General features: G+C 58.5%; 50 protein-coding genes, 1 tRNA gene and 1 pseudogene (2 of these 52 running past the window's edge). 27 read left to right on the forward strand and 25 right to left on the reverse strand.

Annotation, left to right across the window (positions count from 1 at the left end):
- On the reverse strand, positions 1-278 hold the start of the coding sequence (locus tag AGA_RS07095; RefSeq protein ID WP_059023636.1) for an orotate phosphoribosyltransferase. Its footprint begins 475 nt before the window's first position; only the first 278 of its 753 coding nucleotides appear in the window; its start codon is at positions 276-278; the stop codon falls past the left edge of the window.
- Between the two features lie 270 nt (positions 279-548).
- Here AGA_RS07095 and AGA_RS07100 point away from each other — a divergent pair, with 270 nt between their 5' ends.
- Positions 549-788 (forward strand): hypothetical protein, encoded by a 240-nt coding sequence (locus tag AGA_RS07100; RefSeq protein ID WP_059024727.1) that lies wholly within the window; start codon positions 549-551, stop codon positions 786-788.
- A gap of 175 nt (positions 789-963) precedes the next feature.
- Here AGA_RS07100 and gltA read toward each other — a convergent pair whose 3' ends face one another.
- The 4 genes from gltA to AGA_RS07120 all read right to left on the reverse strand — a co-directional run bounded on the left by gltA (position 964) and on the right by AGA_RS07120 (position 4118).
- Entirely contained in the window at positions 964-2274 is a 1311-nt protein-coding gene (gene gltA / locus AGA_RS07105) for a citrate synthase (RefSeq protein WP_059023637.1), read from the reverse strand.
- A 150-nt stretch (positions 2275-2424) separates the two neighbouring features.
- Positions 2425-2970 carry a SixA phosphatase family protein gene (locus tag AGA_RS07110; protein WP_059023638.1) on the reverse strand — a complete coding sequence of 182 codons (546 nt, stop codon included), beginning with the start codon at positions 2968-2970 and terminating at the stop codon, positions 2425-2427.
- A gap of 14 nt (positions 2971-2984) precedes the next feature.
- Positions 2985-3305: a chorismate mutase gene (locus AGA_RS07115; RefSeq protein ID WP_059023639.1), complete on the reverse strand. Its 321-nt coding sequence runs from the start codon at positions 3303-3305 to the stop codon at positions 2985-2987.
- A gap of 69 nt (positions 3306-3374) precedes the next feature.
- Entirely contained in the window at positions 3375-4118 is a 744-nt protein-coding gene (locus tag AGA_RS07120; protein WP_059024728.1) for a metallophosphoesterase, read from the reverse strand.
- 307 nt (positions 4119-4425) lie between these two features.
- On the opposite strand from AGA_RS07120, the gene AGA_RS07130 reads away from it, so the two are divergent.
- Positions 4426-5943, forward strand: coding sequence for a succinate CoA transferase (locus AGA_RS07130; RefSeq protein ID WP_059023641.1), 1518 nt, complete (start codon positions 4426-4428; stop codon positions 5941-5943).
- A gap of 117 nt (positions 5944-6060) precedes the next feature.
- Here the strand turns inward: AGA_RS07130 and AGA_RS07135 are convergent, their stop codons facing one another.
- The 8 genes and pseudogenes from AGA_RS07135 to AGA_RS07170 form a co-directional block, all read right to left on the reverse strand.
- Positions 6061-6687 carry a hypothetical protein gene (locus tag AGA_RS07135; protein WP_231945734.1) on the reverse strand — a complete coding sequence of 209 codons (627 nt, stop codon included), beginning with the start codon at positions 6685-6687 and terminating at the stop codon, positions 6061-6063.
- Positions 6688-6824: 137 nt separating this feature from the next.
- The gene (locus AGA_RS07140) at positions 6825-11372 is read right to left on the reverse strand and encodes a chromosome segregation protein SMC (RefSeq protein WP_059023643.1); all 4548 of its coding nucleotides are present in this window, start codon (positions 11370-11372) and stop codon (positions 6825-6827) included.
- A gap of 48 nt (positions 11373-11420) precedes the next feature.
- A complete protein-coding gene (locus tag AGA_RS07145) occupies positions 11421-12041 on the reverse strand; it encodes a thioredoxin domain-containing protein (protein WP_059023644.1) in 621 nt (206 codons plus the stop codon).
- Positions 12042-12111: 70 nt separating this feature from the next.
- Positions 12112-13058: pseudogene (locus AGA_RS07150) on the reverse strand (hemolysin family protein).
- On the reverse strand, positions 13055-13597 hold the full coding sequence (gene ybeY, locus AGA_RS07155; RefSeq protein ID WP_059023645.1) for an rRNA maturation RNase YbeY: 543 nt from the start codon (positions 13595-13597) through the stop codon (positions 13055-13057). The pseudogene AGA_RS07150 and the gene ybeY overlap by 4 nt, the downstream one beginning before the upstream one ends.
- Positions 13581-14675, reverse strand: a complete 1095-nt coding sequence (locus tag AGA_RS07160) for a PhoH family protein (protein WP_083503577.1) — start codon at positions 14673-14675, stop codon at positions 13581-13583. Before AGA_RS07160 ends, ybeY begins: the two co-directional genes overlap by 17 nt.
- The gene (gene miaB / locus AGA_RS07165; RefSeq protein ID WP_059024732.1) at positions 14672-16057 is read right to left on the reverse strand and encodes a tRNA (N6-isopentenyl adenosine(37)-C2)-methylthiotransferase MiaB; all 1386 of its coding nucleotides are present in this window, start codon (positions 16055-16057) and stop codon (positions 14672-14674) included. Before miaB ends, AGA_RS07160 begins: the two co-directional genes overlap by 4 nt.
- Positions 16058-16261: 204 nt before the next feature.
- Entirely contained in the window at positions 16262-17350 is a 1089-nt protein-coding gene (locus tag AGA_RS07170) for a lysophospholipid acyltransferase family protein (protein ID WP_059023646.1), read from the reverse strand.
- A gap of 266 nt (positions 17351-17616) precedes the next feature.
- On the opposite strand from AGA_RS07170, the gene AGA_RS07180 reads away from it, so the two are divergent.
- Both AGA_RS07180 and AGA_RS07185 read left to right on the forward strand, forming a co-directional pair.
- A complete protein-coding gene (locus AGA_RS07180; RefSeq protein WP_059024733.1) occupies positions 17617-19533 on the forward strand; it encodes an autotransporter assembly complex protein TamA in 1917 nt (638 codons plus the stop codon).
- Positions 19533-23738 (forward strand): translocation/assembly module TamB domain-containing protein, encoded by a 4206-nt coding sequence (locus AGA_RS07185; RefSeq protein ID WP_059023648.1) that lies wholly within the window; start codon positions 19533-19535, stop codon positions 23736-23738. The genes AGA_RS07180 and AGA_RS07185 overlap by 1 nt, the downstream gene beginning before the upstream one ends.
- Positions 23739-23753: 15 nt before the next feature.
- Here AGA_RS07185 and AGA_RS07190 read toward each other — a convergent pair whose 3' ends face one another.
- A complete protein-coding gene (locus tag AGA_RS07190; RefSeq protein ID WP_059024735.1) occupies positions 23754-24548 on the reverse strand; it encodes an exodeoxyribonuclease III in 795 nt (264 codons plus the stop codon).
- A gap of 116 nt (positions 24549-24664) precedes the next feature.
- On the opposite strand from AGA_RS07190, the gene AGA_RS07195 reads away from it, so the two are divergent.
- The 6 genes from AGA_RS07195 (at position 24665) to AGA_RS07220 (ending at position 30078) form a co-directional block, all read left to right on the forward strand.
- Entirely contained in the window at positions 24665-25747 is a 1083-nt protein-coding gene (locus tag AGA_RS07195) for a dipeptidase (protein ID WP_059023649.1), read from the forward strand.
- Between the two features lie 247 nt (positions 25748-25994).
- Complete coding sequence (gene uvrC / locus AGA_RS07200; protein WP_059023650.1) at positions 25995-27908, forward strand: excinuclease ABC subunit UvrC; 1914 nt, start codon at positions 25995-25997, stop codon at positions 27906-27908.
- Positions 27909-28008: 100 nt separating this feature from the next.
- Positions 28009-28578 (forward strand): CDP-diacylglycerol--glycerol-3-phosphate 3-phosphatidyltransferase, encoded by a 570-nt coding sequence (gene pgsA / locus AGA_RS07205; RefSeq protein ID WP_059023651.1) that lies wholly within the window; start codon positions 28009-28011, stop codon positions 28576-28578.
- Between the two features lie 225 nt (positions 28579-28803).
- A complete protein-coding gene (locus tag AGA_RS07210; protein WP_231945735.1) occupies positions 28804-29274 on the forward strand; it encodes a hypothetical protein in 471 nt (156 codons plus the stop codon).
- A 79-nt stretch (positions 29275-29353) separates the two neighbouring features.
- Complete coding sequence (moaD, locus tag AGA_RS07215; RefSeq protein ID WP_059023652.1) at positions 29354-29617, forward strand: molybdopterin converting factor subunit 1; 264 nt, start codon at positions 29354-29356, stop codon at positions 29615-29617.
- An 8-nt stretch (positions 29618-29625) separates the two neighbouring features.
- Positions 29626-30078 carry a molybdenum cofactor biosynthesis protein MoaE gene (locus tag AGA_RS07220; RefSeq protein ID WP_059023653.1) on the forward strand — a complete coding sequence of 151 codons (453 nt, stop codon included), beginning with the start codon at positions 29626-29628 and terminating at the stop codon, positions 30076-30078.
- 13 nt (positions 30079-30091) lie between these two features.
- Here AGA_RS07220 and AGA_RS07225 read toward each other — a convergent pair whose 3' ends face one another.
- Positions 30092-31363 carry an adenosylmethionine--8-amino-7-oxononanoate transaminase gene (locus tag AGA_RS07225; RefSeq protein ID WP_231945736.1) on the reverse strand — a complete coding sequence of 424 codons (1272 nt, stop codon included), beginning with the start codon at positions 31361-31363 and terminating at the stop codon, positions 30092-30094.
- A 57-nt stretch (positions 31364-31420) separates the two neighbouring features.
- On the opposite strand from AGA_RS07225, the gene AGA_RS07230 reads away from it, so the two are divergent.
- From AGA_RS07230 to bioD, 3 genes are read left to right on the forward strand one after another with little or no spacing between them, the layout of a single operon-like run.
- The gene (locus AGA_RS07230) at positions 31421-32620 is read left to right on the forward strand and encodes an aminotransferase class I/II-fold pyridoxal phosphate-dependent enzyme (protein ID WP_059023654.1); all 1200 of its coding nucleotides are present in this window, start codon (positions 31421-31423) and stop codon (positions 32618-32620) included.
- On the forward strand, positions 32617-33306 hold the full coding sequence (locus AGA_RS07235) for an alpha/beta fold hydrolase (protein WP_059023655.1): 690 nt from the start codon (positions 32617-32619) through the stop codon (positions 33304-33306). Before AGA_RS07230 ends, AGA_RS07235 begins: the two co-directional genes overlap by 4 nt.
- 5 nt (positions 33307-33311) lie before the next feature.
- Positions 33312-34703, forward strand: coding sequence for a dethiobiotin synthase (gene bioD / locus AGA_RS07240; RefSeq protein ID WP_231945737.1), 1392 nt, complete (start codon positions 33312-33314; stop codon positions 34701-34703).
- Positions 34704-34720: 17 nt separating this feature from the next.
- Here bioD and lexA read toward each other — a convergent pair whose 3' ends face one another.
- Positions 34721-35374 carry a transcriptional repressor LexA gene (gene lexA / locus AGA_RS07245; RefSeq protein ID WP_059023657.1) on the reverse strand — a complete coding sequence of 218 codons (654 nt, stop codon included), beginning with the start codon at positions 35372-35374 and terminating at the stop codon, positions 34721-34723.
- Positions 35375-35459: 85 nt separating this feature from the next.
- Positions 35460-36731: a molybdopterin molybdotransferase MoeA gene (locus AGA_RS07250; RefSeq protein WP_083503578.1), complete on the reverse strand. Its 1272-nt coding sequence runs from the start codon at positions 36729-36731 to the stop codon at positions 35460-35462.
- Positions 36732-36800: 69 nt separating this feature from the next.
- On the opposite strand from AGA_RS07250, the gene rpmG reads away from it, so the two are divergent.
- On the forward strand, positions 36801-36968 hold the full coding sequence (gene rpmG, locus AGA_RS07255; RefSeq protein WP_003623017.1) for a 50S ribosomal protein L33: 168 nt from the start codon (positions 36801-36803) through the stop codon (positions 36966-36968).
- Positions 36969-37075: 107 nt separating this feature from the next.
- On the opposite strand, the gene AGA_RS07260 is transcribed toward rpmG, so the two are convergent.
- Both AGA_RS07260 and eno read right to left on the reverse strand, forming a co-directional pair.
- Positions 37076-37405 (reverse strand): FtsB family cell division protein, encoded by a 330-nt coding sequence (locus tag AGA_RS07260; RefSeq protein ID WP_059023659.1) that lies wholly within the window; start codon positions 37403-37405, stop codon positions 37076-37078.
- A 176-nt stretch (positions 37406-37581) separates the two neighbouring features.
- The gene (gene eno / locus AGA_RS07265; RefSeq protein ID WP_059023660.1) at positions 37582-38862 is read right to left on the reverse strand and encodes a phosphopyruvate hydratase; all 1281 of its coding nucleotides are present in this window, start codon (positions 38860-38862) and stop codon (positions 37582-37584) included.
- A 183-nt stretch (positions 38863-39045) separates the two neighbouring features.
- On the opposite strand from eno, the gene AGA_RS07270 reads away from it, so the two are divergent.
- From AGA_RS07270 to AGA_RS07290, 5 genes are all read left to right on the forward strand, one after another.
- Positions 39046-39522, forward strand: coding sequence for a DUF3429 domain-containing protein (locus AGA_RS07270; RefSeq protein ID WP_059023661.1), 477 nt, complete (start codon positions 39046-39048; stop codon positions 39520-39522).
- Between the two features lie 108 nt (positions 39523-39630).
- Positions 39631-40599 (forward strand): glycine oxidase ThiO, encoded by a 969-nt coding sequence (gene thiO, locus AGA_RS07275; protein ID WP_059023662.1) that lies wholly within the window; start codon positions 39631-39633, stop codon positions 40597-40599.
- A 20-nt stretch (positions 40600-40619) separates the two neighbouring features.
- Complete coding sequence (gene thiS, locus AGA_RS07280) at positions 40620-40817, forward strand: sulfur carrier protein ThiS (protein ID WP_059023663.1); 198 nt, start codon at positions 40620-40622, stop codon at positions 40815-40817.
- 4 nt (positions 40818-40821) lie between these two features.
- Positions 40822-41598, forward strand: a complete 777-nt coding sequence (locus AGA_RS07285; protein WP_059023664.1) for a thiazole synthase — start codon at positions 40822-40824, stop codon at positions 41596-41598.
- The gene (locus AGA_RS07290) at positions 41595-42200 is read left to right on the forward strand and encodes a thiamine phosphate synthase (RefSeq protein ID WP_059023665.1); all 606 of its coding nucleotides are present in this window, start codon (positions 41595-41597) and stop codon (positions 42198-42200) included. Before AGA_RS07285 ends, AGA_RS07290 begins: the two co-directional genes overlap by 4 nt.
- Before the next feature lie 7 nt (positions 42201-42207).
- On the opposite strand, the gene recG is transcribed toward AGA_RS07290, so the two are convergent.
- Positions 42208-44355 (reverse strand): ATP-dependent DNA helicase RecG, encoded by a 2148-nt coding sequence (gene recG / locus AGA_RS07295; protein ID WP_059024739.1) that lies wholly within the window; start codon positions 44353-44355, stop codon positions 42208-42210.
- A gap of 68 nt (positions 44356-44423) precedes the next feature.
- On the opposite strand from recG, the gene AGA_RS07300 reads away from it, so the two are divergent.
- A complete protein-coding gene (locus tag AGA_RS07300; protein ID WP_059023666.1) occupies positions 44424-44753 on the forward strand; it encodes an FAD assembly factor SdhE in 330 nt (109 codons plus the stop codon).
- A gap of 49 nt (positions 44754-44802) precedes the next feature.
- The gene (mfd, locus tag AGA_RS07305; protein WP_059023667.1) at positions 44803-48279 is read left to right on the forward strand and encodes a transcription-repair coupling factor; all 3477 of its coding nucleotides are present in this window, start codon (positions 44803-44805) and stop codon (positions 48277-48279) included.
- Between the two features lie 54 nt (positions 48280-48333).
- On the opposite strand, the gene AGA_RS07310 is transcribed toward mfd, so the two are convergent.
- Positions 48334-49260 carry a hypothetical protein gene (locus tag AGA_RS07310; RefSeq protein WP_172793726.1) on the reverse strand — a complete coding sequence of 309 codons (927 nt, stop codon included), beginning with the start codon at positions 49258-49260 and terminating at the stop codon, positions 48334-48336.
- Between the two features lie 67 nt (positions 49261-49327).
- Here AGA_RS07310 and AGA_RS07315 point away from each other — a divergent pair, with 67 nt between their 5' ends.
- Together AGA_RS07315 and AGA_RS07320 are read left to right on the forward strand one after the other, a co-directional pair.
- Positions 49328-50308 (forward strand): bile acid:sodium symporter family protein, encoded by a 981-nt coding sequence (locus AGA_RS07315; protein ID WP_059023669.1) that lies wholly within the window; start codon positions 49328-49330, stop codon positions 50306-50308.
- 52 nt (positions 50309-50360) lie between these two features.
- The gene (locus AGA_RS07320) at positions 50361-51836 is read left to right on the forward strand and encodes a pyridoxal phosphate-dependent decarboxylase family protein (RefSeq protein WP_059023670.1); all 1476 of its coding nucleotides are present in this window, start codon (positions 50361-50363) and stop codon (positions 51834-51836) included.
- Here the strand turns inward: AGA_RS07320 and cobT are convergent.
- The 3 genes from cobT to AGA_RS07335 all read right to left on the reverse strand — a co-directional run bounded on the left by cobT (position 51833) and on the right by AGA_RS07335 (position 55467).
- A complete protein-coding gene (cobT, locus tag AGA_RS07325) occupies positions 51833-53752 on the reverse strand; it encodes a cobaltochelatase subunit CobT (RefSeq protein ID WP_059023671.1) in 1920 nt (639 codons plus the stop codon). The genes AGA_RS07320 and cobT overlap by 4 nt on opposite strands.
- 28 nt (positions 53753-53780) lie before the next feature.
- On the reverse strand, positions 53781-54788 hold the full coding sequence (locus AGA_RS07330) for an AAA family ATPase (protein ID WP_059023672.1): 1008 nt from the start codon (positions 54786-54788) through the stop codon (positions 53781-53783).
- A 67-nt stretch (positions 54789-54855) separates the two neighbouring features.
- On the reverse strand, positions 54856-55467 hold the full coding sequence (locus AGA_RS07335; protein ID WP_083503579.1) for a J domain-containing protein: 612 nt from the start codon (positions 55465-55467) through the stop codon (positions 54856-54858).
- Positions 55468-55518: 51 nt separating this feature from the next.
- Between AGA_RS07335 and AGA_RS07340 the strand changes: the two genes are divergently transcribed.
- Positions 55519-55857: a BolA family protein gene (locus AGA_RS07340; RefSeq protein ID WP_059023674.1), complete on the forward strand. Its 339-nt coding sequence runs from the start codon at positions 55519-55521 to the stop codon at positions 55855-55857.
- Positions 55854-56420, forward strand: a complete 567-nt coding sequence (locus AGA_RS07345) for a LolA family protein (RefSeq protein WP_059023675.1) — start codon at positions 55854-55856, stop codon at positions 56418-56420. The genes AGA_RS07340 and AGA_RS07345 overlap by 4 nt, the downstream gene beginning before the upstream one ends.
- On the opposite strand, the gene lipB is transcribed toward AGA_RS07345, so the two are convergent.
- The gene (gene lipB / locus AGA_RS07350) at positions 56392-57102 is read right to left on the reverse strand and encodes a lipoyl(octanoyl) transferase LipB (protein WP_059023676.1); all 711 of its coding nucleotides are present in this window, start codon (positions 57100-57102) and stop codon (positions 56392-56394) included. The two genes, AGA_RS07345 and lipB, sit on opposite strands and share 29 nt — an antisense overlap.
- 74 nt (positions 57103-57176) lie before the next feature.
- Here lipB and AGA_RS07355 point away from each other — a divergent pair.
- Positions 57177-57262: transfer RNA gene (locus tag AGA_RS07355), tRNA-Leu, on the forward strand.
- 334 nt (positions 57263-57596) lie between these two features.
- Positions 57597-57671: the beginning of a UTP--glucose-1-phosphate uridylyltransferase GalU gene (gene galU, locus AGA_RS07360; protein WP_059023677.1), read on the forward strand. It continues 810 nt past the right edge of the window; 75 of the gene's 885 nt are visible here — the first part of the coding sequence; its start codon is at positions 57597-57599; its stop codon lies off the right edge, out of view.

Raw genomic sequence — 57671 nt, forward strand, 5'->3', positions numbered from 1 at the left:
CCACCCACAATGGCTTCAAGGCTTTCGTAGCCGACATGGCGACCAATTTTTTCCACGCCCAGTTCCACAATTTTTGCGCGGGCGCGGGGGAAGAAGATGATCCGGCGGCAGTCAATATAAACAGGGGACTTCCAGCCGGATGTTAGCGTATAGGGTTCTTCTGGGCGAAAGTTGACTGCCTTGATTTCAAGCAGCAGGCGTGCGGTAGTGAGGGCGGCATCACGATCCCATTCGCTGGTCTCTCCGGTGGGAGAGGCAATGCCTGCGGGCGACATCATGGCAGATTCCTTGAAGTTATGGTGGTTAAAGTCGGTTTGGCATACCGCTAGCCGGGCCGAAAATCCATGCCCCATCTGGTTGTAAATGCTATTTGTACGCTACTTTGGGCGCGAAAAAGGCGGATTTGCATAAGCTGTTGATAAACAGAGATCATAAGCAAGTTGTGATTTTATGTGTAAAGTAAAATGCATTTTACACCTTGCGCTGGCGCAGGATGTGGCGTTTAATTGCGTCAGTTGAGATTGGTTATCATTTATAAGGTGAATGTCGTGGCTATGGAACCAAGTCGGATCGCACGGAAATGCGAGCGGGCCGTCATCACGGCTTACACGGAACTACGCGAAGTGGGGACGGAGGACGTTACGGCCTTCAATGCCTGCACAACGCTGTACCGTATTCACCACCCCGAATCTTCTTTGAGTGAAGCGCGCATGTTGGTCTCCGAATGGATTGACCACCACATGGTACGTAAGTCCGATGGCCCAACGCCGGGGTGCAACTGCGCCTAAGCAGCAGGCCGCCTTCTGGTTATCTTGAAATAAAAGTAGCGGACGCTCATGAGTATGAGCATCCGCTTTTTTTATAACCAAGAACGGCTCGGCACAGATTTGGTTTTACGGAATTAAAAAAGCTGGTCCGTGGTGCCACGAACCAGCTTTTTATGAACCTGAGTGGTTCGTCGCTTTAGCGTTTGCTTAGGGGAACAAAGTCGCGTTCCGTGGCACCCTGATAAAGCTGGCGCGGGCGGCTGATGCGCTGCCCCGGTTCCTCAATCATTTCTTTCCACTGGCTGACCCAGCCGGTCGTGCGGGCAACGGCAAACAGCACGGTGAACATGCTGGTGGGAATACCCATGGCCTTGAGGATAATGCCGGAATAGAAGTCCACATTCGGGTAGAGCTTGCGCTGCACAAAGTAGTCATCGCTCAGTGCAATGTTTTCCAGCTCAACAGCCAGATCAAGCAGAGGGTCGTCCTTGATGCCCAGTTCGGTCAGAACTTCGTGGCAGGTCTGCTGCATAATTTTGGCGCGCGGGTCGAAGTTTTTGTAAACGCGGTGGCCAAAGCCCATGAGCTTGACGCCGCTGTTTTTGTCTTTGACCTGCGCAATAAAGGCAGGAATGTTTTCTTTTTTGCCGATATGCGCCAGCATTTTCAGCACGGCTTCATTGGCGCCGCCATGGGCGGGGCCCCATAGGGCGGCAATACCTGCGGCAATACAGGCAAAGGGGTTGGCGCCAGTAGAGCCAGCCAGACGCACGGTGGAGGTTGAGGCGTTCTGTTCATGGTCGGCATGAAGGATCAGGATCCGGTTCATGGCGCGGGCCAGAACTGGGTTGACCTTGTAGGGTTCGGACATACGCGCGAACATCATGGACAGGAAGTTTTCCGCGTAGTTCAGGTCGTTACGCGGATAAATAAAGGCGTCACCCTGCGTGTATTTGTAGGCCCATGCCGCAATAGTCGGGATTTTGGCAATCAGGCGCATAGCTGCCAGTTCGCGGTTTGCCGGAATGGCAATGTCGCTGGCGTCTGGGTAAAAAGCAGAGAGCGCGCCAACCGTACCGCATAGAATGGCCATTGGGTGTGCGTCACGCCGGAAGCCATTGAAAAAATTGCGGATCTGCTCATGGAGCAGAGTGTGGTTGGTCAACGTGGACGAAAATTTGTCGTACTGCGCTTTGTTCGGCAGTTCGCCATTGAGCAGGAGGTAGATCACCTCTTCGTAAGAAGCATTTTCCGCCAGCTGCGCAATGGGGTACCCACGGTGGAGCAGAACACCTTTATCGCCATCAATGAAGGTGATCTTGCTGCTGCAGGAGGCCGTCTCGCCGTAACCGGGGTCATATGTAAACACGCCCAACTCTGCCGGCAGCTTGCGGATATCAATGACATCCGGCCCAAGTTTGCCGGAAAGTAGGGGCATTTCGGCGGTTTTGCCACCGATCGAAATGGTAGCGGTGGACTGCTTACCCTCGTTCTGCGACACGCTCATGGTGTTTCCTTTTGCATAATGGGGTCACGGTCGCGGCTGCGGCCTGCTGTTTGAGTGTTGTCTCCCATTCGAGAGCAAACAAAAAGGTTCATCCCGATAAACCGCGCGTTATCGCGTGCCTAAAACGGCGGAAAACCGGGTTTTTTTCTCTCAGGGTCGCGTGAATGTGTGCAAAATCAGGCTTGTACTGCTACAGTTTGCCCAAGAGGTCTGGTCTGGAACAAGGTCGCTCCCGCTCATCTTGAAGACGGCCAGTGAACCGGGTGCGAATCCCTGATCAAGCTGGGCGTTTCTGCTATCCAGCCAGCGTGCAAACTCGGAAATTCCGGGGTTATGTCCAATAAGCAGCACGGTGCGGGCCTGGTCTGAAATCTGCCAGAGCATCATGGCCAGTGCACCGGGTTCGGCCTCGTATATTTCGGGGCACAAAAACACGTTTTCCAGAGGCGGCGGGCATAGAACACCCTGAATGCCCGCAAGCGTCTGTTGTGTTCTGACTGCCGGGCTGCACAGAACTGTATCTGGGATCAGATGGTTTTCTCTTAGCCATATTCCGCATCGCATGGCGGCCCGTTCTCCATCTTGCGTCAAGGGGCGTGCCATATCTGAATCGGGAGAAAAGCTTCCCAGATCAGAGGAGGTGGCTTCAGCATGACGGAGGAGAATCAGGCGGCGGGGCGTAGGGACAATAGGCATGGGATCACATGATGTTATGGTGTGGGGGGTAAGGGGGTAGCCTTACTGGCAATGGCTTCATGGTGCCGAATGACTTCATGGATAATGAAATTAAGAAATTTTTCGGCAAAATCTGGGTCCAGATGCGCGTCTTCGGCCAAGCTGCGCAGGCGTGCAATTTGCTGTGCCTCACGCGTTGGGTCCGCAGGCGGAAGGTGATGGCGGGCTTTAAGCGCGCCAACAGCTTTGGTGCAGCGGAAGCGTTCCGCCAGCATGGCAACAAGCGCTGCGTCAATATTGTCTATGCTGCGGCGGAGGTCCTGCAGGGCTTCCGGGGGGCACGGCTGGTTTGTCACGGTGTTTTAAGTCTCTGATTACAGGGAAAGAACATTGTGGGATCGTTATAAACCCCTAACGCTCAGACGTTAACAGACAAAAAATTTTTCTTCCACAGGTGGAAAAGGCAGGTCTACCCACGCCAGATGGCCACCCTTGCCTGCACCTGTGTCTACAAAGATGGCGCGCCCACCCGCGCGGCCGGGTATGGCCAAAGGGCAGCCATTGGTCGAACGCTGGTCATGCCCGCAGTAAACGGTATAGCCGTTGGGAATGTGATTGACCCAGTTGAGTGTGCGTTCGGGAAAACCATCAGGCTGTACCCTGCTGGTTGTTTCGCCAAACAATGCGCGGGACAACAGATAAGTCACCCTGCCCAGTGGAGGTGGGGGCGGCTCGTTGAGCATATGCGGGTCAAACGCACCGTGCACAAAAACCGTACGGCCCATGACCAGCCACGCCGGAGCCTGTTCCAGCGCAGGCAGCACATCTTGTAGAACATCCGCATTGTCCGGAGCCAGAATCTGGGCCAGCGTATCGTCCAGATGGGGGGAGGAGCGGAGCTTCTTGCCCATAAGGGCCCGGCCCAGTTTGCGGTCGTGGTTGCCAATCAGGAACAGGCCGCGTCCCTCACGCTGGACCTGCAACATCAGGCGCAGAACGCCCGCGCTATCTGGCCCATAATCCACCAGATCTCCAAGCTGAATGATAAAACGGTCAGTGGCGACCGCATGGCGGAATGCTTCCAGATCCCCATGCACATCGCCCACAATGCGGAGTCCTTTCTGCATTGCGTTCTTCACGTTTTCGTCATGCCGGGTATCCGTGCACATTCCATCCATACCTGTTCTTTTCTAACCTTCATGTAGGCTTTTCGAGCGAAAACAGGAACGGTGCTGGCAAGTTTTTTTTGAAGGGGGCATACGGATGCACAAGTATGTGACGCGCCAGAATGTTCTGTTTGCGCATAGGGTGCAGGAGCTTTCAGGGGCGGAAACAAGCCTGAAAAATGCAGAAGAGGACAGAACTATGGATGGTAGCGCACTGACCCATACAGGTATCTGGCGCGGGAACTCCGTGGTGCTTGGCCCCTTTTGTAAGTTCGGAACAGTTTGAGAAGAAAAAACAGGAAGGCCTCTCATGACAGAGCGCATTCGGAACGTCGCGCTGCGCAGCAAGGTTTGTCCGGCTGAGGCCGCGGCAAAGCTGATCCGAAATGGTGACGTGGTCGGCACCAGTGGTTTTACAGGTGCGGGCTACCCCAAGGCTGTGCCAATCGCACTGGCCCAGCAGATGGAAGACGCCCACAACCGTGGGGAAAAACACCAGATCAGCCTTATTACGGGAGCCTCCACCGGCCCGCAGCTTGATGGTGAGCTGGGCAGGGTCGATGGCGTTTTTTTCCGTTCTCCGTTCAATACCGATGCGGCCATGCGCAACCGCATTAACTCCGGCAAGACGGATTATTTTGATAACCACCTTGGGCAGGTCGCGTTGCGGGCCCATCAGGGCAACTACGGCAAGTTCGACTTTGCTGTGGTAGAAGCAACGGCCATTACGGAAGAAGGGGGGATTGTCCCAACTTCCTCGGTTGGTAACTCGCAGGCATTTCTGGATCTGGCCGAAAAGGTCATTATCGAGGTGAACGAGTGGCAGCATCCGGGGCTGGAGGGTACTCACGACGTGTGGGACGGCAACAGCTACGGCAATGCCCCGCGTGATGTTATTCCCCTTTCCCGTGCAGACCAGCGTATTGGCCGTAACTTTCTGAAGGTGGACCCGGCCAAGATTCAGGCCATTGTCCGGACGAATGATAGCGACCGGAACGCACCGTTTGCCACGCCGGATGGTACAGCCAAAGCGATTGCTGGTTATCTGCTTGATTTCTTTGAGCATGAAGTCAAACAGAACCGCCTGCCGCCCTCCCTGCTGCCATTACAGTCCGGGGTTGGTAACGTTGCCAACGCAGTTCTGGATGGGTTGAACGAAGGGCCGTTTGAAAATCTGGTTGGTTTTAGCGAGGTTATTCAGGATGGCATGTTGGCCATGCTGGATTCCGGCCGTATGCGCATAGCCTCCGCAACATCGTTTTCTCTCAGCCCGGAGGCGGCGGAAGAGATTAACAACCGGATGGACTTCTTCCGCTCCAAGATCATTCTGCGCCAGCAGGATATCAGCAACAGTACTGGCGTTATCCGCCAGTTGGGCTGCATTGCCATGAATGGCATGATCGAGGCGGATATTTACGGCAACGTGAATTCAACCCGCGTTATGGGTTCAAAAATGATGAACGGAATTGGTGGTTCGGGTGACTTTGCCCGGAATGCCTACCTGTCCATCTTCCTGTCACCGTCTACTGCTAAAGGCGGAAAAATTTCGGCCATTGTGCCTATGGCGGCGCATGTGGACCATATTATGCAGGATACCCAGATTTTTGTGACCGAGCAGGGCCTGGCTGACCTGCGTGGGCTTTCGCCCGTCAAGCGGGCTCAGGTCATTATCGAAAAATGTGCCCATCCTGATTATCGTCCAATGTTGCAGGACTACTTTGACCGTGCACGCAAGGACTCGTTCGGCAAACATACTCCCCATCTGCTGACCGAAGCTTTGTCATGGCATCAACGGTTTATTGAAACAGGGTCCATGCTGCCCGCATAAGCGGTAGTCTGGCGTGGTGTTATGGGCCTCTGCTCTGTAATTTAAGGGCAGGGGCCTTTTTTATGGGCGAAAGAAAACCAGCACGCTTAGGTTGCGCGCACTCAGTCGGAAGTCAGCTTATTCGGAGTGCGTCACGTCAGACGTGGGAAGCGCTAATGACGTGGTAAGCTGGTAAGGCTGATGCGTAATCATAATATCAATCGGTCGGTTTGCGAGAAAATCCGCCGTGGATATTTTGGAGGAAGGTGTTTCGGTAATAATGGCCTCTGCATCACGGTGTACCAGAGAGAACAGGCTGGGCGATGCGGTGGGCGAAAGATAGGCTGCGTAAGGATGGCGCCCCGCCATGCGGTGGGCATTATAGGCATCCCGTTCAGAATTAACGGGAATGGCGACCATAACCTTGGAGTCGGCTTGTAACGCCGCAGTCGTGCTTTTGTAGTCTGCTGGCACAAAAATAACCCGGTCCCGCATATGGGCCTTGCTGACCTGAAAAGCCACTTCCTTGGGGTCAGCCTCATGCAGGTCAAGCATAAGGAAGGTGTTGGAGTGGCGGGCCGTATCCAGCACCGTGGCCAATGTGCTGCTGCCCGGTTCCACGGCAACCTGACCATCGGCACTGTTTGTCAGGCCAAGGCGCACCATGCTGGGGCGGCCGATGGAGGAAATGGTAGCGGCCTGCGCAACATTCTGCGTGCCGCTATTGCTGGCGCACACAATAAGCCCGTGGTGAATGCGCGCCATAATGCCACTGGTCTTGGTGTGATGAATGGCCAGTATGGCAACGGACGCTACGCAGAGTGCTGCCGCAACGGCAATTTTTTTTCAAACACCTGTGCGACGTCGTGGCAGTGCAGCAGACAGACATGTCAGCTCCCTGTTCAGGATGTGACATCAGTGGGTTCCTTGTCCTTCTGGCCGACCATGGAGGCCGCTTTAGCCAGATCAACAGAAAGAACGCGGCTTACTCCGCGCTCCTGCATGGTTACACCAAAAAGCTGGTCCATATGGGCCATGGTGAGCTGGTGGTGTGTCACAACCAGAAAACGCGTACCGGCTTCCGCAACCATATCGCCAAGTAGTGCGCTAAACCGCCCAACATTGGCATCATCCAGTGGTGCGTCTACTTCATCCAATACGCATATCGGAGCAGGATTACAGCGGAATACTGCAAAGATCAAGGAAAGTGCGGTTAAAGCTTGTTCACCTCCCGACAGGAGCGAGAGTGTCGCCAGCTTTTTACCCGGTGGTTGAGCATAAATTTCCAACCCGGCTTCCAGCGGGTCATCGCTCCCCACAAGGCCCAGATGGGCGCGGCCACCGCCGAACATACGGGTGAAAAGGGATTGAAAATGCTGGTCAACCTGCGTGAACACGGCCATCAGCCGTTCCCGGCCTTCCTTGTTGAGCGAACCGATGGAGCCACGCAGCCGATTAATGGCTTCCTCCAGATCGGCAATTTCCGTGCCAAGTGTTTCCGCTTGAGTGGAGGCTTCTTGGGCTTCCAGTTCCGCGCGCAGGTTGACTGGCCCCATATCGTCGCGCTCGCGTGTCAGACGGCCGATCTTGCGGCGCAGAGACGTCTCGGCACCTTCCGTCAGGTCGGAAACAGGCGGTCGTGGCGGGACGGGGGTTTCGACCAAAAGCTGATCCAGAATAGCTTGCGCCTGCTCGCTTTTCCCTTCCGCCTTCAGCAGGTTTTCTCTGGCCGTGGCCAGTTCCCCTTCGGTTTTGCGGCGCAGGTCGTTGGCGCGGGTTAGTGCGGCTTCTGCTTCTGCCCGCAGGCGGTCGGTCTGGGTAAAATGGTCTTCTGCGTCTTCCAGCGCGGCCAGTGTGCTGGCCTTCTGTTGTTGTACCGCAGTAGGAAGTTCGGCCACACGGCCATGGTTGGCGCGCGCACTTTCCAGCCGCTGGAGGGCGCTGGTGTTGTCTGCTTGGGCCTGTGCTTCACGCGTTGCCCATTCGGTATGGGCGTTATTCAGGGCGCTAAGGCGGTCCGTTAGCGTGCCGCCTTCGGCCTGAAGGGTGGCGCGTAGTTCACGCGCCGTATCCAGTTCGGTCAGCAGGTCTGCCCGCTGGGTGCTCAACTGCTTCAGCCTGACCTGTGCATCTGCCGGCAAAGCGGCAAGGGCGGTCTCTAGGGCTGTTTGCGCGACTTGCAGTTGCTGTTCGGCATCAGCACATTCCGTGCTCAGTTCAGCCTGCCGTGGTGTCAGACCTGCCAGACGGCTGCGGAGGGTAAGCGCCTGTTCCCGCAGGGAGCGGTAAGCTTGTGTTGTGGCCGCCGTTTGCTCATCCGCGCTGCGTGTCGCCAGTGTTGCGGCCTGCAAGGCGCTTTTTGCCGCGTTCAGTCTGGTCTGGGCTTCCTGTAGCTTGGTCTGTGCCTGTTGCACCGCGTCCGCCGAGGTGAGCTGGGCTTCCAGTTCTGTCACGGTGGTATTTTCTGTTGCCAGATTGTGGCGCAGGCGCTCCAGTTCAGGCGTTAGTGTTTCCAACCGCGTGGTGGCGGATGCGTGTTGTTGCTCGGCTTGTGCCAGTTTGTCCCGCGCAACTTGCAAGGCTGCTTGTGCCTGTTTGAACGCGGTATGGGCCTGTTGCTCAGCCGCCTGCGCTGCGGTGTTCCGCTCCCTCGTGGCAGCCAGTGCGGATTGAATATCCTGTAGCGCTGGCAGATTATCGTAAGTACTCTGGGCGCTTGCAAGCGTAACGTCAGCTTCTGCCAGAGCCGCCTGAGCGCGCTCGTGCTGGGGGAGTATGGCGTCCAGCCGGGCACGGTAGGAGGCGTGGCGACGTTCGGTTTCCGTCTCATGCGCACGGGCTTTTTGCAGTGCCTGTTCCTGCGTGTGCCGCTTGCTCCGAAGCTCCTTGAGCAGATTTTCATTGTTCTGCACGGCTGTAGCGCAGGTGGCTACGTTGGACTGTGCGGCAGGGCACTCGGCCTGTAGTGCTGCAATCCGAATTTGTGTTTCACGCAGAATACGACGTTGGGCCAGCCGGCGGGCCGCTGTGCTGGCACCGCCCGCCCGGGTGTAAAATCCATCCCATCGCCAGATGTCCCCTGCGAGGGAGACAAGGCATTGCCCCGGTGCCAGATTTTGCTGGAGCGCGTGTCCATCTGCTTTTGCAGGCAACAGCCCGGTGGACATGAGAATACGGTCTAGCTCTGGTGGAGCCGTAATATAATTTTTTAGCGGAGGGACCTCATCCGGGAGGGCAGGAAGGGATTCGGGGGGAAGGTTCCGCCAGCCCTGTGGAGCATCGCCGGCAACTGGCGCATCCAGCCCTTCCGCCAAGGCCGCAGCCAGTGCGTTTTCGTATTCTTCAGGAACGCTGATCTGGGCCGAAACAGGGTTTTCGGCTACGGCGCTGTCCTGCCCCAGAGCCTGATCCAGCCCCTCGGCTTGTGCTTGCAGGCGGGTCAGTTCGGTCTGAAGCGTTGTCTGCTGGTCACGGGCTTCCGCGTAGCGGGCCTTGTGTTCCGTTAGTGTCTGTTCGGCCTGCTCCAGTTCCTTGCCGGTCTGGGCTAATGTGTTTTCATGTTGGGTGCGGGCCTGCCGTGCGTCATCCAGCACAGTGTCGGCAATGGCCTCACCCCGGACCTTGTCCAACTCACGCGTGAGTGTTTGCGCTTCCTGCTGCGCCCGCTGCTGTGTGGAGCGGGCCGTGCGTAGGGCCTCGGCAGTGCTGCGCTGGTGCGCCTCGGCCTCCTGCGCAGTGCGGCTGGCTTCTGTAAAAGCCGTGCTGGCCGTGCGGCGTTCAGCCTCGGCTTTTTCCTGCGTTTGCGTAGCCTGTTCAAACGCCGTAGTTGCCTGATCTCTGCTGGTTTGCAGGCTGGTGAGAACATCCGGGCTGACCAGTGCGGCCAGTGCTTCGCTATGGCGTTTTTCCGCTGCTAGTAGCTCGGTCTGTAAAACTGTCTGGCGCTGGCGTGCCTGTTCCAGTGCCTTTTTCTGCTCATTTTGTGCGCTTTCGGCTGCCTGAGCATTATTTTTGGCAATGGAGAGGTCGAGGTTGCACTGCGCGCAAAGGCGTTCGGCTTCTTCCTGCGCGGCTTTGGCGGCCTGCTGGGCAAGGGCCGCCTGCTCAGCCGCGTTCTGCGCATCGGCCAAGGCTTGTTCTGATGGTATCTGGGCTTCCAGTTCAGCCAGTTCGGCCTGAATGGTGGCGAGAGCCTGCGCAACCCGCTCATGCCGCGCACGTGCGGTGGCAACCCCGTCTTCCGCCCGTGTTTTGCCTGCTTCGGCAGCGTTCAGTTCTGCCGTCAGGCTGGCGAGGTTTTGCTCTGTATCGGCCAGCTGGGCGGAGAGGTGCTGTAACCGCTGTTCTACCTCGGCGGTGCGGGTGGGGAGCGAGGTCTGTGCCGCCAGAACTTCGGCCTTGTCGGCTTCCAGACGAGTTAGGGCTGCTTGCGCATCTTGCAGACGGGTCGCGGCGGCCTGGGCATCAGCTTCATGCTGTTGCAGTAGTTCGGCGGCGGCCTGAGCCTGAGCAGCCGCCCGCTCTTCTTCTTTGGCAACGCCTTCGGCCAGAACACGGCACCGTTCCAGCGTTGTGCGTGCCGCATCCGCTTTTTCACGCAGGGCGGGGAGGGCTTTGGTGGCTTCAAATTCAGCCAGAACGGCGGTCTCGGCTGCGTCTTCATGCTCGGTCAGGTTTCGCCGCGCCTGTACTGCGGCATCTGCTGCACGTTCCACCGCCAGTCTGGCCCGCGCGTGCAAAACAGCCAGCAATTCGGTTTCCGCCTCGCGCAGTGCGGCCGAAATTTCACGGTAGCGGCTCGCTTCGCGGGATTGTTCCGTCAGACCGTCTAGACGTTCGGTCAGTTGCAGGCGACGGTCTTCTGCTCTGGTCAGGTTTCCTTCGGTTGCGCGGAGCTTGATCTCGGCTTCGTGCCGGCGGGCGTGCAGGCCGGTAATGCCAGCCGCTTCTTCCAGAATACTGCGACGTTCTTCCGGTCTGGCCCCGACCAGCATGGCCACGCGGCCCTGACTGACCATGGCGGAGGAGCGTGCCCCGGATGCCAGATCGGCAAACAGGGTCTGCACATCGCGCGCGCGCACAGGGCGGCCGTTAATGCGGTAATCGCTCCCGGAGCCACGCTCGGCTCTGCGGGTAATCTGGAGTTCATCCAGATCGGCAAAAGCAGCGGGGCCAAAGCCCTTTGTGCCCTCAAGCGTTACGGTGACTTCCGCCAGCGAGCGGGCAGGACGCCCCGTTGTGCCAGCAAAAATCAGATCGTCCATTTCCCCCCCACGCAGGGAGCGTGCGGAGGATTCGCCCATTACCCAGCGCAGTGCTTCCACCACGTTGGATTTGCCACAGCCGTTAGGGCCAACAACGCCGGTCAGGCCGGGCAGGAGCTCCACGGTTATGGGGTCGGCAAAGCTTTTGAACCCCACAATGCGGAGGCGGACAAAACGAACCGTCATACAGATCTGTGTTTTTCTGGTCGGGAGGGCTGACTGTTAAAAAAACAGTCAGCTGGCCTTTGTCAGATATTTGACAAAGTCATCGTAGGACAGGGCGCTGGACACCTGCTCCTTGTTGTTGAAGCGGAATGTCGGCGTGGATTCAATGTTGTATTTGTCCTGCGCCTGACTCTGTTCGGACATAATGAACTGGAGCAGATTCTGGTCCGTGACCGCTTTTTCAAATGTTTCGGCGGGCATCCCGGCAAAGGCGGCCATTTTTTGCAGCTCGGCCTTGTGGTCGGCTTCGTTATTGTAAGCCCACCTGTCCAGGCTGGACAGCACAGCCGAGCAGAAGGGCTCGTACCGTTCTTCGGGCAGGGTCCGGGCAACCATGGCAGCCAGCGTTGCGAGCTGGTCTGTTGGGAAGTCATGGAAAACATAACGGATCTTGCCCGTATCAATCAGGTTCTTTCTAACCTGCGGGAAGGTCTGCTCAGCAAAATGCGCGCAGTGGATGCAGGTCAGGGAGAACCATTCTTCCACAACCACCTTGGCGTCCGGGTTGCCCAGAACGCGAGGGGTAAAGCGGGTGTCCGGCGCACCTGCGGCAAAAGCCGCGCCGTGGAAGGAACCGGCCGTGAGCGCTGCGCCTGTGGCGACAAGGAAAGAACGACGTGTAAAGGACATGAGAACCAAGCCTTCCCGATCAATGGGTCATAATTCTGGGAAACAGGGATGGCGGCAGAAAGAGCAGCCGTCAACCTGTTGTTGACGGCTGCCCTGCCTGAACTGCTGGGTTGGAGGTGTTTTCCCCCTCGCTCACCAGCCGACGGACCCGTACCCGGCGGATGTGGCGTGCATCGGCATCCAGCACACGGAACAGATAACCATTTTCATGCGTGAGCACTTCCCCGCGTGTGGGTACGTGCCCGGCCATGCGGAAGACGAGGCCGCCAATGGTTTCTATTTCGGCTTCTTTTTCGCTTTCGGTCAGAATCGGGCCTATTTTGTCCTCAAATTCTTCCACCGGGCAGCGGGCATCCACATCAAACGAGCCATCAGGGCGCGGCGTAATCAGGACCGCTTCGGGCTCGTCATGCTCATCTGAAATATCGCCCACAATGGTTTCAATCAGGTCTTCAATGGTGACCAGACCGTCAATCCCGCCATATTCGTCAATGACCAGAGCAAGGTGCATGTGGCGCTGGCGCATCTGCAACAACAGGTCCAGAACAGGAATTTGCGGGGCAATAAATAGAGGCTGGCGGAGGAGAGGCTCCAGATTGAACGCCTCACTGGTGCCAACATAGGCGATCAGATCCTTGACGTGGATCATGCCCACAATATCGTCAAGCTGATCGCGGTACACGGGCATACGGGAGTGGTTTTCTCTCCGCATCATGGCCAAGGCTTCATCCAGACTGATGGAGACCGGCATGGCGACAATATCGGCCCGAGGTACCATCACATCATCAGCGGAGATGTTACGCAGCCGCAGGATGTTGGCGATGAGTGCCCGTTCCTGTCGGTCAAGTTCGGGTTTTTCGCCATCTGGGGCGGTTTCATCTCCAGCTTCGGCAGCTTGCTGCACCAAAGCCGCAATGGAGTTGCGCAGCCCCCCGGCAGGTTTTTTGCGCTGAAAAAAGGAAACAGGCCACGCCCGGAGGTTTCTGCCCGCTCGGAGGACGTATCGTGTTCGCTCATGACCGGGTTTTCCACGGGTTGGGCACCTTCATGCGTGACAGCAGGCGCGATTCCAGCATTTCCATCTCCCGTGCCTCGCCGGGGTGGTGGTGGTCATACCCAGCCAGATGCAGGCTGCCATGTACAACCAGATGCGCCAGATGATGGCTAACCGGGCGGCCAGCCTTGCGGGCTTCACGCACAACGGTTTCCAGCGCCAGAATAATATCTCCGCCACCAAAACCGGGTGGGGGTTCAAAGGTCAGGACATTGGTCGGTTTATGCTTGCCCCGGTGCCTGCCATTAAGCCGTCGCACGTCCCGGTCGGTTGCCAGCACAACACTGCCGGGCTCCACGCCGTACTGGGCGCAGGCGGCAAGGGCACGTCGCACGGTTTTTTCAGGTGCGGGTGCGTAGGAGCGCCAGCGGGCATCACGGACCAGCACTTCGGGGCCGTCCTGCTCGGGCTCATCGTATAAACCTTCTGGATACGGGTCCGTATCCAGAGGGCCGGCCACCTCTTGCGTCAAGACGGGGCCAAGACTACTTCGCGGTTCCATTGTTCTCCTGACGACCCTTGTGGCGGGAATGCCCTTTTCTATCAGCCGTCGTTTTTGCATCATAAGCTTCAATAATGCGCGCGACCAGCTTGTGTCGCACAACATCTGCTGCCTCAAAACGGGAAATGGTAATTCCCTTCACGTTTTCAAGCGTATTGACCGCGTCCTGCAACCCGGAGGGGGTGTCGGGCGGCAGGTCGATCTGGGTCAGATCGCCCGTTACAACCATGCGGGAACCCGGCCCAAGCCGGGTCAGGAACATTTTCATCTGCGCAATGGTCGTGTTCTGGGCTTCGTCCAGAATCACAAATGCGTGGGAGAGGGTGCGCCCGCGCATAAAGGCCAGTGGCGCAACTTCAATTTCACCCGTGCTCATACGGCGCATGACTTGGTCGCCGGGCAGCATGTCATGCAGGGCGTCATACAGTGGCCGCAGGTAGGGGTCGATCTTGTCCTTCATGTCTCCGGGCAGGAAGCCAAGGCGCTCCCCCGCTTCCACCGCAGGACGGGAGAGAATGATCCGGTCAATGGCCCCGGCAAGCAGGAGAGAGACGGCCTGCGCCACCGCAAGGTATGTTTTGCCAGTTCCCGCCGGGCCAATGCCAAAGACCAGCTCCTTACTGGCCAGTGCCTGCATGTAGGCAGCCTGACCGGGGGAGCGTGGCTCTATGTTGCCCTGACGCAGCCGGATGATGGGGAATGCAGGGTCCTGATTTGCAACAGGGGGCGCCTGAGCAACAGACAGGGGGAGGGAGGGTCTGCTTTCATGTACTCTGGACATGCGTATGGCCGCCTCTACTGCGCTGATGTCAATGGTCTCACCTGCAGCCAGCTTCTGGTACAGCAGGCTGAGGGTCGTGCGGGCAAGGGACATGGTTTCGGGCAGACCACGGATGGAAATGCGGTTGCCGCGTCGCGCAACGTCCACTTCCAGCCCTTCTTCCAGGCAGCGCAGGTGCCGGTCATGGTCTCCGACCAGACGGGCAAGGAGCGCATTGTTTTCAAATTGCAGTGTTACGGGGCGGGGCAGACCCGTAACCGCGACGGAAGGAGGGGGGGACGTGCGCGTGGTATTCAAGCGTAAACTCTCTCCTCTTCCAGAATGCCGCCCAGCGAATTTGTCAGGCGTTCTGTTATGCGGACTGGCAGTTCCTGACCGATCAGATGGTCAGGCCCGATCACATGGACCGGCTGAAGCCAGGGTGAACGTCCTGCAATCTGCCCGGGCTTGCGCCCTTTGGAAGTAAACAGGACGGGCACGGTCTTGCCCACCATGGAGGCATTGAATGCATCCTGCTGCTCACGCAGGAGCTTTTGCAGGGCTTGCAGGCGGGCATCCTTTACGTCCTCGGGGACCTGCAGGGGGGCACCTGCGGCAGGCGTGCCGGGGCGTTGGGAGTATTTGAAGGAGTAGGCCAGTGCAAACCCAACATCGCGCACAAGCTGCATGGTGGCTTCAAAATCTTCATCCGTCTCACCGGGGTGACCGACAATAAAGTCGGATGAAAGGGCCAGATCAGGCCTTGCCGCACGGAGGCGCTGCACAAGCTCGCGGTATTCATCTGCCGTATGGCCACGGTTCATGGCGCGCAGAATACGGTCGGAGCCGGATTGTACGGGCAGGTGGAGGAACGGCATAAGCTGTGGCAGGTCCCGGTGGGCGGCAATGAGCGCATCGTTCATGTCCCGCGGGTGGGATGTGGTGTAGCGAATGCGTGACAGGCCGGGAATTTCGGCCAACGCATAGGCTAGGCGCGTCAGATCCCAGACTTCTCCATCCGGTCCTTCCCCGTGGTAGGCGTTAACGTTCTGCCCCAGCAGGCTGATTTCCTGCACGCCGCTTTTGGCCATGCGCTGGGCTTCAGCCATAACGGACTGCACGGACCGGCTGCTTTCCGCCCCGCGTGTGTAAGGCACAACGCAGAAGGAGCAGAACTTGTCGCACCCTTCCTGAATGGTCAGGAACGCCGTGTAGTTGCCCGGAGTTTGCGGGGCTTCGGCCTCGGGTAGGAAGTCAAACTTCTGCTCGGCGGGAAAATCGGTTTCGATAATGGAGTTGCCCGCACGGGCTGCGCGGGCCACCATTTCTGGCAGGCGGTGGTAGGTCTGTGGCCCCAGTACAATATCCACATACGGTGCGCGGGTCAGAATTTCCTGCCCTTCTGCTTGGGCAACACAACCTGCCACGGCAATAATGGTCTGCTGCCCCTCAGCCTTGCGGGCTTCCTTAATCAGCCGCAGCCGTCCCAGCTCGGAAAAAACCTTTTCCGCCGCCCGGTCACGAATGTGGCAGGTGTTCAGGATAATCATGTCCGCCGTGTCTGGTGTGTCTACCGGCTGGTAGCCAAGTGGGCGCAGCACATCCCCCATGCGTGCACTGTCATACACATTCATCTGGCAGCCCCATGTAATCACATGCAGGGCGCGGGACGGTGCAGTCGGGTTGGGGGGTCGGGTCATAATGGCAGCCACTCCGCTCTACCGCAGGCCCATTCCATGCGGCGGAAAGAGGACATCAGGCGTGTGGAGGCGCAGGTCAAGCCTCTTTTCTCACGGCTGGCGGGTGAGCGGGGGCAAACGGTGCAGAATAAGGGCCGTGCCGTGCCTGACAGTGTGGTCTCCTGTCCCGAACAAGGCGGAAATCGCAAAATGCGTCTCCGCTGGTTATGTCCTCTTTCTGAATGAAGCAAAAAATGAGGTCGCTCTGTCAAGCAGCAGTTTTGTTTTCTTGATATGCGCAGGCAAAAAATTGGCAGGGAGGGACGCGGGGTTAAACCGGCCGGGTTGGATGTGGGGTTCGCGGTTCTGCCTTAAATCCGCGCATCCTGCTGCTACGGCTTTCCATGCCGCCTGTGCCAAGGCCTTGCGGCTGGGGAACAGGTCCGGGTCCAGCGGTTCGTGCAGGACAACCGTTACGTGCGAACGCTTCCATTGCAGGAGCGCCCACACATGGGGGCCAAGATCCATATCGCCGTACCATGAAAAAACAGGACGCCGGAAGCGGCTGATAGGCAACCCTTCCAACTGGTCATAAACAAGAGATACGGGCTGGATAAGCGGTGCCATGCCCGGCTCATAGGTTACGGGCAGCAGGCTTTTGTCCATGCCTTCCTTGAGTTTGGGAAGTTTGGCAATGGCAAAAAAGGCCGACATGAACGGCAGAACACGGGACCCATCGGAGGACGTGCCTTCGGGGAACAGAACCAGATTGTCCCCGTCCACCATGCGCTGGATCATCTGGTCACGCTCGCGCCCGGTGGTGCTGCGTTGCCGACTGACAAAAATGGTGCGGCCAATATGGGAGACCAGCCCCATGACCGGCCATTTTTCAATATCTCCCTTGGCCACAAAAACCGATGGGAGCAACGTGCCCAGTACCGGCACATCCAGCCAAGACATGTGGTTGGAGATATAGATAACCGGTCGCTCACCGCGTTTGCGTGCTTTTATGCCGCCAACCGTGCCTGCCCGGTCGCCTTTGACCGTAATGCGCAGGCCAATAATACGGCACAAAACGCCCCAGATAACCCGCGTCCAGCGGATTTTGGCCGTGCCGGGAACCGGCAGCAGGCAGGCCTCAAACCCGACGGAAAGCGGAACCCACACAAGCAGGCCAGCCAGACGCAGGGCAGCACGAGCCTCCCCCGAGCGACGGGACAATGCATCTACCCATGAGGGAAGGGGAGAGATCGGGGCGGTGGCAGGCGTGCCCAAGGGCAGGGGCTGCGTAGTTTGGTCAGGCTTGGTGCGCATGGTCCTGCTTCTGCCCGGCTCTGGCCGGACAGGCCAAGGAGTGGGCAGTAATGTGGAAGAAACACAAAAACATGTGTTCTCATACCGCGAACATGGGGGAGGGGACAATCCATCGCGTGTGAAGGTTTTTTTTGGCGGACCATCTAATTTTTGTCATGGTATGGTTATAGGCAGGGTAGGAATGCAAAAAAAGGCCGGGCAAAGGGCAGTGTAGCCTTTATTCAGCAACGGACAGACAGGGAATAGTGGCCGTTTACAACAGCAACATACTGGGCAGGCTTGCCGGTGCAACGAATCGCTTTTTGGCCGGAGCCGTGCTCTGGGGGGCTTTTGTATGCGACGCACGTGCTGCGGACCCGCAGCCATATGTAACAAGCCTTGCACCCACCGGGCAGAGCGACCTGGATGCGGCGCTTAAAACATCGTCCGACCTGCTGAGCCTTCAGGCCACGCGTGCGGTGGGGCCGTTTGCGCTGGCTGGCCGCGTGCGGAATGAATATGACCGCCTGCGCGGAGCGTTGGAAAGCTGCGGCTATTACGATGGCACGGTGCACATCATGCTGCGGAGTGGCAAGCAGGGTATTGCCATGGATGGTATGTCCTCCGCTCTTGCCTCATGGATCGAGACCGTCCCCGCAAAAGAAAAAGTGGATATTACGGTCAAGGTGGATACGGGGCCGCTCTTCCATATCGGTTCGGTCAAGTTGGTGGAGAGTGCAACGGGTTTGGCGCCGCATCTGACTGCCGCGCAGCAAAAAGCCTTTGACCTGCATACTGGGCAGCCTGCCGTGGCGGCAGATGTGCTGGCTGCTGGCGGGCGGTTACTGGATGCGCTGCGCGAGGGTGGTCATGCGTTGGCGCAGGTGGATAAACCCATGGCCTATTTGCGCCCCGCAACCAAAACACTGGATATTGTGTACCCCGTTGTGCCGGGGCCGGTGCTCAATATTGGCACCATCAGCATGGACGGGCTGAAACGGATGCACGAATCCTTCATCCGCAGGCGGCTGACGGTGAAGGAAGGGGAACTGTACCAGCCATCACGCATTGAGGCGGCCCGGCAGGACCTGACCACGTTGGGGGTTTTTTCCAATGTGACGGTAAAGGATGCGTCCAACAAAGCCGTTAATGGCACCATGCCGCTGGATTTTTCCTTTCAGGAAGGCAAACGCCACTCTGTGGGGGCGGAGTTGGGGTACTCCACGGACCTTGGTGCGCGTGTGGGGGCTACATGGACCCATAACAACCTGCTGGGGAATGCCGAACGCCTGCGCCTGACGGCCCTGATTACAGGTCTGGGCGGGTCAGCCCAGCAAGGGCTGGGTTACGATGTGTATGCTGATTTTTTCAAACCTGATTTTTTGGAATCGAAGCAGAACCTCAACGCCCGGGTTGAAGGCCTGCGCCAGCTCTTCTGGTCCTACCGGCAGACCGCTCTGCTGGTGCGGGGTGGGATAACTCGCCCATTGGCCAAAAACTGGAATGGGAATTTTGGTCTGGCGGCCGAGCAGGAAAGAATCGAACAGTTCAACGTGACCCGCAGCTACACCATTATTTCCGCCCCCCTATCTGGCATGTATGACAATACCGGCGTGGGCAACCCAATTGAACCGGCCACACATGGTATGCGTGCCAGCATAAACGTAACGCCTTCCGTCTCTTTGGGGAGCAAAGGCGTTGGCACATCGTTTTTTACCATTATGAACGCAACAGCCTCCACCTATGTGGACCTGCACAAGCTGGGCATCAGCCGCCCCGGTCGCAGTATTCTGGCTTTTCGTGGGACTATTGGCAGTATTCAGGGGGCCGGTACGTGGGACATTCCGCCTGACCAGCGCATGTACGCAGGGGGGAGTGCCACGGTGCGTGGCTATCGCTGGCAAGGCGTGGGCCCGCAATATGGTCGGACCAAATACGCCATTGGTGGCACCTCGCTGGATGCGGGGTCTGTTGAGTACAGGCAGCGCCTGTTTAAAAGTTTTGGCATGGCGGCCTTTGTGGATGCAGGGCAGGTGGGCAGCAGTAGTATGCCCTTTACCGGCACTTTACGCGTGGGTGCTGGCGGTGGGGTGCGGTACTACACCCCCATTGGGCCTGTCCGGTTGGATGTGGCGGTGCCCCTTAACCGCGCACCACGAGGGGATTCGTGGGATCTGTATATCGGGCTGGGGGAAACATTCTGATGGCAGACTCCACACCGAATCCTCCGCGCAAAAGGTGGCGGCGCGTTGGCCGCGTTGCGCTGGTAACTGTTGGTTCGCTCGTGGGTATTGGCGCACTGGCGACAACCGTGTTGCTGGTTGGGGCCAATACCGGGCCGGGGCGGCGGATGCTGGTCCGCCAGACCACCTCTCTGACCGGGGGGATGGTCACGCTTGCGGGCCTGTCTGGCCGTTTCCCCGATAACCTGCATGTCGCAACGCTTGCTATCCATGACCGGCAGGGCGCGTGGCTGACGTTGCATGATGTCCGACTGGACTGGTCCCCGCTGGCTATACTGGGGCGTCAGGCACGGATTTACGCTTTTACGGCGGCTCAGCTGGATATTCCGCGCCTTCCCGTATCAGACCCAGCGGCCAAACCCGCGCAGCCTGCCTCTTCTCCGTCATCGCTGCGGCTGGGGGTGGATATTCGCAGGCTGGAGGTCGGGCGTATTAATGTAGGCGCGCCTCTGGCTGGGCAAGCCGCAAGCTTTAGTGTGAGTGGCCATGGGAAGTTAGGGAATATTGACCCGATTATTAACGGGTTGAGCCTTCCCAAACTGCCGCGCTCGGATATTGGCTTACAGGTCAAACGGCTGGATAAGATAGGGCAGATTACCCTCGCCACGGCAACGGGCGGGGGCAAGCTCTCGTTGCATCTGGACGCCAGCGAGGGGGCAGACGGGTTTACGGCAACCCGGTTGGATATGCCGCAACTGGCCCCCATTGCCTTGCGGCTGGATATGCAGGGGCCGGTTGCGGCCTCAACCCTGACGTTTGCCGCATCGGCTGGTGCCGTCAGTGCCCACGCAAGTGGCAAGTTGGACCTGCTTGCCCAACAGTTGACTACGCTGGATGCCTCCGCACAGGCTCCCCAACTGAGCCTCACGCCGGATATTGGATGGCAGGCCATACGGTTTGCCGCACATCTGAATGGTAAAATGGCGGCCCCCCATGGCACCGCGCAACTGGATATAGACCAGTTGGCCGCATCAGGCGTGCAGGTAGGCGCGCTGAATGTCCGGTTTGCCGGGGAGGGAGGGACAGCCGCCGCTGCGGAACAACTCCACCTGAACCTGAGCGCGGATGGTTTACGCCTACCGGGCAAGGCCCCCACACTGCTTGCCGCTGCCCCCCTGAAGTTGGATGCGCTTGTTAAACCCGGTGACCCCGGTGTGCCGCTGACCTTCACGCTGGATCATCCAGTTCTGGGGCTTACGGGGGACATAAAGGCCGCCGCTCCTCAAAAAGGAACACTGAGCCTGAACGTGCCGGATCTGCTGCCTCTGGGGGAAGCAGCCGGTGTGCCCTTGCGTGGCCATGCTGCGTTAACTGCTCAGTTTGACCGTCCGCTTGACCCTAACGGGGATACGCACCTTGCTGCCAATGGGGCACTGGCCGTGACCGGGGGACAGGCGCAGGCCGCCGGACTGCTGGGGGCGGATGGGCATATTGCCCTTACTGCCGCCATGCATCCGCTTGCAGCACAAGGTAACCTGCCTGCCGGGCAGCAGATTGACCTGTCATCCCTGACCGTGACCGGGCAGGCGCTGGATGCCCGTGTACAGGGGCATGTGCAGACAGGGCGCAATGTGGACATGACGGCCAACATTGCCTTGCCCGTGTTGGAAAAACTGGCCCCCACCTTGCGGGGGGATACTAATATTGCGCTGGCCCTGAAGGGACCCTTGCAGGATTTTGTCGCTACTGTGGGGGCAAAGGCCAATATAGGTACGGCAACCATGCCCAAAGGCGCTTTGGCGCTGGATGTGTCCGTGGCCCACCTGCCTAAGGTGCCGCAGGGCACACTGGCTTTGCAAGGCACATTGGACCGTGCGCCGTTGCAGTTGGAGGTGGCGTTTGACCAAGCCGCCGATGGTATGCGCCACCTCGACCTGCAAAAACTGGCGTGGAACACCACCAAAGGGCAAGGGGAGCTTACGCTGGCCCCCAAGGAAGTGGTGCCACAGGGGACTTTGGACCTGACCATAGCGCGGCTGGCTGATTACGCACCTCTTATCGGGCAGGCTATGTCCGGCACCTTGGCAGCATCCGTCAAAACCACCACGGTGGCGGACAAACCCGTGGTTGCGCTCAAGCTCAAGGGCAATGTGACCACGCCTCAGGCGCGGGTTGGCTCCATTGCTTTGGCTGGCTCGGTGACCGACCCGGCCGCACACCCCTCGCCAGACCTGACCCTGCGCCTTGGTGGTCTTTCTGCGGCCGGAGTGACCGGGCAGGCGCTGTTGAGCGCAAAAGGGCCAGATACAGCCATGTTGCTGTCGGCGCAGGTGGGGCCAGCAAGCTGGTCGGGCAGTCCTCTTGCCCTGAACACGCAGGCGTTGCTGAACCTGCCCGGCAAACAGGTAAAACTGCAAAAACTGACAGCCACAGCCAAGCAGGAAAACCTGCGCCTGCAAGCGCCGGTAATGGTGTCCTTTGGGGATACGCTGGGTCTGGACCGACTGCGCGCGGAGTTGAGCACGCCGGGCAGCCAGCCTGCCACATTGGATGTGGCGGGGCGTCTTAAACCCAGCCTGTCGGTGACCGCAGATATTCGCAATGTTACACCGGCTCTAGCCCACCCGTTTATGCCTAACCTCAAGGCAACAGGGGTTGTGTCGCTCTCTGCCAAGCTGGCGGGGTCATTGGACAGGCCAGAGGGGCGGGTGCAAGTCAAAGGCAGTAATCTGCGTATGGCGGATAGTTCTGCCGCCGCCTCCGTTCCGCCTTTGCAAGTGGATGCTCAGGCCAATCTGGCCCGCACACAAGCACAGGTGCAGGTTGATGCGTCCGCAGGGGGCAAACTTGGGATGCAGATACGCGGGAGTGCCCCCCTATCCAAAACAGGCGCGTTGGACCTGCGTACAAATGGGCATCTTGATCTGAGTATTGCCAACGGCATACTGGGTGCGCAGGCCCGGCAGGCACAGGGGCAGATGCAACTGGCCATGCAGGTCAAGGGGAGTGTGGCCTCTCCCGCCGTATCTGGCGCGATTGACCTGATTAACGCGGATTTTCAGGACTTTGCGCAGGGGTTCCATCTGAGTGCCGTAAACGGTCGTGTTGTGGGTGCGCGGGACCGCATTGTTATTCAGACTCTCAGCGCAAAGGCTGGGGACGGCACGCTTGGCGTCACCGGTTTTCTCGGGGTTGCTATGCCGGGTATGCCCATAGACCTGCATCTGGTTGCCAAGGATGCGCGCCCGGTCTCAAGCGACCTGCTGACAGCGGTACTGAATGCCGATGTTACGGTGCGCGGGCAGGTGCAGACCCGTATGGACGTGGCGGGCGGCGTGGATTTGCAGCGTGTGGAAATTAATATTCCCAATTCGTTGCCATCTTCTGTGGCCCGGTTGGATGTTGTGCGTCCGGGTGAAGAAAAACAGAGGGCGGAAGAAGCTAAAGCCGCCAGTACGCACCAGTCTGTAATAGGGCTGGACCTTAAATTAACATCACCGGGTAAGTTCTTTGTCCGCGGGCACGGTCTGGACGCGGAAATGGCGGGCCGCCTGAAGGTAACAGGCACTACGCAGGCACCAGTTGTAACCGGCGGGTTTGATCTTAAACGCGGTAATTTTGATCTGGCGGGTATTTCGCTCAACTTCACCAAGGGGCGGGTTGGCTTTAATGGCTCTGGCGTCGGGCACAAGCTTGACCCAACACTGGATTTTGAGGCCGACCGCGCGGTTGAGGGGCAGACGGCCATGCTTAAGGTTGGCGGGTACGCAAGCGCACCCAAGATCAGTTTTGATTCCATTCCCAGCCTACCGCAGGATCAGGTTCTGGCCATGCTGCTGTTTGGAACAGATGCGCACTCCCTGTCCTCCACCCAGATGGTCGAAGTGGGCACGGCTTTGGCCACACTGACCGGGCTGACAACCTTTGACCCCATGGGCACCCTGCGCAAAACCTTGCACCTGGATAGGCTGGCCGTTGGCGGTGGCTCGGGCGTGGGGAACGGTGGCACCAGCGTGGAAGCCGGTAAATACGTGATGAAGGGTGTTTACGTGGGGGCCAAGCAGGCCACGTCGGGCTCTGGCACACAGGCACAGGTGCAGGTGGATCTGACCAACCACCTCAAACTTAATACAACAGTTGGCACCGGTGGCTCCGTAACCGGCTTTACCACACCGGAAAACGATCCGGGCAGCAGTGTGGGGCTGCTGTGGCAGTACCGGTATTAGGCTGCTCTTATAGGGTTATGGCTGAATATCCATAACCACGGGAACATGGTCCGAGGGGGAGGGCCAGTCTCTGGCATCCTGCACAACGGTCATACTGGCCAGTTGGGGTACAAGGTCTGGTGTAACCCATATGTGGTCCAGCCTTCTCCCGCGGTTGGACTTTTTCCAGTCCCGGTTGCGGTAGGACCACCAAGTGTAAAGCTTGTCCTGTGGGGGGACAAAGTGGCGCATGGCGTCCACAAAGCCCGTTTGTTGCCAGTTGGTCAGGCGTTCTGTTTCCGGCGGAGTGTGGCTGACAATTTTAAGCAACTGTTTGTGACTCCAGACATCATGCTCCAGCGGCGCAATGTTGAAGTCCCCCACCAGTACCGTACGTGCGAGTTTCTGCCGGGCAAACCAGTCTGTTACTTCTTCCACAAAGGTAAGTTTGTGCGCGAATTTGGGGTTGGTCTCTGGGTCTGGCTCATCCCCTCCCGCAGGAACATAAAAGTCGTGCAGGGCAATATCGCCTCCCGGTGCGTGGAGGGTCGCCGCAACGTGGCGGCAGTCTTCCTTACCGTACCATGAGGGCGTGTCTGTTGCGGGGCTAAGCGGCAGGCGGGAGAGGATGGCCACGCCGTTATAGCCCTTCATGCCCTTGTAGTGCAGGTGCTCAAAACCAAGGGCACGCACCGCGTCCAGCGGGAAAAGGGCATCGGGGACCTTGGTTTCCTGCAGGCAGACAACGTCGGGCTGCAAGGTGGTGGTCAGCTTTTCCAGCAGCGGCATACGCAGCCGGAGGGAGTTGATGTTCCATGTCACAAGTCGCATGGGCAGGGCATGGCGTATTGCATGGCGTTGGGCAAGTAAAAAGAGGAAGGGCAAGCCGGGTGGATGGAAGGGGATGACTCTTGCAATTTTTTGTATCCACCCCATGATATTGAAAGATGGATACCGTATTCGCCCAGCCCGCCGCCCCGCAGAGCGCCATAGCCCTGCACCGTGACCTTCTGACGCTGGATAGCCATATCGACATTCCTTGGCCGGACCGGGCCGATGCGTTTGACGATACGCCGTCCCGCAAGGTCGATTTACCCAAAATGCAACGTGGCGGCATGTCCGCTGGCTGCTTTGTTGCCTATACGGCGCAGGGGCCGGTAACGGCCGAGGCCCATAAGCAGGTGCAGCAGGAATGCCTAGCCATGCTGGATGCCATTAACACCATGCAGGGAACCCATAATGGCGTGAGTGCAGCCATTTGCTCCCGCGTGGCTGATATTCGGGCCGCTCATGCAAAAGGCGTTATCGCGGTTATTCCAGCGGTTGAGAACGGTTATGGCATGGGGGATGACCCGGCGCTGCTCAAGGCGTTTCAAAAACGGGGTGCACGCTATGTGACCCTGACCCATAACGGCCACAATGCTCTGGCGGATGCGGCCATCCACCGCCCTAGCCTTGGGGATACGCCGCAAAAACATGGAGGCCTTTCCGCTCTGGGGCGTGAGGCCGTGCGGGAGATGAACAGGCTTGGCCTGTTGGTGGATGTCTCCCACGCATCCAAACAGACCATGTTGCAGGCCGTGGATGCCTCGGCCACGCCGGTTGTGGCCAGCCATTCCTGCGTACGGACACTGTGCGACCATCCGCGTAATCTGGATGATGAGCAACTGGATGCACTGAAGGCCAGTGGGGGACTGATCCAGATAACCGCCATGCCCGCGTTCCTTAAACCCAAACCGGAAGAAGGTAAGCGATCAGCCGGGGTGGCGGACCTTGTGGACCATATTGACTACGTTGTGCGCCGTCTGGGGCCTGCCTATGTTGGTATTTCCTCCGATTTTGACGGCGGTGGCGCTTTGTCGGACTGGCAGGATGCTATGCAGGGCGTCAACATTACGGCGGAGTTGATGCGCCGGGGGTATGACAGAAGCGAGATAGCCGCCTTTTGGGGAGAAAACTTTTTGCGGCTTCTGGAAAAGGCGGAACAGGTGGCAGAACAAAGCGAGACTGCACCCCACGTTGCAGGTTGAAAATTTTGTCCACTATTCCTCTTGACATGCCCTATTTTCAACAAAGAGTTTGAAAAAGCAAAGTCAGACAACGCCAGCAAAAGAGCAAAATCCTTTTAAATCAATGTCATGACCTGTTTGACTAAAAAATATGCAATCCGTTGGAAGGGCTGAAAATCTGCGGTTTGCACCCCATCCGCACCCTATCTTCCACAGACTTATCCACAAAAACGGTGGATGAAATTGACGACCCCCCAAAGAGCGCCAGATGACTGCACAAAATTCAACACCGGAGGGCACCGCCGCGCAGGCTGATGCCGAGGCCAGCCTGCCGCTCAAAGGGGTAGAGGCCATACGGTATGCGTTACGTACCATGCCTTTTGCGCCCGGTGTTTACCGTATGCTCGGCAGCAAGGGGGAGGTGCTGTACGTAGGTAAGGCGCTTTCGCTCAAAAAGCGTGTCACGTCCTATACGCATGTGGCTCGTCTGCCCGAGCGCCTGCGGCGCATGGTGTCGGAAACGGCCTCCATGGAAATTGTGACGACCCACACAGAGGCAGAAGCCCTGCTGCTGGAGGCCAATTACATCAAGCGGATGAAGCCCCGCTTCAACATCCTGCTGCGTGATGACAAAAGTTACCCGTGGCTGATGCTGACGGATGGCCATCCATTCCCCCAGATTGCCAAGCATCGTGGCAAGGCGGTCAAAGGGGCCAGCCTGTGGGGGCCATTTGCTTCCGCATGGGCGGTTAACCAGACGCTTAATCTGATCCAGCGCGTGTTTCTGCTGCGCTCCTGTACCGATTCCGTTTTTAACAGCCGGAGCCGCCCATGCCTGCTGTTCCAAATCAAACGCTGCTCCGCCCCCTGTGTGGACCGCATAGACCAGCAGGCTTACGGGGAGCTGGTTGAGCAGGCTCGGGATTTTTTATCCGGCAAGGATTCCGCCCTGCGTGAAACGTTGGGTGCTGATATGAACCGGGCAGCCGAAGAACTGGATTTTGAGCGTGCGGCCATGTTGCGCGACCGTATCCGCGCCTTGGCGCAAATGCAGGACTCTAACGTCATCAATCCCGCTTCCTTGCAGGATGCGGATGTCTTTGGCCTCTGGCAGGAGGCAGGGCAAACTTGCATTCAGGTCTTTTTTGTACGGGGCGGACGCAACAATGGCAGTCGCTCGTTTTTCCCCGCTCATGCGCAGGAGGAGACCGCGGCAGATATTCTGTCCGCCTTTATTGCCCAGTTTTATGACGATAAACCATGCCCCGCCCAAATACTGGTCAACCACGCCTTGGCGGAAAGCCCTTTGCTGGCGGAGGCGCTCTCCCTACGGCGTGGCAGGAAGGTTGAAATTCTCAACCCGCAGCGTGGTGAGAAAAAACAGGTGGTGGACCATGCGGTAACCAATGCGCGGGACGCGTTGAACCGCAAACTGGCCGAAACGGCCGGGCAGGCCAAACTGCTCCGGGGTGTGGCCGAGGTGTTCGGGCTGGATGCCCCGCCCGAACGCATAGAGGTGTACGATAACAGTCACATTCAGGGCGCACATGCCTATGGGGTCATGATTGTGGGCGGCCCGGAAGGGTTCAACCGCAAGGCATACCGCAAATTCCGCATCAAAGGCCCCATTACACCGGGGGATGACTTTGCCATGATGCGCGAGGTGCTGGAGCGCCGCTTTGGCAGGGCGCTGAAGGAGGCGGACGAAGGCGACACGTCCAACTGGCCCGATGTTCTGCTGATTGATGGCGGGGCAGGGCAGTATTCCGCTGTTCGGGCCGTGCTGGATGATCTGGGTGTTACTGGCGTCAAACTGGTGGGTATTGCCAAGGGGCCAGACCGGGATGCCGGGCGGGAGTGGTTTTATACCGACCACAGGGAGCCTTTTCAGCTCGATCTGCGGGACCCGGTTCTCTACTACCTACAAAGACTCCGGGACGAGGCGCACCGTTTTGCAATCACCACCCACCGTTCGGGGCGGTCCAAGGCGCTGGTCACATCCGAGCTGGACGATATTCCCGGCATAGGCCCCGCGCGTAAAAAAATGCTGCTCAATACGTTTGGGTCAGCCCGTGCGGTCAAGCAGGCCGGGCTGGCGGAACTGGAAGCTGCGCCGGGAGTCAGCCGCGAGATTGCGCGGGTCATCTACGGCCATTTCCACCCCGACTGGTCGCCGGACTAAAAAGGCGAATGGCAGGATTGCAGGGAATGAGGGTGAGTGACGACATTGCGATAAGTCAAAGCATTTCAGTCTGGCAGGAAATGCGCTAGCATACGCCATAATGTTAACAGACCTGCCCAACGTCCTGACCCTTTCGCGTATTGTGGCCATTCCCATCGTGGTTGGATTTGCCGCGTGGGGTACGCCACAAACGGACGCGCTTGCGTGTCTGCTGTTCATTCTGGCGGGAATTACCGATTATTTTGATGGAAAGTTGGCGCGCTCTCGCCACCAGCTTTCCGACTTCGGGCGGATGTTTGACTCCATAGCCGACAAACTGCTGGTGGGAGCCTGCCTTATGGTGCTGGCAGGCTTTTTGCGTTTGCCCTACCAGAGTCTGTGGCCTGCCATCATCATTCTGTGCCGGGAAATTCTGGTGTCTGGGATGCGGGAGTATCTGGCAGAGCGGCGTGCCAGCCTGCCAGTAACCCGTTTGGCCAAGTGGAAAACCGGTTTTCAGATGACAGCCATAGGCTTTTTGTTGGCGGGGGACGGCACAAGTGCCCTGCTAGGTATTCCGTGGTTGCCCGTTGCTCTTATTGGCGCCGTGCTGCTCTGGGTTGCCGGGGTGCTGACAATGATTACCGGATGGGATTATCTGACCAAGGGTTTGCAGCACGTCGATCTGTAAAAAGTCCTTGCCTTTGAGAGGCCAATATTTGGGCGACTGGCCTGCGGCTATAGGCTACAGGGCTGTTCACTTCAGCCAAAATTATCAGGGCACCGTGCATCAGCCACGGATAGTCCGGAACAGGCTGGGGAAAGTGCTGGCGTAATGCGGAGTCTGGGTATGAGAAAAGCCGCTCTTCTCGGAGTGTGCGTGATGATGAGTGGATGTGCAGGCTTTGAAAAAGTCATGTCCGACACAATGTCTCTCCCCGGCGAAAATCCCAATGCTCCAAGTGGTTCTGACCTCAACATGCGGCGTGTGCAGGGGCAGGCGACAAGCGAGGTGCCGATTCTGCCGCAGGGCGGTAATGTCTGGCCCGGTCCGCCCGACCCGCTCCCCACGCTGGAAGATGTTGCCAAAGGCCGGACCGGTAAATTGCCGGGGGAAGAGGTGACGGCGGCCACAGGCCCGCAACTGCCCGATGGTCAGGAGATGAGCATCGGGGAAAAGGAAAACATCCATAAGGGTGTTGTCGGGAATAGCCTGTATGCCTCCCCTGTGGCGGGCGCGACGACTGCGCAACCGGCCGGGGCGGCAAAGGCCAAAGCAGCCCCCATCGAAATTCCGAATGGTGACGGCACAACCACCCTTATTCATTCGGATGGGTCTATCAGCACCATAGGAACACCCCGTCGTGGTGCCATGCCTGCACATTAATGTGCGACAGAAAGCGCGCTGGCTTCTATAAGGCCCGCAAGAGCTGGGGCGTGTTTGGATAAGAGGGTGAAGGCGGATCATGACAGATCAGGTGACAGTCTTGTTTTTTGCCGCATTGCGCGAGCAGATCGGTCAGGAAAGCCTGAGTGTGGCCATCCCATCGGGTGGCGTGCCGGTTACCGCCCTGCGGCATCAGATCGAAGGGGCATCGCCCGCTATTGCACAGGCTCTTGCAGACCAACCCAAGCTGCGGGTTGCCATTAACAAAACGCTGGCAACGTTTGACCAGATGGTCCGTCCGGGGGACGAGGTCGCTTTTTTCCCGCCCATGACGGGTGGTTGATAAACGCCATGTCTGTTCATGTTGCCGTCCAGACGGCTCCGTTTGATGTGGGGGCAGAGACTGCCCGTTTAAGTGCCCTTTCTCCCCATATAGGGGGTATTGGCCTGTTTGTGGGGCAGGTGCGGGGTGGGCAGGGGCTTAAGGCCATGACCTTGGAGCATTACCCCGGCATGACCGAAGCCATTATGAACGATCTGGCGCAGGAAGCGCGGGCACGGTTTGCGCTGACGGGCTGCACGCTGATTCATCGTGTCGGTCGGCTGGAGGTGGGGGCAGGCATTGTGTTTGTTGGTGCCGCTGCTGCACACCGGGGCGCGGCCTTACAGGCCACATCTTTTCTGATCGACCGGTTGAAGACCGGAGCACCGTTCTGGAAGCGGGAAGACTACGAAGATGGTCGGGCAGTCTGGGTGGATGCGCGAGAGGCGGATGAAGATGCCGCCCGCGCATGGTTGCCGTAAGGCACTCTCGTTCTTAACCCGCCAGTACGGTGTGGATAGTGCGGCACAAAAACCGCAGCTCAGGCTCGGTTATGGTGAAGGCTGGCGTTAGATAAACAATATTGCGGAAAGGCCGTATCCACGCGCCGTGGCTAATCAGCTTCTGGCGGAGTGCATCCGGGTTGGCAATGTTGTCCAGTTCCACTACGCCAATGGCCCCAAGCGTACGCACATCCCGCACGCCGGGTAATGCCCGGCATGGTTCCAGGGCTTCGGCCATCAGTGCGTTAAGAGTGGCAACCTGCTCCAGCCGTGGTTCTGTCTCAAACAGGTCGAGCGATGCGTTTGCACAGGCACAGGCCAGTGGATTGGCCATAAAGGTGGGGCCGTGCATCAGGGCATGTTCGGGGTTGTCAGACAGAAAAGCCTCAAAAACGTGCCGCCGCGCTACGGTGGCGGCAAGAGCCATGGTGCCGCCCGTCAGGGCTTTGGAAAGGGTGATGATGTCAGGCGTGATGCCTGCCTGTTCACAGGCAAACATGGTGCCTGTGCGCCCAAACCCTGTAAAAATTTCGTCCAGAATCAGCAGGACATCGTAGCGGTCTGCCGCAGCGCGTAATGTGCGTAGGACCGATGGTGCATGAAAGAGCATACCGCCTGCTCCTTGCACCAGAGGCTCTACAAGAATGCCGGCCAGCTCGTGTGCGTGGCGTTCCAGCAACGCCATAAACGCCTGTGTGCTGGTCTCATCCACGGGCAGGGGGGCAATAACGTGTTCTGCCAGAGCTGAACCATACAGATGGTGCATACCTTCTTCCGGGTCGCATACAGCCATGGTGGCGAGTGTGTCTCCGTGGTAACCGCCACGAAAAGCCAGCATTTTGGTGCGTTGCTGTTCCCCTTTGTTAAGGCGGTACTGGATAGCCATCTTCATGGCGACTTCCACTGCGACGGAACCGGAGTCTGTAAAAAATACCCGCTCTAAGTCTCCGGGCAACATGGCACATAAACGGGACGCAAGGCGCAAGGCGGGTTCATGCACCATGCCGCCAAACATCACATGCGGCATCACATCCAACTGGTGCGCTACGGCTTGGCGGATATGGGGGTGGTTGTAGCCGTGGCAGGCAGTCCACCATGCAGCAACACCGTCCACCAGTGTGCGTCCATCAGTCAGGGTAATGTGGCTACCCTGTGTGCTCCGGGCTGCAAGCGGGGGGGATGCGGTCTTCATCTGGCTATAGGGAAGCCAGATATGGGGAAGCCCCTGCTGGTACCAGTCGGGCATGGAAGCGGGTGCAGACATGCGAGGTGTTCCTGTAGATGATTGACCGGGAGAGCAGGCTCCGGCACCAAAGGTGTCATGACGCGGTTTGACAATCTTTTCCAGCAGGGGCTGGCCAGTTTTGCCGCACAGGGGCGTATGCGTTCCTGCAAACAGTGGCATGCAGCCGGACCCGGACTTTTGCAACAGCCCGACAGCGGCGCTGTTCTGGTCGATTTTTCCTCCAATGACTATCTGGGCCTGCGTACCCACCCGTTACTGCTTGAACGGGCCAGCATATGGGCACGGGCTGAGGGGAGCGGGAGTGGCGCTTCCCGCCTTGTAACCGGCACACCACCGCAGACTGTGGCGTTGGAGCAGCGGCTGGCCGCCCTTAAAGGCATGGAGGCAGCAAGAATTTTTTCTTCCGGCTGGCAGGCCAATGCGTCTGTTGTTCCTGCGCTGGCCCGGCTTTCCGCGCAGGTTACGGGGGCCCCTGCTGTTATTGTGGCAGACCGTTTTATACACGCCAGCCTTTACCATGGCTGTGCGGCGGCCGGTGTGCGCCCAAAGAGGTTCCGGCATAATGACATGGCGCATCTGGATGCCCTTTTGGGGCAGGATACAGGTGATGGCCTAAAAATTGTGCTGACGGAAAGCGTGTTCAGCATGGATGGTGACCGGGCGGATATGGAGGCGTTGCGGACCATTACCCAACGCCACAACGCCTTCCTCTGTGTGGATGAGGCCCATGCAACCGGCATTTTAGGCGAACATGGCAAAGGGCTGGCCCACGCACAGGCCGATCTTGTTATTGGCACCTTCAGCAAGGCTCTGGGGGGGATGGGGGCATTTATAGCGGCCTCCCATGCTGTGTGCCGCTGGTTGGATAATACGGCTTCGGGCTTTATTTATTCCACGGCACCTTCTTCCATGGTGCTGGGCGCTGTGGATGCGGCGTTGGACCTGCTGCCCGGCATGGATGAACAGCGTGCTCATGTGGCGGACCTTGCCGCCCGGTTTAGGGAACTGATGGCAGGGGCCGGATTGGATGTGGGGCCATCCACAACTCAGATCGTACCGGTGGTTGTGGGGGCGGAGCAAACGGCTCTTGCGCTAACGCAGGCAGTAGAGCGGGCAGGCTTTCTGGCTGTTGCTATCCGCCCGCCAACGGTGCCACCCGGTGGGTGCCGCCTGCGGGTGGTTTTTCACGCTCATCATACACAGGAGCAGATGGAGGCATTGGCCAACGCCATTATTGCCGCGACCCGAGACATTGCCGGGGAGGTCGGGGGATGAAGGGTATTCAGCCTGTATTTGTGCATGGCTGGGGGTTTGGGCCAGATTTTTGGGCCCCTGTTATCTCCGCTCTGGGCTGGACGGATGCCTGTGTGCTGGATCTGGGCTTTTTAGGGGGGGGCAATGCTTCGCCCCTGCAAGCAGCACAACAGTTGCAGGCTTTGCAGGCGGAGGGACGCCCCGTATTGGGGGTTGGGCATTCCCTTGGCTTTTTGTGGCTGGCGCAGCACATGGCTTTTGCCAGCCGAGACAAGCTGGTGGGAATTAATGCGTTTGCAGTATTTGCCGCGCGGGCAGGCTTTGCTTCTGGCGTGCCAGTCCGCGTTATGCAGCGCATGTGTAAGGGACTTTCCACTGCGCCAGAAAAGGTTCTGACTGATTTTCGTACTCTGTGCGGCGCGCAGGTTGCAGCAGAGCCTCCACAGACCCAAAATTTATGTACGGGGCTGGAGATGTTGATGTCAGCGGATGCCCGGCCTGTGCTGGCTGGCAGAGCAAGGCAATGCGTGGTGCTGGCCGCGCGGCAGGACCCTGTTGTTTCCCCCGCCATGACGGAGGAAAGTTTTGTAGGTGGTCCGCCAGTGCAATGGATGGATGGTGGGCACCTGCTCCCCCATACCCATGTAAAGGCCTGTGTGGCGCTGCTTGAAGGGGTGCGAAAAATGATGGAACAGAACGCGGGATGAAAGGCATGGAGCACAAGGAGCGCGTACGTCTCAGCTTTGACCGGGCAGAGGGGTATGATGGAGCCGCTACGGTGCAACGCCTTGCCGCGCAACGTCTGGCAGCAAAGCTGGCAGAGACCCTCAAAGGCAGAAAACCACAGCGTATTCTGGAAATAGGGTGTGGTACCGGCCTACTGACGGAACAGTTGGTCCGTCTGTGGCCAGACGCGCAGATTGTGGCGACCGATTTTGCTCCCCATATGCTGGAACGGGCCAGACGCAACGGTGTGGCCACAACGGTTTATGAACTGATGGATGCCGCCAACCCAACGGTTGAAGGCCCGTTTGATGTGGTCTGCGGCAATCTTGTCATGCAGTGGCTGGAGCAGTCCAAGCACGTACTGGCCCGTCTTGGGGAACTGCTGGCACCCAACGGTGTGCTGGCCGTTACCGCTTTGCTGGATGGGACGTTTGCGGAGTGGAAAGCTGCCTGCAAGGCGGAGGGGGCGGAACCTGCAACCCCTCATTACCCTAAAGCCACACAAATACAGGACTGGGTACCGTTCCCGTATTCCGGCCTGTGGCAACGGGAGAGCTGTGTGCAGGTGTTTGCCAGAGGTCTGGACTTTGTCCGGCATCTTAAGGCGACAGGGGCATCGGTTCCCCAGCCCGGAAGCACGCCTATGGCGGCGGGTACGCTCCGGCGTGTTACTGAGCGGCTGGAGCAGGGCGGGGCATCCATGACGTGGGAACTAGCTTATGGCTGTTTCCGCAAACCACCTGTTGCGGGTGTTTTTGTAACCGGTACGGACACAGGTGTTGGCAAAACCCTTGTTTCGGCTTGTTTGGTCAGGCGGTGGCAGGCCGCCTACTGGAAGCCGCTGCAAAGCGGTCTGGCGGATGAAGCGGGGGACACCAGTACGGTTGAACATCTGGCCGGTCATCCCATGTGCTTTCCGCCAGCAGGGGCGTTTCAGGCTTCGCTCTCACCACAGGCGGCAGCCGAGGCGGAAGGTGTGCATATCGATTCCCGCCACCTTGCATTACCACAGGTGGAGAAGGACAAAGTGCTGGTGGTGGAAGGGGCTGGCGGTCTGATGGTCCCAGCAACAGACACTTTGATGATGCTGGATTTGGCCGTGTTGTGGGGATTGCCTGTTGTGTTGGTGGCCCGCAGTGGTCTGGGCACACTCAACCACACATTGCTCAGTTTGCAAGCACTTCAGAACCGTGGCGTGGCTATTGCAGGAGTGGTGTTGAACGGTCCAGCAAACCCGGCCAACAGTCAGACCATTGCACAAAAAGGTGGGGTTCGCATTCTGGCGGAAGTAGACTACCTGCCGCAGGTTACGCCAGCAACTGTAACGGCACAGGCGGCGGCCTTCCCAGCATGGGAGGATGTGTGCCCAGCAACCTGAGCACACATGCGCCGTACTCAGTAGTGGCGGATCAGCCCAGCCAGATGGCCCTGAATACGCAGGCGCTCCGCGGGAACAATGCGGGTTTCGTAGCGGGCGTTGGCGGGTTCGAGCGCGATCATGTTGCCTTTGCGGCGTAAGCGCTTGAGCGTCACTTCCTGCTCATCAATCAGGGCAACCACAATCTGCCCATTGTCGGCCTGATCGGACTTTTTGATAATGACCTGATCGCCGTCCAGAATGCCGGCTTCGATCATGGAATCACCCGCAACTTCCAGCGCGTAGTAGTCACCACTTCCCAGCATGTCTGCCGGAACGGTGAGCGCGTTGGATGTATCCGCCATGGCCTCAATCGGCAGGCCAGCAGCAATGCGACCATAAAGCGGAATTTTAACAGATTCCTGCTTCTGGCGCGTAAAGCTGCCACGGATCACGTTGGTGGGCAGTTCCTCTTCCATTTCGGGGAGTTGTATAACCTCCAGCGCGCGGGCGCGGTGGTGGTGGCGGCGGAGGAAACCGCGTTCCTCCAGCCCTGAAATCAGGCGATGGATGCCAGATTTGGAGCGCAGGCCCATAGCTTCGCGCATTTCGTCAAACGAAGGGGAAAAACCGGTCTGCTTGAGGTGCGAATCAATAAAAAGCAGAAGCTTGTGCTGTTTTCGGGTCAGCATGTCGCACCTCGGTCTGTCTGTTCGGAATGGAAGAGTGATCTCATAGTTTGTTCTATGTAAGTTCTTGTTTTTGTCAATATCTAATTCAGGGCAGGCGTAGGATACGGCATGGGGCTCCGGCTTTTTCCGCACCGGCATGGGGCGCGCGGATGATCAGCGCCTGACTTTGCGCCAGAATGTTCAACTGTGCAGAATCCTGACGTGCAAACGGGGTGGCAACCAGATGCCCCTCGGCGTTGGTCTGGAGTGTGGCCCGCAGAAAATCCTGCCGTTGGTCGTTCTCCTTTACGTCTGCCCCCAGCAGTGCCGTTTGTGTTTCCAGCGAGTCTGAAACGGGGCGACCCATAAGTTTGTGAAGGGCGGGGACCACAAACACCAGGCAGCACACCAAAGCGGCAACAGGGTTACCCGGAAGTCCAAGTACGGGCATGCCGTTGAGCGTGCCAGACATGAGCGGCTTGCCCGGACGCATGGCAATTTTCCAGAAATTCTGGATCAGGCCAGCTTTTTCCAAAGTGGGGCGAACCAGATCGTAAGTTCCCACACTGGCCCCGCCAATGGTGACAAGCATGTCCAGATCATGAGTCTGGGCAAACGCGTTGGAGAGCGACGTTGCGTTGTCTCTTGCAACTGGCAGGATAACGGTCTGCGCCCCTTCCTGCTCCAGAAGGGCGGAGAGCATGAATGACGCGGAGTTAAAAATACCGTCTGGTGGGGCGGTGTCTCCGGGGAGCAATATTTCGTTTCCCGTCGCCAGAATGCCCACACGGGGCCGGCGGAATACGGGTAACCAGACCAGCCCACCAGCTGCGGCCAGCCCGATGTCCCTTGGCCCGAGTCTGCGGCCTGCTGTCAGGAGCACCGCGCCTTCGGCAAAGTCCTGCCCCTGTTTGCGAATGAACTGCCCTGTGGTGGCTGGCTGGGTGAGTGTAATCTGCTGACCAGCAAGCAGGGTGTTTTCCTGTATGACAACAGCATCTGCCCCGTTGGGGATCTGGCTACCGGTGTAGAGGCGGATACATTCGCCGGGCTGTAGGGTCCGGGTGGAGGGACGGCCTGCCGGGGCTTCATCTATAATCCGCAGTGTAGCGCCCTGCTGGGCATCGGCTGACTGTACGGCGTAACCATCCATGGCGGATACGCACACAGGAGGGTTGGCCCTGCGTGCGTGTACATCCTGCGCCAGAGTGCGGCCACAGGCGGCGGTCAGGGCGACGGTTTCCTGCCCGCAAAGTGGCAGGTTTTCCAGAATTCTGGACCGCGCGGTTGCCACATCCAGCATGAATTCGTCTCCTTTTGGCGTTCGCTGCGCCATATTGATGTAAGAAAGCTTGACCTTTTGCCTTTGTATGCGCATTTTGCCGGCACTTGAACACCGCCGGAGCCGTATGGACCGGCTCTGTAAATATGTTCTGCTGAGGAAGTCATGGCCAAGACCAACGTCATCAAGATCCGTCTCGTTTCGACGGCTGACACCGGTTACTTCTATGTGACCAAGAAAAACGCTCGTGCGCACACGGGTAAAATGGAACTGAAGAAGTACGACCCGGTTGCTCGCAAGCACGTCGTATTCCGCGAAGCCAAAATTAAGTAATTCTGGCCAGACCGGTATGTCATAAAAAAACGCGCTTCAGGCGCCGTTTTTTTATGACCTCATGCCAGCAGAAAATCTTTTAGCCCGTAGGGTATAACCGTCAGAGATTAAAAAAGTGGGTCGCGCCGGTCATAGGGAACGACCACATCATTCCGGTTGGCCATATTCAGCATGGCGCGGGCGCGCTCATCCAGAATATCCGTATCCAGAGTATTTTCACGCAGGCCGTTAACGCGGCGCTTCCATGCAGCCTGTTCGGCCAGTGCGTCTGTCCGTGCCTGTTTTGCCTGTTCTAGCAGGCCAAGCTGCTGTTGGTACGCCTGCATACCGTGGTCGCCTTGCGTTGCATTCCAGCCAAAATACCCAGCAATGCTCAGGAATGCCAAAGGAGGAACAACAGCCCGCACGACACGGCGAAAGAAACGGCCAATCTGCACTGTATGGTCTGCTCCTTGCCAGAGTCGTGGTTACTTGAAGACATGAATACAGCGTAATGTGTAAACCATATTGGCTGCTGGAGGAAAGTACGTTGCGCACAAAAAAGCCGGCTCCCCAAAAGGAACCGGCCAGAGCGGGCCACATCCATAAGATGTGGCCGTTAGTTCAAGGGTAATCAGCCGTTCTTGAGGATGGAGCGGCCTGCATACTGGGCGGCTGTCACCAGTTCCTGCTCAATACGGATCAGCTGGTTGTATTTGGCTGTCCGGTCAGAGCGGGAGAGCGAGCCGGTTTTGATCTGCCCACAGTTGGTGGCCACGGCAAGGTCCGCAATAGTGGAGTCTTCCGTCTCACCCGAGCGGTGGCTCATAACGGCGGTATAGCCTGCCCGGTGGGCCATTTCCACGGCCTGAAGGGTTTCGGTCAGTGTGCCAATCTGGTTGACCTTGACCAGCAGGGAATTGGCAATACCTGCCTTGATGCCACGGTTCAGACGCTCGGGGTTGGTTACAAAAAGATCATCTCCAACAAGCTGAACTTTTTTACCCAGTGTCTGGGTCAGGAGCGCCCAACCTTCCCAGTCATCTTCAGCCATGCCGTCTTCAATGGAGACAATCGGATACCGGCTGACAAGGTCTTCCAGATAAGTGGCCATGCCAGCGGAATCGAAGCTCTTGCCTTCGCCTTCCATCACATACTGACCGTTTTTGAAGAACTCGGTGCTGGCGCAGTCCAGCGCAAAGGTGACGTCCTGACCGGGGCGGTAGCCCGCGGCTTCCACAGCGCGGGTGATAAAGCCCAGAGCCTCGTCGGCAGATTTAAGGGCAGGGGCAAAACCGCCTTCATCCCCCACATTGGTGTTCAGGCCCGCCGCGCTTAACGCTTTTTTCAACTGGGCAAAAATTTCCGAACCCCAGCGAATGGCGTCCGCCACAGTGGGCGCGCCCACTGGCTGGATCATGAATTCCTGAATGTCGATCGGGTTGTCCGCGTGCTGGCCACCGTTCACAATGTTCATCATCGGCACGGGCAGAATGTGGGCAAACGCACCGCCAATGTAACGGTAAAGAGGCACTTCCAGTTCGGCTGCCGTTGCTTTGGCTATGGCGAGCGATACACCCAGAATGGCATTGGCACCCATACGGCTTTTGTTCGGTGTGCCATCCAGATCAATCATGGCGTTGTCGATGTCGATCTGGTCGGAGGATTCTGCGCCCTGCAGGGTGGGCAGGATTTCGCTCTCAATGTTTTCAATGGCGCGGAGCACACCTTTGCCGCCATAGCGCCGTGCATCACCGTCGCGCAGTTCCACGGCTTCATGTGCGCCAGTTGATGCGCCAGAGGGAACAGCCGCGCGGCCTTTGGCACCAGATGCCAGTTCCACGTCCACTTCCACAGTGGGGTTGCCACGGCTATCCAGAATTTCGCGGGCGATGATGTCAACAATGGCGCTCATGGTGTGTCTGTTCCTGCTTGTCAGTGGGTACTGGCTGGACCGGTACCGCCGTTTCTTATTCTTGATCTATGACGAAACCTGCATGGGGCCTTTAGTCCCACACGGTTGCTAGTGGCAGCGTCTTGGGCTTTTCTGTCAACACTGAGAACAAGAAAATACAGAGAAAAGGGTGTCTGTTCCCGAATGAAGAAGCTTCCGTTTCTGGGTGTGGTTCTGATGCTGGCGGGGGTTCTGCCTTACGTCTTATGCACATGCGCCATTGTGTTCTACGATTCCCATATGCCGGTGCCCAACCTGCTTATGGCGCTGGTGCTGTACGGGGCGATCTCCCTATCCTTTATCGGGGCGGTGCACTGGGGGCAGGCGCTGGAGCCGGAGCGCACCATTATTGTGGCCTCGGAAGCGCAGACGGACCATGTGCGTCTGTTGCTGGGGGTTGTCCCCGCACTGGTGGGCTGGGTTGCGGCTTGTGTGGGTATTTTATGGCAGCCCTTATGGGGGCTTGCATTGCTTGCCGTTACCTTTCCGCTTGTTGCTTTTGGCGAGCGCGCAGCATGGCGGCGTGGCTGGGTGCCGCCGGGCTACATGGGAGTGCGCTGGATTGTGACCGCGGTGACGGAATGTTGTCTGCTTATGGTGCTGCTGGTTCGCCTTTTGTGAATGGCGGCAGAGGGGCCAGTGCGGTAGAGAGCGCAGCGGGTATGTTATAACACGCAGGGTTTGCGAACATGCGTGCAGGATCAGTCTGGAAGTTGGAAAGCAGGGCTTATGAAGGGCAAACCGCACATTCTGGTTAAAGGAGCGGGCGTGGCAGGCCTAACAGCCGCTGTCACACTTGCGGAACGTGGCGGGGTGGTTACCCTGTATGATTGCGCAGGCCGGGTTGGTGCCGGAGCATCGTGGATGGCGGGTGGTATGCTTGCCCCGTGGTGCGAGGCGGAATCCGCTCCAGCGGAAGTGACTGCCCAGTCTGTGGATTCGGTGGACTGGTGGGCCAGCCACGTGCCCGGCGTCGTGCGGGAAGGGAGCCTGGTGTTAGCCCCCGCGCGTGATGTGGGGGAACTGGCCCGTTTTGGCCGACGTACATCGCATTTTGAGACAGTGGGAGAGGCCGATATTGCGCGGCTGGAACCAGACCTCGCCGGGCGTTTTCAAAAAGGTCTGTTCTTTGCGGATGAGGGGCACGTGGACCCCCGCAAGGCGCTTCCGGCTCTGGCTCGCAGTCTGGAGCAAATGGGCGGGCAGGTGATTGTGGATCCTACCCATACCCCCGATGAGGACGGGTTTGACTGGGTGGTGGACTGCACCGGCCTGCATGTGCGTGACCAGCTTGAGCATTTGCGCGGCGTACGGGGCGAGATGCTGCTGTTGCGTTGCCCGGATGTTATTCTGCACCGGCCTGTGCGTATGTTGCACCCACGTATTCCGGTTTACATTGTGCCACGCGACAACCATGTCTTTATGGTCGGTGCAACCATGGTGGAAAGCGAAAACGCCGGTGGCATGACTGTGCGCTCCATGATGGAATTGCTGAATTCCGCTTGGACCCTCCATCCCGGTTTTGCTGAAGCGGAAATTTTGGAAATGGGGACCGGGCTGCGTCCGTCCTACCCGGACAACATGCCCCGAGTGGTGCGCAAGGGGCGGCATGTTTATGTTAATGGCATGTACCGTCATGGTTTTCTGCTCTCCCCCGCACGGGCACGGGAGGCTGCCGATCTGGTTTTCGGGCTATAAAGCCCAAGGAGTGATGCCCGATGAAGATAATCGTCAATGATGAGGCGCAGGAGGTTTCGGCCAGAACACTCGCCGCGCTGATTGATGAGCTGGGATATGCCGGTGCGCGTATTGCAACTGCGTTGAACGGGCATTTTGTACCAAAAACTGCGCGCGCGGACACACTGCTCGATGCTGGTGCGCGGGTGGAAATTGTAGCTCCCATGCAGGGTGGGTAAGGGTATGACGGCATTGTTTTATGGGCAGGAACTGTCCTCCGCTCTTATGCTGGGTACGGCACAGTATCCATCGCCCGAAATTTTGCGTGATGCGGTTCTGGCTGCACGGCCCGGTGTGCTTACCGTGTCCCTCCGGCGGGAATCTGCGGGGGAGCGGGCTGGTCAGGCTTTCTGGTCGCTGGTGCAGGAACTGGGCGTGCCCGTGCTGCCCAATACCGCAGGCTGCCACACGGTCAAGGAGGCCATAACCACCGCCCACATGGCGCGAGAAGTGTTTGGCACGGACTGGGTCAAGCTTGAGGTCATAGGTGAGCTGGATACGCTTCAGCCAGATGTATTCGGGCTGGTTGAGGCTGCGCGTATTCTGACGGAAGAAGGCTTCAAGGTTTTTCCGTACACCACGGAGGACCTTGTTGTGGCGGAGCGTTTGCTGGCGGCAGGGTGCGAAGTGCTTATGCCGTGGGGGGCGCCTATCGGGTCGGGTAAGGGGTTGAACAACCTGTTTGGCCTGCGCGCCATGCGGGCGCATTTTCCGGGTGTTCCACTGGTGGTAGATGCAGGCATTGGTGTGCCGTCTCATGCCACGCAGGCGTTGGAGCTGGGGTATGATGCGGTGTTGATCAATACCGCTGTGGCCAAGGCCGGGGACCCGGTGCGTATGGCGCAGGCTTTTGGTCTGGCGGTGCAGGCCGGTGTGCTGGCGCGGCAGGCTGATCCGATGGAAGAGCGGGATATGGCCGCTCCCTCCACGCCCGTTGCAGGAAAGGCATTTTTGGGATGAGCGGACTGCCACAGAAATTTTACCCCGTTGTCGATAACGCCCAGTGGGTTAACCGCCTTGGAGCCGCTGGTGCGCGCTTTATCCAACTGCGGGTCAAAGATCTGCCGGAGCCTGAACTTAGGGCGCAGGTCAGGCTGGCGCGTGATTATGCGGCAAAGCACGGCGTCTGTCTGGTGCTGAATGACTTTTGGCAGATCGCGCTGGAGGAAGGGGTCTCCTACATCCATCTGGGGCAGGAAGATCTGGATACAGCCGATATGGACGCCATTCGCAAAGGCGGTTTGCAGTTTGGCATCAGCACCCATTGTCATGAGGAGCTGGAGCGTGCGCTAACGTTTGCTCCCGATTATGTGGCGCTGGGACCGATATGGGAAACCCGGCTGAAAAAAATGGCGTTTGGCCCGCAGGGCGTGGACCGGCTGCGTGAATGGAAGCAACTGGTGGGAGACATGCCTCTGGTTGCCATTGGCGGCATTACGCTTGAGCGTGCGCCATTATGCCTGACTGCCGGGGCGGATTGTGTGTCTGCCGTATCGGCTTTTACGCAGCATGATGACCCGGAAGGGCAGGTTAAGGCGTGGCTGGCGGCAACAGAGGCCTAAACAGGCGTTAGCCGCCGCTAAAAATACGGGCTGCGTCCGTTTTGCCAAAAAGAGTTAAGAGCAGGCGGGCGGAAACAGGTAGCCTGTAAGTGCCAGTGGTGTTTGCCTGCGTATCGGGCAGAATGCGCTGGGCTTCCGCGTGGGCGGTGTCCAGCAGCAGGTCAACCAGAATTTCCGGCGCCATGCGGTATTCTGGCAGACCAGACTGCCTGCGGCCCGTCGCTTCTCCGCCACCGCGGAGGCGAAAATCCTCATCGGCAATCAAAAAACCGTCTTCAGTTTCCCGCAGGCAGGCCAGACGGCGGCGGGCAGTCTGGCCTAGCCCATCCTCATGCAGCATCAGGCAATAAGATGCCTTGGAGCCACGCCCTACACGCCCGCGTAGCTGGTGGAGCTGCGCCAGACCAAATCGCTCGGCATGTTCGATCACCATAATAGTGGCGGAGGGCACGTCCACCCCGACTTCAATGACCGTGGTGGCAACCAGAATACGGGTCTGCCCGCTGGCAAAGTCCTTAAGTGCCTGCTCGCGGGCGTTTGTGTCCTGCCGTCCGTGGGCAAGACCTACCATATCGCCAAACCTGTCAATCAGTACCGCCTGCCGTGCCTCTGCGGCCGCTATGTCCAGCGCTTCACTTTCGGACACAAGAGGACAGACCCAAAAAATCTGCGCTCCGGCCTGCAGGGCGCGGGCAATGGCGTCCAGAATGTCCCCCATTGTATTCAGGCTGTGCAGGGAGGTGCGAATAGGTTTGCGGCCGGAGGGTTTGCCCTCAAGCCGACTGACCTGCATATCTCCAAACTGGGTTAGTAGCAGTGTGCGGGGTATGGGGGTTGCGGTCATAACCAGCATGTCTGCGTTATGGCCTTTTTCCACCAATGTCAGGCGCTGGTCCACGCCAAAGCGGTGCTGCTCATCCACCACGGCCAGCCCAAGGTCCGCAAATTTTACGGTGTCCTGCACCAGAGCATGGGTGCCGACCACAAGTTTTGCCGTGCCATCGGCCATATCGGCCAATGCCTGTTTGCGGGCTTTCCCTTTGACCGAACTACACAGAAACGCCACGGGCACAGGGGAGAGCCGCGCAAATGTTGCGGCATGTTGGCGGGCCAGAATTTCGGTTGGGGCCATAATGGCGGCCTGCGCGCCTGCTTCTACTGCACGGAGCATGGCCAGCAGGGCCACCAGTGTTTTGCCCGCGCCCACATCCCCTTGCAGGAGGCGGCTCATACGGTGAGGGGCGGCCATATCGGTCTCTATCTGCCGCAGGACATGCCTTTGCCCCGGTGTAAGCGGGTGGGCAAAAGCCGCCAGGGCCTGCTTTTGCAAATGACCATCCCCCCGCAGGCTGCGTCCGGGCCGGTAGCGGGATGCCTGTTGGGCAATGCGCATGGCAAGCTGGTCGGCCAGTAGTTCATCACAGGCTAGGCGGGCCTGCGCACGGGTGCGTTCCGCCTGCCATTGCGTGCCGCTTTGGCTGTCGGGAATACTGTCTGGTCGGTGCATCCATGTGAGGGCGGTTGTAAAATCCGGCCATTTTTTTTGCGTTATCAGCGCCGGGTCGTGCCATTCCGGCAGGTCAGGGGGGAGCAGGGCAAGGGCTGCGGTCATAGCCTGCCGTACCTGCCCGCTGAACAGGCCTGCAGTGAGCGGCCATACGGGGTCCAGCAGGGGGATCCGTTCAATCTGGCGGGCAGGGAGCAGATAGTCGGGGGAGGTCATGCATAGCCGGTCGCCAAAACGCTCGACCTTGCCAGATACGGCAATATGCGCCCCGGTTAACGCCTGTTTGGCCTGCCATGGAGAGAAAAAGGCAAGCTCCAGCACGCCGGTTTCGTCCGATATGGTGGCCCGCCAAGGCTGGCGGGTGCGGGGTGCTGGCGGGCGCACCTCCAGCACTGTGCCAGAAACTGTTGCAATGGTGTCAGCCCTGAGTTGTGCAAGCGAGGGACGCAGGCGCCTGTCCGTTACACTTTCCGGCAGACAGAATAGGAGGTCCATAACGCGTGACCCACCTGCAATTTTGGACAAAAGGCGGGCACGTGCCACATTGACACCGCTCAGACTGTCTAGCGGAGCCTGCAGGGCGGAGAGGGCAGGTGCACCAGCCCATTGCGGAGCCGAAGCGGATGTGAAGGGCGGGGGGCTGGACACGGACGGTATACAGGCCTCTGTTTGCAGGCTGACAGACAGGAACAGCACCGGTATAGGACAGCAAAGCCATGCAACACAATTTCACAACATCTTCCAACACCCTTTCTTCCAACGATTCTGATGGTTCGGAAGATTCCCTCGCCGCCCGGCGCCGTCGGCTCAAGTTCCGCGCCAACCATCGTGGCACGTTTGAAACCGATATTCTGATCGGGGGATTTGTTGAGGAAACGGCAGATACCCTGAATGCCGAGCAACTGACGGACATGGAAGCCATACTGGAAATGCCCGACCCCGACCTGACGGACTGGCTGTTCGGCCGTTTGGCCTTGCCGGAGGAAAAAGCAACCCCCATGTTGCGGCGCATGGTGAACGCATGCCGTGCAAAGTGCGGAAAATAAACTCATCTTCCTTGGTTGGAACACGGGCAGGACAAGAGAAATACGCCAGATGACAGCAGACACAGGTGCCCCTTTACAGCGTCGGATTGCCACCATTTGGGGCGTGCCGGAGGGGTATGATGCCCTTTTGCTTGCACGCCGCGCGCGTGAGTACAAAGGGCCTGTGCTGCACATAGCCCGCAACGATGCCTCCATGGCCCGGCTGGCGGACATACTGGCTTTTGTTGCGGCCGATATGGAGGTGCTGCGTTTTCCCGCTTGGGACTGCCTGCCATACGACCGTGTTTCGCCCAACCCCACCATTGTGGCCGAGCGGGTTGCAACCCTGACCCGGCTGCTGGAACCATCAGGCGGCAAACCCCGCCTTGTGCTGACCACAGTCAACGGCGCCATCCAGCGCGTTGCTCCGCGCAAGACATTCGAGGGGCAGTCCCTGAACATTCGGGCGGGGGAAAGTCTCGACCAGTCCCTGCTCATCGAACTGCTGATCGCCAATGGCTACACCCGTACGGATACGGTGATGGAGGCCGGGGAGTTTGCAACGCGCGGTGGTATTTTTGACCTCTACCCCGCAGGCGCGCCCGAACCGGTACGCCTTGATCTGTTTGGGGATGAGGTCGAAAATATTCGGGCTTTTGACCCCGGCACCCAACGCTCCACCGAGCAGCGCGATGGTTTGGTGCTGTGCCCTGTTTCTGAATTTTCGCTCGATGCGCCAAGCATCTCCCTCTTCCGCACGGGCTGGCGGGATGCCTTCGGCCCTGCTGCCGCGTCCGACCCGTTATACGAACATATTTCGGACGGTCGCAGATACCCCGGTATCGAACACTGGCTGCCCCTGTTCCATGACCATCTGGAAACCCTGTTTGATTACCTGCCGGGTGCAGCCCTCTCGCTTGATTATCAGGTCGAGGAAGTGTTGTCCGCACGGTTGGAAATGATTGCCGACCACTATCAGGCCCGTAAGCTGCCGGTCAGGGAGGGCGAGACACCCTACCGCCCTTTGCCGCCCCATCTGCTGTACCTGGACCACAAAGGGTGGGAGGCGGCTGTATCGCGCCTGCCAGCCGTGGCCTTTAGCCCCTATGCCCAGCCCGATGGGGCGGAGGGCGTGGATGTTGGCGGCAGACCCGGCAAAATGTTCTCCAAAATTGTGCCCGGTGCGCAGCGCGAACAGGTGTTTGGCCTGTTGGGTGAGCAGGTGCGGGAGTGGGCGCAGGTTAAACGCCGCACATTTGTGGCGGCATGGACCAAGGGCTCGCGCGAGCGGATTGGTGTTTTGCTGCGTGAGCATGGCGTGTCGACAGAGACATTCGACACATGGGAGCAGGCACGCAAGGCCAAGGCTGGCCCCGTAGGGTTGCTGACCCTTGGGCTGGAACGTGGCTTTGTGGCGGATGATCTGGCTTTTGTTTCCGAGCAGGACCTGTTGGGGGAACGTATAGGCCGCCCACCGCGCCGCCGCCGCCGCGCCGATGAACTGATTGCCGAGGCCAGTGAACTTTCTGCCGGAGATCTGATCGTGCATCAGGATTACGGTATTGGCCGGTATGACGGGCTGGAGACGGTCAGCGTGGGTGTGGCCCCGCATGACTGCCTGCGCCTGCTGTATGATGGGGGAGAAAAGCTCTACCTGCCGGTCGAAAACATTGAACTGCTCAGCCGGTTTGGTTCAGATCAGGCCGGGGTATCGCTCGACAGACTGGGCGGTGTTGCGTGGCAGAACCGTAAGGCGCAGATGAAGCGCCGCATACGTGACATGGCGGGTGAACTGATCCGTACTGCTGCGGCCCGCGCCTTGAAGGAAGCCCCCGAACTGCTCCCCCCCGAGGGGATGTGGGACGAGTTTTGCGCCCGCTTCCCGTTTGTGGAAACGGACGACCAGTCCCGCGCCATTGCTGACGTGCTGGAAGATATGGCTTCCGGCCGCCCCATGGACCGGCTGGTGTGTGGTGATGTGGGCTTTGGCAAAACGGAAGTTGCCCTTAGGGCGGCGTTTGTTGCGGCGATGTCTGGCGGGCAGGTGGCTGTTGTGGTGCCAACAACGTTGCTGGCCCGGCAGCATTACCGCACTTTCGCGGCCCGGTTCGAGGGCTTCCCCATCAAGGTGGCGCAGCTCTCCCGCATGGTGACGGGTAAGGAAGCAACGGAGGTCCGCAAAGGGCTGGCCGATGGCAGCATCAATGTTGTGATTGGCACACATGCCCTACTGGCCAAAACGGTCAAGTTTGCCTCGCTCGAACTGTTGATTATTGATGAAGAGCAGCACTTTGGCGTGTCGCATAAGGAAAAGCTAAAAGCCCTGCGCGAGGATGTGCATGTGCTTACGCTGTCCGCCACGCCGCTCCCCCGCACGCTCCAGCTTTCTCTCTCCGGCGTGCGGGAGATGAGCCTGATAGCGACGCCTCCTACGGACCGTCTGGCTGTGCGGACCTTCATTATGCCGTTTGACAGTGTGGTGATCCGTGAGGCCATTCAGCGTGAACGCTTCCGAGGTGGGCAGATCTTCTGCGTAGCGCCCCGAATTGAAGATCTGGACCGGTTGGCCGAACGGTTGAGCAGTATTGTGCCCGATGCGCGGGTGGTGCAGGCGCATGGCCGTCTGTCTCCCACGGAGCTGGAGCGGGTGATGACCGAGTTTTCGGACGGTCAGTATGATATTCTGCTTTCCACCAATATTGTGGAAAGCGGGCTGGATATGCCTGCGGTGAATACGCTTATTATCCATCGGGCGGATATGTTCGGGCTAGGCCAGCTCTATCAGCTGCGTGGCCGTGTCGGCCGGGGTAAGCAGCGCGGCTACGCGTATCTGACATGGCCACAGACTCATGCTCTCTCACCTTCGGCGGAAAAGCGACTGGAGGTCATGCAAACGCTCGACACATTGGGCGCAGGCTTTACGCTGGCATCGCACGACCTTGACCTGCGTGGTGCGGGTAACCTGCTGGGGGACCAGCAGTCCGGCCATGTGCGTGAAGTGGGGATAGAACTATACCAGCAGATGCTGGAAGACGCCGTGGCTGACATGCGTTCCGACAAAGGCCGTAATGCGGAAAACGATCGGGACTGGACGCCCAACATTGTTATGGGCCTGCCGGTACTTATTCCCGATGCGTATGTGCCGGATCTGCCGGTAAGGCTGGGTCTTTACCGTAGAATCAGTGCGTTGGCGTCCGATGCTGAGCTGGAGGCTATGGAGGCGGAACTGGTGGACCGGTTTGGGACTGTTCCGGACGAAGTTAAAAACCTGCTCAACATTGTTGATCTTAAAAGACTTTGCCGTCAGGCAGGCGTGGAGCGGGTGGAAGCGGGTCCTAAAGGCATGGTGCTCCAGTTCCGGAACAACAGTTTTGCCAACCCTGCAGGGCTTGTGCAGTGGATGGGCCGTTGGAAGGATGGCGTAGTCAGGCTGCGGCCAGACCATAAAATGGCAGTGGTGCGGGAACTGACCAATGTTCAGCGCATAGACCTCGCCCGTAAAGTGCTCAAAGACCTTGCGCATATGTGCGAGCGTGAAATGGCCTGACTCACCTTGGGTGGTCTGCCCCTGCATGGCCAGAATATGCAGGGGCCGGTCTGGTTATTTGATGGGGAGCGGAAAGCCGTTAACCGTTAGCACGCCACCTTCCCACGTGGTGTCCCATGTGTTCTGTTCGCCAGAGTGGTGGCTGACCAGCCTGCCTAACACAAGCCCTGCGGCCAGCTTCATCTGATGGGCGGCGCGGGCTTTTTCAATTAGTTCTTCCAGATTGGTAATTTCCAGATGCCCAGAGGCGGATGTGGCGGCCACGTTGCCGGTCAGGGTTGCCTGCCCATGCCCCTGTAGGCGTGCATGTCCTTCCGATGCCTCAAAGTTGCTGATGGTGGCATGGACGGCAGGCGCAGCTTCGCTCTGTCCCCCAATGGCGCTCATGAGCGCTGGAAGCTCTGTGGTTGGGAGCGAGAACGCAGCGCGTGCGTTTGAAGGCAGAAGTTGCTGATTAGCGACGTTCTGGAATGTCAGGCCACTCATGTTCAGGGTTGCTGCACTGGTCTGCGCGGTGCTGGAACCCTGCATCTGGTAGTGTGCTGTTGTGACGCTCACATGGGCCGAACCATGCACAACGGTGGCGTTGTTCCATGTCAGATCATAGGCTTTGCCGGATTGTAGGCCAGTAACAACCAGTTGCCCCTGTGCTTTAAGCCACTGGGTACAGGCCGCATTGTGCTGCCCGGTCATGGCGGAAACCAGAAGTAATGATGCTGCCTGCGCCAGATCCTGCATAGCGTCTGCATTAGGTGCAAACCCGGAAAAGACCAGTTTTTTGACATGCAGACTGGTTACTCCGTTGGGGGAGCTGACTGCTAGATCATGGTAAATCAGGCCTTTGGCAGTAGTTTCCTCCGACGTGGCGCTTATTGTTGCGCAGCCCGAGGGAGGAGCCGCGGTTGCGTTTTCTGCGTGGGTGGCAGCGTAAAGACTCACGACCCCGAGAAGAAAGAGGGAAAAAGGAGAGTTCTGCTTCATTTCGTAATGAAGGTGCCGTAAGTAAAAATGGCAGGCAATACAAGATTACCATGGAAGAGGCAGAGCTGTGCGGTTTTTGAAGATTGACCCCTTTTTGCTGGGGCTGCTGGCCTCTGTTCTGCTGGCGACCTTTGTGCCGTGTCACGGCGCTGCCGTACCGGTTTTTCACTGGTTATCGGTCGGGCTGATCGCCCTTATGTTTTTTTTGCAAGGGGCGCGCCTTTCCCGCAAGGCCGTGCTGGACGGGGTGGTGGCATGGAAGCTGCACCTGCTTATTTTAAGCTGCACGTTTGTCCTGTTTCCCCTGCTGGGCCTTGCCGCCCATGCTCTGTTCCCCGGCCTGTTGCAGCCTGATGTGTGGATGGGGGTGCTATTCCTGTGCTGTCTGCCTTCCACAGTACAGTCTTCCATCGCCTTTACCTCTATTGGAGGTGGCAATGTGCCTGCGGCCGTGTGTGCGGCTACCGCTTCCAACGTGTTTGGTATTTTTATTACACCGGTGCTGGTAGGGCTGGTGTTAAGCCAGCATGGGCAGGCTACGGGTAACCCGTTGGATATTGTTTACCAGCTTCTTCTGCCGTTTATTCTAGGGCAGGTATTGCAGCCATGGCTGGGTGCATGGGCCCACCGGAACAAGAAGGTGCTCTCTTTTTCTGACCGAGGGTCCGTTCTGGTGGTTGTGTACACAGCGTTTAGTGATGCCGTCATGCAGGGGTTATGGCACCGTCTGCCAGCAGCCGAACTGGGGATGATTGCCGTAGCGGATACGGTTCTGCTGTTTAGCGTGCTGGCCCTGACCATTTTTGGCGGCCGTCTGATTGGTCTGCCCCTGAAGGACGAAATTGCGGTGGTGTTCTGCGGCTCCAAAAAAACGCTGGCTTCTGGCGTGCCCATGGCCAATGTCCTTTTCCCCGCTTCCTCTGTAGGGGTTATTGTTCTGCCGCTCATGATGTATCACCAGATCCAGCTTTTTGTCTGCGCCGTACTGGCCCGCAGGTTTGCACGCATGGGGCAGAAGCAGGATGATGCAGCCAGAACGCCAGCCTGACAGGCCGGTCAGGGCGCATCGATATTGAAACCAAACGCAAGGAGAGTAGGGTGTGGCGGGTCTGGATCCTGAAAACTGGGAAGAACTGAAAGCTCAGGGGCACCAGATGCTGGACGCAATGCTGGAGAGCATTCGCCACGTCTCTCAAGGTCCGGTCTGGCAGCCCATGCCAGATACCGTGCGTGAGAGTTTTAGAGCAGCTCCTTTGCCGGTTGCGGGGCAGGAGCTGGAGGCCCTTTACCAGCAGTTTACGGCTACGGTGCAGCCTTATGCAGTGGGGAACCGCCACCCTCGCTTTATGGGCTGGGTACATGGTGGGGGCACGGCGCAGGGCATGTTGGCCGAAATGCTGGCAGCAGGTCTGAACGCCAATCTGGGTGGGCGTGACCACGCGCCGGTTGAAGTGGAACGGATGGTTATCCGCTGGGCGGCGGATATGTTCGGTTTTCCACCAGATGCCACCGGCGTACTCGTGACCGGGTCCTCCATGGCTAACTTTATTGCCATCCTGACCGCTACGCGCAATGTGGCCAATGGGCAGGCTCTGCGGCAGCAGGGGGTTGGCGGGCGCAAGCTGGTTGGCTACGCGGGGGAGAGTGCGCACGGTTGCGTTGCCCGTGCGTTTGATATGGCAGGCCTTGGTGAGCAGGCGTTGCGTCGCGTGCCGCTTGATTCTGCATTCCGCATGGATATTGCGGCTCTCACACGTATGATCGCGCAGGACAAAGCCGCCGGGTATGAGCCGTTTCTGGTTGTTGGTACGGCGGGTACAGTGGATACGGGGAGTATCGACCCGCTGAACACGCTGGCGGATATAGCGGCGCAGGAAGGCCTCTGGTTCCATATGGATGGAGCCTTTGGGGCGCTGGCGCGCCTTGCGCCCGATCTTGCGCCATTGCTGGCGGGGTTGGAACGGGCCGATAGTCTGGCTTTTGATTTTCATAAATGGGCACAGGTGCCCTACGATGCGGGTTGTGTGCTGGTGCGCGAACCGGGCAGGCAGGCTGCGGCATTTGCGCAATCGCTCGCCTATCTCTCGCGCGAGGATAGGGGGCTTGCCGCCGGGGCACCGTGGTTCTGTGACTTGGGGCCAGACCTGTCACGCGGGTTCCGCGCGCTCAAGGTCTGGTTCGCTCTGGCCGGGTTCGGCACCCAAAAACTGGGGGATGTTGTAACGCAGTCCTGCACTTTGGCGCGTTATCTGGCGCAGCGTGTGCAGGATACGCCGCGGCTGGAACTGCTGGCCCCGGTTACGCTGAACATCGTGTGTTTTCGGGTTGTGGTGCCTGATGTGGATGATCTGGACTGGCTGAATGGTGAGCTGGTGAAGGATATGCAGGTCAGCGGCATTGTGGCGCCATCCACAACCCGGATCGGCGGTGTGTTGGCTATTCGCGCAGCTCTTGTAAACCATCGCACAACCGAGGTGGACATCAATATCCTGCTTGAGACCCTGAGTTCGTTTCTGGATGTGCGTCTGGCTCAGGTGCAGATGATCAAAGCGATGGAAGGTGTAGCGGGGGCCTAACCCCGCTGGCCTCGCCTGCGGGAGCGCTTTTCATCAAACAGGGCGGAGAGTGACTGGAGCATGGTTCCCCCCAGCTCCTCCGCATCGGTAATGGTGACTGCACGCTGGTAATAGCGTGTTACGTCGTGGCCAATGCCGATGGCTGTCAGTTCCACGGGGCTACGATTTTCGATCATGTGGATGACTTCCCGCAGGTGGTCCTCCAGATAAGAAGCAGGGTTGACCGAGAGTGTGCTGTCATCCACCGGAGCACCATCGGAAATAACCATCAGAATTTTGCGGGCTTCCGGGCGGCTTTTAAGCCTGCGCCAAGCCCAGAGCAGGGCTTCACCGTCAATATTTTCTTTCAAAAGCCCTTCGCGCAGCATCAGGCCCAAATTGGTGCGCGCACGCCGCCACGGCGTGTCCGCCCCTTTGTACACAATGTGCCGCAGATCATTCAGGCGACCGGGGTTTTCAGGCTTGTGGTTCTGCACCCAAAGCTCGCGGCTTTGTCCGCCTTTCCATGCGCGTGTGGTAAAGCCCAGAATTTCCACTTTTACGCCGCAGCGTTCCAGTGTGCGGGCTAGAATGTCCCCGCAGGATGCGGCAACAGAAATGGGCCGACCGCGCATGGACCCCGAATTGTCAATGAGAAGTGTGACAACGGTATCGCGGAACTCGGTATCTTTCTCCTGCTTGTAGGAGAGAGAAAGGCGGGGGTTAACCACAATGCGGGACAGGCGGCCAGCATCCAGCATCCCTTCCTCCAGGTCAAAGGACCAGGAGCGGGTCTGCTGCGCCATAAGACGCCGCTGGAGCCGGTTGGCTAGGCGGGAGACAACACCATGCAATGTGGCAAGTTGAAGGTCCAACTGGTGTCGCAAGCGGGAAAGTTCTTCCGGGTCGCACAGATCCTCGGCCAGAATTTCCTCATCAAACTGTGTTGTGTAGGGGTGGTAGCCCTTGGCGGTCTGACCGGCTTCTATGTCTTTACGGTTGCCGGGACCTGCGGCATCGCCCGTACCTTCTGCTGAACCAGATTCCTGCTCCACCTCGGGCGTATTGTCCGCAGTATCTGCGCTGCCCGCCATAAGCTGAGGTTCGGACACGGCGTCGGACTGGTCGGGGGCAGCTCCGGAGGTATCATCCTCCTGTTCGGGGGGCGGCGTTTCGTTATCGTCTTCGTTTGAGTCCGGTGCGCTGCCAGATTCGTCTTCTTCCTCCTCCTGATCGGAGAGGGAGTCATCATCTGTCAGTTCACAGGCGGCCAGCAGTTTGCGCGCTGCGCGGGAGTAGGCCTTCTGACTGTCCTGATCAGCGACCAGCGCGTCCAGCGCGTCCAGCGCGGTTTGTGGGAGTGTCTGCTTCCACTGGTCCATAATGGCGCGTGCGGACTCTGGTATGGGGTCACCAGTCAGTTTTTCCCGCGCCAGCAATTCCAACCCAACTACGGGGGAAAGCTGGGCCGCATCGGTCATACGGTCCAGCCCTGCGGAGCGGATTTCCTGCTCCAGACGGGTGCGCAGGTTGGCGGCAACGCCCTTCATATGGCGGGCGCCTACGGCTTCTACACGGGCCTGTTCCAGCGCATCATATACCTCGCGGGCAATGGTATCTGCTGGGCGGCGTGCTGCGTGCAGGTTAAAGTCATGGTGTTTCAGCCGGAGCGCCTGTGCATCGGCCGCGCCACGTAGGCGCTGCGCTTCCTCCTCGTTCAGGTTGAGGGATGGAGCAGACAGGCGGATTTTCTCACCTAGGCCGATCGGTGTCATGGGCATGTTGCCACTGTGGAAGGAGACGTCAGTCTCCTTCCGCCCACCAAGGGCGCGCAGTGTTGCCTCCGTTGCCTGTTTAAAGGCATCGGCCCGTTTTTCCGCCTCTTCGCGCGAGAGACGGACAGGTGAATTGCCTATGTCTTTTGCCTGATCAGCCATGACGCCCCCGGTCTGTTTTAGAATGTGCTCAGGTGGTGCGTTTGGGGAGGGGACTGCTGTTGAAGCAACGCTGGTAATATTCCGCCACCATGCCGCGCTCTGCCTCGTCACATTTATTCAGGAACGTAACGCGGAAGGCAAAGGTCAGATCCTTGAAGATCCGTTCATTTTCTGCCCAGGCAATAACCGAACGCGGAGACATGACAGTGGACAGATCGCCCGCCATAAAACCAGCCCGCGTTAACCCTGCCAGCGCAACCATGTTGTCAATTTTTTCACGCTCGGCCTTGTCATTTTCCCCAACGCCCAAGCGGGAGCAGACAATGCCCACTTCCTGTTGATGGGGCAGGTAGTTGAGGGAGGTGACAATGTTCCAGCGGTCCATCTGGCCTTGGTTGATCTGCTGCGTCCCGTGGTACAGGCCCGTTGTGTCACCCAACCCGACCGTATTGGCGGTGGAGAACAGGCGGAACCAAGGATTGGGCGTGATAACCCGGTTCTGGTCAAGCAGCGTCAGCTTGCCTTCCACTTCCAGAATACGCTGGATGACGAACATGACGTCCGGGCGGCCCGCATCGTATTCGTCAAACACAAGGGCGCAGGGGCGTTGCAGGCACCACGGAAGCAACCCTTCCTGAAATTCGGTAACCTGCTGGCCATCCTTGACCACAATGGCGTCCTTGCCGACCAGATCAATACGGGAGACGTGGCTGTCCAGATTAATGCGGATGCACGGCCAGTTGAGGCGTGCGGCAACCTGCTCCACGTGGGAAGATTTACCAGTGCCATGAAAACCCTGCACCATAACGCGGCGGTTAAAGGCAAAGCCCGCCAGAATAGCCAGTGTTGTGTCGTGGTCGAACAGGTAAGCAGGGTCAATGGGAGGCACGTGGTCGGTGCGCAGGGAGAAGGCGGGAACCTTCATGTCGGAATCGATGCCGAATACATCGCGGACGCAGACTTCCACATCCGGTACGGAAACCGCCGAAATGGGCGGGAGATCAAGGGCTGCTGTCTGGGTGCTGGAGTCCGTCATGATTATCCGTCTGATCGTAAGTGGTTCAAAACAAAACCGGCATGGTGTGTGCGGGCAGGATACATGATCAGCCTGCTTTTTCGAGTTCTTCCGCCTGCAGGTGTGTCTTCACAACAGTGAAAGCAACGTTGATTTTTTTCAGACGTTCTTCCGCTGCAAGGTCGCCCTGATTGGTATCGGGGTGGTGTTTGCGTGCCAGCGCACGGTAATGCGCCTTGGCATCCGCTAGGGATACCGGCCAGTCCATACCCAGAATGGCCAGCGGCTCACGTAGATGGCCGGGCACCCGTGGTTCGGCCTGTGATCGGGCGCGTTCGGCACGTGCGCGGCGATTCTGCCCCAGTATGTCCAACGGATCCAGAATGTCTTCTTCATTGGGCATGGTGCGTTTGCCGGGGTTGGGGCCCTGCCCAAACGTCCATGTCGGGCGGTCCCAGCTCATATCGGCGCGCAGGTGGGCCTCAATCTGGCCGGGGGACATGCCTTTATAGTAGTCCCACCGCGCATTATATTCCCGTACGTGTTCCAGACAGAACCAATAATACTGGTTCAGGCTATCGCGGGAACGAGGCGCGCGGTATCCTGCCGGACTTGTGCAGTTCGGCATGTCGCAGCAGCGCTGCGGCGCGTCAGGATCAGGATCAAACGCGCGGGGACGGGTGTTCCTTCGCTTCATCATTCATCGTTATTTGCGTTGCAAATGCTTTGGTCGCAAGAGGTGAGTTGTCATATGACCAGTCTTTCAGAGTCCACAGCCTGTTCAGCGCCGGGTGTTACACGCGCCCAGAGGGTCCGCAAAGTGCTGGAAACTGCCCTTTTTCCCACAAGGTTGGACATACAGGACGAAAGTCATCGCCATGCCCACCATGTGGAGCAGACGCGCGGCCCACACGCTGGTGCGACCGAAACCCACTTCCGTCTTTATATTGTCTCTCCCACATTCGAGGGCATGAGTCGCGTAGCCCGCTCGCGAAAAGTGCATGAACTGCTGGCGGGGGAACTGGCCGATGGTCTGCACGCGTTAGCGCTCACGCTACGCACTCCAGCGGAAGAAGAGGCCGCCGCATGAGTGGCGGTGCGCTCAAGCGGCGATACCTGCTAGCTTTGGCCCCGCTGCTTTTTGCAGCCTGCGCAACCCCACAGCGTAACAATGGGGCGCAGCAGAATGAGGCCATCAGCCGGGTAGAGGCGTATTTCCGTACGGTTAACCTGCAAGGTGAACCGTTTATGCAAAAGTGGCCTAATGGTAGCACCGGGGGCGGGCTTATTACCTATAGGCCCGGCTATCTGGATATGCGCTTTACGGCTCCGCATGAGATGGAACTTAAAGCGTCTGGACGGTCGGCCGTCTTTACGGATGCGCAGAACGGGTCGGAAACGCATATAGGGTTGGGCCATAATGCACTGGGGCTGCTGCTGGGCAACCCCGTGCGTCTGTCTGACCCGGTTATGGTTACAGATGTGCAGCAGTTGCCGGGAGTGCTTCAAATATCTCTGACAAGGGCAGATAATCCTTCCCAAGGGTTGGTGACGCTCCGGTTCAGGGATGCAGGTGGCGCATTGACGCTACATGAAGTGCAGATACTGGACGAACGGCGCCAGCTTACGCGAATTCAACTGGACCCTGTGTAACGTCCACGGTGTTTACGGGGGCTGGTGTGCTGCCAAACACGGTGTGCCAAGCCGCCATCAGTGCCTGATCCAGGTCCTGCATGGTGGCTTTGACGCCCAGTTTTTCAAAGCTGGTTACGCCGTATTCCCGAATGCCACAGGGTACGATGCCGTCAAAATCCGGCAGGGCAGGGGCCAGATTAATGGCCACGCCATGCCAGCTTACCCAGCGGGAAACGCGGACGCCAATAGCCGCAATTTTTTCTTCCTGCCCCGTGTGCGGGTTGGTTATCCAAACACCTACCCGGCCTTCGCGCACTTCTCCCTTCAGGCCAAATGAAGCCAGCGCGGTAATAATCCATGTTTCCAGCGCCTGCACATAAGCGCGCAGGTCCCGCGCAGGTGTGTTGCCGTGGGCGCGTTGCAGGTCGAGCATAACATAGGCCGTGCGCTGGCCCGGCCCGTGGTAGGTCCATTGTCCGCCCCGGCCCGCATGGTAAGTGGGGTACCCAGCGGGGTTGAACAGGTCTTCCGCCCGGGCGGACGTGCCAGATGTGTAAAGCGGCGGATGTTCCAGCAGCCATACCCGCTCTGCGCTCTCTCCTGCTCGTATGGCTTTGGCAATCTGTTCCATTCTGCTTAGTGCCAAGGGGTAAGGCACCAATTTTTTGCTAATTTCCCATAAAATTTGTTCTTTGGTCATTGCCGCCTGCTTATGGTTCGGTTATAGGGCTTCCTATCACACGGTATCGCTTTTTTTGGTACCGTTTGTCACGTGCGGTCGTGGCGGAATGGTAGACGCGCAAGCTTGAGGTGCTTGTGGGGGAAACCTCGTGGAAGTTCGAGTCTTCTCGACCGCACCATTTTCTTTCATAACAATTTAAGCGTTATGGACGGCAAAAGGCTGAGGCCTTGAGCCGTTTTTTTTGCATTTGCACGTCATTTTTCTGCGAAATGGGACGGGTTTGACATATTCACGCCGTTCTTTTGCGGTTTGGTGCGATGTAGAAGCATGGTTACAGTTATGTAAAAAAGATCATGCCCACCGGCCACGGGTAAGGGCATAATGCTAGATAAGACTGGCAGTGCCTTTATCTTTTTTCGGCTTGTCCCAAGCACCGGGAGTTCCAACCCTGTGTTGGGGACATGTCGGTTTGAATGGTCTTAGGTTTAACTTGATTTAAAGGTGTTTTATTCGTGTCCAATCCCAAGCCTTTACGTAAAGCAGTCCTGCCAGTTGCGGGGCTGGGAACGCGCTTTTTGCCCGCCACC

The sequence above is a fragment of the Acetobacter ghanensis genome, from assembly GCF_001499675.1.
Classification (GTDB): Bacteria; Pseudomonadota; Alphaproteobacteria; order Acetobacterales; family Acetobacteraceae; genus Acetobacter; species Acetobacter ghanensis.

What these genes read in the sequence shown, in the direction of transcription:
- AGA_RS07170 (WP_059023646.1), bottom strand. Translation starts at nt 17,350, where the DNA reads ATGCGCACCAAGCCTGACCAAACTACGCAGCCCCTGCCCTTGGGCACG.
- cobT (WP_059023671.1), bottom strand. Translation starts at nt 53,752, where the DNA reads ATGGCTGATCAGGCAAAAGACATAGGCAATTCACCTGTCCGTCTCTCG.
- thiS (WP_059023663.1), top strand. Translation starts at nt 40,620, where the DNA reads ATGAAGATAATCGTCAATGATGAGGCGCAGGAGGTTTCGGCCAGAACA.
- AGA_RS07335 (WP_083503579.1), bottom strand. Translation starts at nt 55,467, where the DNA reads ATGATGAAGCGAAGGAACACCCGTCCCCGCGCGTTTGATCCTGATCCT.
- AGA_RS07145 (WP_059023644.1), bottom strand. Translation starts at nt 12,041, where the DNA reads ATGTCCTTTACACGTCGTTCTTTCCTTGTCGCCACAGGCGCAGCGCTC.
- AGA_RS07270 (WP_059023661.1), top strand. Translation starts at nt 39,046, where the DNA reads ATGAAGAAGCTTCCGTTTCTGGGTGTGGTTCTGATGCTGGCGGGGGTT.
- AGA_RS07110 (WP_059023638.1), bottom strand. Translation starts at nt 2,970, where the DNA reads ATGCCTATTGTCCCTACGCCCCGCCGCCTGATTCTCCTCCGTCATGCT.
- thiO (WP_059023662.1), top strand. Translation starts at nt 39,631, where the DNA reads ATGAAGGGCAAACCGCACATTCTGGTTAAAGGAGCGGGCGTGGCAGGC.
- miaB (WP_059024732.1), bottom strand. Translation starts at nt 16,057, where the DNA reads ATGACCCGACCCCCCAACCCGACTGCACCGTCCCGCGCCCTGCATGTG.
- AGA_RS07250 (WP_083503578.1), bottom strand. Translation starts at nt 36,731, where the DNA reads ATGCGCATACAAAGGCAAAAGGTCAAGCTTTCTTACATCAATATGGCG.
- gltA (WP_059023637.1), bottom strand. Translation starts at nt 2,274, where the DNA reads ATGAGCGTGTCGCAGAACGAGGGTAAGCAGTCCACCGCTACCATTTCG.
- AGA_RS07195 (WP_059023649.1), top strand. Translation starts at nt 24,665, where the DNA reads ATGGATACCGTATTCGCCCAGCCCGCCGCCCCGCAGAGCGCCATAGCC.
- AGA_RS07210 (WP_231945735.1), top strand. Translation starts at nt 28,804, where the DNA reads ATGTCCGACACAATGTCTCTCCCCGGCGAAAATCCCAATGCTCCAAGT.
- eno (WP_059023660.1), bottom strand. Translation starts at nt 38,862, where the DNA reads ATGAGCGCCATTGTTGACATCATCGCCCGCGAAATTCTGGATAGCCGT.
- lexA (WP_059023657.1), bottom strand. Translation starts at nt 35,374, where the DNA reads ATGCTGACCCGAAAACAGCACAAGCTTCTGCTTTTTATTGATTCGCAC.
- AGA_RS07345 (WP_059023675.1), top strand. Translation starts at nt 55,854, where the DNA reads ATGAGTGGCGGTGCGCTCAAGCGGCGATACCTGCTAGCTTTGGCCCCG.
- AGA_RS07285 (WP_059023664.1), top strand. Translation starts at nt 40,822, where the DNA reads ATGACGGCATTGTTTTATGGGCAGGAACTGTCCTCCGCTCTTATGCTG.
- mfd (WP_059023667.1), top strand. Translation starts at nt 44,803, where the DNA reads ATGACAGCAGACACAGGTGCCCCTTTACAGCGTCGGATTGCCACCATT.
- AGA_RS07230 (WP_059023654.1), top strand. Translation starts at nt 31,421, where the DNA reads ATGACGCGGTTTGACAATCTTTTCCAGCAGGGGCTGGCCAGTTTTGCC.
- AGA_RS07290 (WP_059023665.1), top strand. Translation starts at nt 41,595, where the DNA reads ATGAGCGGACTGCCACAGAAATTTTACCCCGTTGTCGATAACGCCCAG.
- rpmG (WP_003623017.1), top strand. Translation starts at nt 36,801, where the DNA reads ATGGCCAAGACCAACGTCATCAAGATCCGTCTCGTTTCGACGGCTGAC.
- AGA_RS07135 (WP_231945734.1), bottom strand. Translation starts at nt 6,687, where the DNA reads ATGGCGCGCATTCACCACGGGCTTATTGTGTGCGCCAGCAATAGCGGC.
- ybeY (WP_059023645.1), bottom strand. Translation starts at nt 13,597, where the DNA reads ATGGAACCGCGAAGTAGTCTTGGCCCCGTCTTGACGCAAGAGGTGGCC.
- AGA_RS07235 (WP_059023655.1), top strand. Translation starts at nt 32,617, where the DNA reads ATGAAGGGTATTCAGCCTGTATTTGTGCATGGCTGGGGGTTTGGGCCA.
- AGA_RS07140 (WP_059023643.1), bottom strand. Translation starts at nt 11,372, where the DNA reads ATGACGGTTCGTTTTGTCCGCCTCCGCATTGTGGGGTTCAAAAGCTTT.
- AGA_RS07310 (WP_172793726.1), bottom strand. Translation starts at nt 49,260, where the DNA reads ATGAAGCAGAACTCTCCTTTTTCCCTCTTTCTTCTCGGGGTCGTGAGT.
- pgsA (WP_059023651.1), top strand. Translation starts at nt 28,009, where the DNA reads ATGTTAACAGACCTGCCCAACGTCCTGACCCTTTCGCGTATTGTGGCC.
- AGA_RS07330 (WP_059023672.1), bottom strand. Translation starts at nt 54,788, where the DNA reads ATGACGGACTCCAGCACCCAGACAGCAGCCCTTGATCTCCCGCCCATT.
- AGA_RS07120 (WP_059024728.1), bottom strand. Translation starts at nt 4,118, where the DNA reads ATGTGCACGGATACCCGGCATGACGAAAACGTGAAGAACGCAATGCAG.
- AGA_RS07300 (WP_059023666.1), top strand. Translation starts at nt 44,424, where the DNA reads ATGCAACACAATTTCACAACATCTTCCAACACCCTTTCTTCCAACGAT.
- AGA_RS07185 (WP_059023648.1), top strand. Translation starts at nt 19,533, where the DNA reads ATGGCAGACTCCACACCGAATCCTCCGCGCAAAAGGTGGCGGCGCGTT.
- AGA_RS07190 (WP_059024735.1), bottom strand. Translation starts at nt 24,548, where the DNA reads ATGCGACTTGTGACATGGAACATCAACTCCCTCCGGCTGCGTATGCCG.
- AGA_RS07130 (WP_059023641.1), top strand. Translation starts at nt 4,426, where the DNA reads ATGACAGAGCGCATTCGGAACGTCGCGCTGCGCAGCAAGGTTTGTCCG.
- lipB (WP_059023676.1), bottom strand. Translation starts at nt 57,102, where the DNA reads ATGACCAAAGAACAAATTTTATGGGAAATTAGCAAAAAATTGGTGCCT.
- bioD (WP_231945737.1), top strand. Translation starts at nt 33,312, where the DNA reads ATGGAGCACAAGGAGCGCGTACGTCTCAGCTTTGACCGGGCAGAGGGG.
- AGA_RS07225 (WP_231945736.1), bottom strand. Translation starts at nt 31,363, where the DNA reads ATGTCTGCACCCGCTTCCATGCCCGACTGGTACCAGCAGGGGCTTCCC.
- moaD (WP_059023652.1), top strand. Translation starts at nt 29,354, where the DNA reads ATGACAGATCAGGTGACAGTCTTGTTTTTTGCCGCATTGCGCGAGCAG.
- AGA_RS07220 (WP_059023653.1), top strand. Translation starts at nt 29,626, where the DNA reads ATGTCTGTTCATGTTGCCGTCCAGACGGCTCCGTTTGATGTGGGGGCA.
- AGA_RS07340 (WP_059023674.1), top strand. Translation starts at nt 55,519, where the DNA reads ATGACCAGTCTTTCAGAGTCCACAGCCTGTTCAGCGCCGGGTGTTACA.
- uvrC (WP_059023650.1), top strand. Translation starts at nt 25,995, where the DNA reads ATGACTGCACAAAATTCAACACCGGAGGGCACCGCCGCGCAGGCTGAT.